Origin of the sequence: Acinetobacter modestus, from assembly GCF_014636095.1 — a bacterium.
Lineage (GTDB): Bacteria > Pseudomonadota > Gammaproteobacteria > Pseudomonadales > Moraxellaceae > Acinetobacter > Acinetobacter modestus.
In genome coordinates this window covers 1-57671 of record NZ_BMDV01000009.1, presented here as the reverse complement: position 1 = coordinate 57671, position 57671 = coordinate 1, and the positions used below count along the sequence as shown (strand labels likewise).

Annotated in this window: 56 protein-coding genes, 4 tRNA genes and 1 riboswitch (1 of these 61 running past the window's edge); of the genes, 40 read left to right on the top strand and 20 right to left on the bottom strand. The window is 39.6% G+C overall.

Annotation, left to right across the window (positions count from 1 at the left end):
- Positions 1-508: the 3' portion of a TorF family putative porin gene (locus tag IEV17_RS15635; protein ID WP_004659452.1), read on the top strand. It extends 281 nt beyond the left edge of the window; 508 of the gene's 789 nt are visible here — the last part of the coding sequence; its start codon lies beyond the left edge, outside the window; it ends in the stop codon at positions 506-508.
- A 58-nt stretch (positions 509-566) separates the two neighbouring features.
- On the opposite strand, the gene IEV17_RS15630 is transcribed toward IEV17_RS15635, so the two are convergent.
- From IEV17_RS15630 to IEV17_RS15620, 3 genes are all read right to left on the bottom strand, one after another.
- Positions 567-1262, bottom strand: a complete 696-nt coding sequence (locus IEV17_RS15630) for a hypothetical protein (protein ID WP_004659450.1) — start codon at positions 1260-1262, stop codon at positions 567-569.
- 12 nt (positions 1263-1274) lie between these two features.
- Entirely contained in the window at positions 1275-2753 is a 1479-nt protein-coding gene (locus tag IEV17_RS15625; protein WP_034600751.1) for a YifB family Mg chelatase-like AAA ATPase, read from the bottom strand.
- Between the two features lie 68 nt (positions 2754-2821).
- Entirely contained in the window at positions 2822-3049 is a 228-nt protein-coding gene (locus tag IEV17_RS15620) for an accessory factor UbiK family protein (RefSeq protein ID WP_004659447.1), read from the bottom strand.
- Positions 3050-3324: 275 nt separating this feature from the next.
- Here IEV17_RS15620 and glnK point away from each other — a divergent pair, with 275 nt between their 5' ends.
- The 7 genes from glnK to IEV17_RS15585 all read left to right on the top strand — a co-directional run bounded on the left by glnK (position 3325) and on the right by IEV17_RS15585 (position 10128).
- Complete coding sequence (gene glnK, locus IEV17_RS15615) at positions 3325-3663, top strand: P-II family nitrogen regulator (RefSeq protein ID WP_000780326.1); 339 nt, start codon at positions 3325-3327, stop codon at positions 3661-3663.
- Positions 3664-3730: 67 nt separating this feature from the next.
- Positions 3731-5143 (top strand): ammonium transporter, encoded by a 1413-nt coding sequence (locus IEV17_RS15610; RefSeq protein WP_004659445.1) that lies wholly within the window; start codon positions 3731-3733, stop codon positions 5141-5143.
- A 126-nt stretch (positions 5144-5269) separates the two neighbouring features.
- Positions 5270-5734, top strand: a complete 465-nt coding sequence (nrdR, locus tag IEV17_RS15605; protein ID WP_004659444.1) for a transcriptional regulator NrdR — start codon at positions 5270-5272, stop codon at positions 5732-5734.
- Positions 5735-5746: 12 nt separating this feature from the next.
- Positions 5747-6847, top strand: coding sequence for a bifunctional diaminohydroxyphosphoribosylaminopyrimidine deaminase/5-amino-6-(5-phosphoribosylamino)uracil reductase RibD (gene ribD / locus IEV17_RS15600; RefSeq protein ID WP_004659443.1), 1101 nt, complete (start codon positions 5747-5749; stop codon positions 6845-6847).
- Positions 6844-8136, top strand: coding sequence for a DNA adenine methylase (locus tag IEV17_RS15595; RefSeq protein WP_004659442.1), 1293 nt, complete (start codon positions 6844-6846; stop codon positions 8134-8136). The genes ribD and IEV17_RS15595 overlap by 4 nt, the downstream gene beginning before the upstream one ends.
- A 341-nt stretch (positions 8137-8477) precedes the next feature.
- Entirely contained in the window at positions 8478-9317 is an 840-nt protein-coding gene (locus IEV17_RS15590; protein ID WP_004659441.1) for an MIP/aquaporin family protein, read from the top strand.
- Between the two features lie 151 nt (positions 9318-9468).
- Positions 9469-10128, top strand: coding sequence for a riboflavin synthase (locus IEV17_RS15585; protein ID WP_004659440.1), 660 nt, complete (start codon positions 9469-9471; stop codon positions 10126-10128).
- 44 nt (positions 10129-10172) lie between these two features.
- Here the strand turns inward: IEV17_RS15585 and blhA are convergent, their stop codons facing one another.
- From blhA to IEV17_RS15570, 3 genes are read right to left on the bottom strand one after another with little or no spacing between them, the layout of a single operon-like run.
- Positions 10173-10799 carry a cell division protein BlhA gene (gene blhA / locus IEV17_RS15580; RefSeq protein WP_004659439.1) on the bottom strand — a complete coding sequence of 209 codons (627 nt, stop codon included), beginning with the start codon at positions 10797-10799 and terminating at the stop codon, positions 10173-10175.
- Positions 10800-10834: 35 nt separating this feature from the next.
- On the bottom strand, positions 10835-11242 hold the full coding sequence (locus tag IEV17_RS15575) for a DNA polymerase III subunit chi (RefSeq protein WP_004659438.1): 408 nt from the start codon (positions 11240-11242) through the stop codon (positions 10835-10837).
- 3 nt (positions 11243-11245) lie between these two features.
- Positions 11246-12694, bottom strand: a complete 1449-nt coding sequence (locus IEV17_RS15570; protein ID WP_004659435.1) for a leucyl aminopeptidase — start codon at positions 12692-12694, stop codon at positions 11246-11248.
- A 157-nt stretch (positions 12695-12851) separates the two neighbouring features.
- Between IEV17_RS15570 and lptF the strand changes: the two genes are divergently transcribed.
- From lptF to IEV17_RS15545, 5 genes are all read left to right on the top strand, one after another.
- Complete coding sequence (gene lptF / locus IEV17_RS15565; RefSeq protein WP_004659434.1) at positions 12852-13952, top strand: LPS export ABC transporter permease LptF; 1101 nt, start codon at positions 12852-12854, stop codon at positions 13950-13952.
- Positions 13952-15022, top strand: coding sequence for an LPS export ABC transporter permease LptG (lptG, locus tag IEV17_RS15560; RefSeq protein ID WP_004659432.1), 1071 nt, complete (start codon positions 13952-13954; stop codon positions 15020-15022). Before lptF ends, lptG begins: the two co-directional genes overlap by 1 nt.
- 14 nt (positions 15023-15036) lie before the next feature.
- Positions 15037-15531 carry a putative molybdenum carrier protein gene (locus tag IEV17_RS15555; protein ID WP_004659431.1) on the top strand — a complete coding sequence of 165 codons (495 nt, stop codon included), beginning with the start codon at positions 15037-15039 and terminating at the stop codon, positions 15529-15531.
- 118 nt (positions 15532-15649) lie between these two features.
- Complete coding sequence (gene gpmI, locus IEV17_RS15550) at positions 15650-17194, top strand: 2,3-bisphosphoglycerate-independent phosphoglycerate mutase (protein ID WP_004659428.1); 1545 nt, start codon at positions 15650-15652, stop codon at positions 17192-17194.
- A 9-nt stretch (positions 17195-17203) separates the two neighbouring features.
- A complete protein-coding gene (locus IEV17_RS15545; RefSeq protein ID WP_004659426.1) occupies positions 17204-18379 on the top strand; it encodes a S41 family peptidase in 1176 nt (391 codons plus the stop codon).
- Between the two features lie 40 nt (positions 18380-18419).
- On the opposite strand, the gene IEV17_RS15540 is transcribed toward IEV17_RS15545, so the two are convergent.
- From IEV17_RS15540 to gacA, 3 genes are read right to left on the bottom strand one after another with little or no spacing between them, the layout of a single operon-like run.
- Entirely contained in the window at positions 18420-19850 is a 1431-nt protein-coding gene (locus IEV17_RS15540) for a sigma-54-dependent transcriptional regulator (RefSeq protein ID WP_004659424.1), read from the bottom strand.
- Positions 19851-19872: 22 nt separating this feature from the next.
- The gene (locus tag IEV17_RS15535; RefSeq protein ID WP_004659423.1) at positions 19873-21438 is read right to left on the bottom strand and encodes a sensor histidine kinase; all 1566 of its coding nucleotides are present in this window, start codon (positions 21436-21438) and stop codon (positions 19873-19875) included.
- Between the two features lie 19 nt (positions 21439-21457).
- Positions 21458-22093, bottom strand: a complete 636-nt coding sequence (gene gacA / locus IEV17_RS15530) for a response regulator transcription factor GacA (protein WP_004659422.1) — start codon at positions 22091-22093, stop codon at positions 21458-21460.
- A 210-nt stretch (positions 22094-22303) separates the two neighbouring features.
- Between gacA and pbpG the strand changes: the two genes are divergently transcribed.
- Together pbpG and IEV17_RS15520 are read left to right on the top strand one after the other, a co-directional pair.
- Complete coding sequence (gene pbpG / locus IEV17_RS15525; protein WP_155757104.1) at positions 22304-23371, top strand: D-alanyl-D-alanine endopeptidase PBP7/8; 1068 nt, start codon at positions 22304-22306, stop codon at positions 23369-23371.
- Between the two features lie 174 nt (positions 23372-23545).
- The gene (locus IEV17_RS15520) at positions 23546-24316 is read left to right on the top strand and encodes a hypothetical protein (protein ID WP_004659416.1); all 771 of its coding nucleotides are present in this window, start codon (positions 23546-23548) and stop codon (positions 24314-24316) included.
- A gap of 69 nt (positions 24317-24385) precedes the next feature.
- Here the strand turns inward: IEV17_RS15520 and thrC are convergent, their stop codons facing one another.
- From thrC to xerD, 4 genes are all read right to left on the bottom strand, one after another.
- Positions 24386-25525, bottom strand: a complete 1140-nt coding sequence (gene thrC / locus IEV17_RS15515) for a threonine synthase (protein ID WP_004659414.1) — start codon at positions 25523-25525, stop codon at positions 24386-24388.
- Positions 25526-25583: 58 nt separating this feature from the next.
- The gene (locus IEV17_RS15510) at positions 25584-26885 is read right to left on the bottom strand and encodes a homoserine dehydrogenase (protein ID WP_004659413.1); all 1302 of its coding nucleotides are present in this window, start codon (positions 26883-26885) and stop codon (positions 25584-25586) included.
- A gap of 127 nt (positions 26886-27012) precedes the next feature.
- Complete coding sequence (locus tag IEV17_RS15505) at positions 27013-27828, bottom strand: DsbC family protein (RefSeq protein WP_004659411.1); 816 nt, start codon at positions 27826-27828, stop codon at positions 27013-27015.
- Positions 27829-27947: 119 nt separating this feature from the next.
- Positions 27948-28868 (bottom strand): site-specific tyrosine recombinase XerD, encoded by a 921-nt coding sequence (gene xerD, locus IEV17_RS15500; RefSeq protein ID WP_034600778.1) that lies wholly within the window; start codon positions 28866-28868, stop codon positions 27948-27950.
- A 150-nt stretch (positions 28869-29018) separates the two neighbouring features.
- On the opposite strand from xerD, the gene IEV17_RS15495 reads away from it, so the two are divergent.
- From IEV17_RS15495 to ftsW, 5 genes are all read left to right on the top strand, one after another.
- On the top strand, positions 29019-29279 hold the full coding sequence (locus tag IEV17_RS15495) for a FeoA family protein (protein ID WP_034600743.1): 261 nt from the start codon (positions 29019-29021) through the stop codon (positions 29277-29279).
- Positions 29276-31129 carry a ferrous iron transporter B gene (feoB, locus tag IEV17_RS15490; RefSeq protein WP_004659407.1) on the top strand — a complete coding sequence of 618 codons (1854 nt, stop codon included), beginning with the start codon at positions 29276-29278 and terminating at the stop codon, positions 31127-31129. The genes IEV17_RS15495 and feoB overlap by 4 nt, the downstream gene beginning before the upstream one ends.
- 12 nt (positions 31130-31141) lie before the next feature.
- Complete coding sequence (locus IEV17_RS15485; RefSeq protein WP_004659406.1) at positions 31142-31393, top strand: DUF6587 family protein; 252 nt, start codon at positions 31142-31144, stop codon at positions 31391-31393.
- 399 nt (positions 31394-31792) lie between these two features.
- Positions 31793-33151 (top strand): UDP-N-acetylmuramoyl-L-alanine--D-glutamate ligase, encoded by a 1359-nt coding sequence (gene murD, locus IEV17_RS15480; protein ID WP_004659404.1) that lies wholly within the window; start codon positions 31793-31795, stop codon positions 33149-33151.
- 10 nt (positions 33152-33161) lie between these two features.
- Positions 33162-34355, top strand: coding sequence for a putative lipid II flippase FtsW (gene ftsW / locus IEV17_RS15475; protein ID WP_004659402.1), 1194 nt, complete (start codon positions 33162-33164; stop codon positions 34353-34355).
- A gap of 51 nt (positions 34356-34406) precedes the next feature.
- Here ftsW and gluQRS read toward each other — a convergent pair whose 3' ends face one another.
- The 5 genes from gluQRS to thiC form a co-directional block, all read right to left on the bottom strand.
- The gene (gluQRS, locus tag IEV17_RS15470; protein ID WP_004659400.1) at positions 34407-35318 is read right to left on the bottom strand and encodes a tRNA glutamyl-Q(34) synthetase GluQRS; all 912 of its coding nucleotides are present in this window, start codon (positions 35316-35318) and stop codon (positions 34407-34409) included.
- A gap of 3 nt (positions 35319-35321) precedes the next feature.
- The gene (gene dksA / locus IEV17_RS15465) at positions 35322-35855 is read right to left on the bottom strand and encodes an RNA polymerase-binding protein DksA (protein WP_004659397.1); all 534 of its coding nucleotides are present in this window, start codon (positions 35853-35855) and stop codon (positions 35322-35324) included.
- Between the two features lie 189 nt (positions 35856-36044).
- Positions 36045-36860 (bottom strand): 3',5'-cyclic-AMP phosphodiesterase, encoded by an 816-nt coding sequence (gene cpdA / locus IEV17_RS15460; RefSeq protein WP_004659396.1) that lies wholly within the window; start codon positions 36858-36860, stop codon positions 36045-36047.
- Positions 36861-36882: 22 nt separating this feature from the next.
- Positions 36883-37491 carry an NUDIX domain-containing protein gene (locus IEV17_RS15455; RefSeq protein ID WP_004659393.1) on the bottom strand — a complete coding sequence of 203 codons (609 nt, stop codon included), beginning with the start codon at positions 37489-37491 and terminating at the stop codon, positions 36883-36885.
- A 75-nt stretch (positions 37492-37566) separates the two neighbouring features.
- Positions 37567-39462 carry a phosphomethylpyrimidine synthase ThiC gene (gene thiC / locus IEV17_RS15450; RefSeq protein WP_004659392.1) on the bottom strand — a complete coding sequence of 632 codons (1896 nt, stop codon included), beginning with the start codon at positions 39460-39462 and terminating at the stop codon, positions 37567-37569.
- A gap of 84 nt (positions 39463-39546) precedes the next feature.
- Positions 39547-39667: riboswitch (TPP riboswitch) on the bottom strand.
- 146 nt (positions 39668-39813) lie between these two features.
- On the opposite strand from thiC, the gene phoU reads away from it, so the two are divergent.
- On the top strand, positions 39814-40536 hold the full coding sequence (phoU, locus tag IEV17_RS15445) for a phosphate signaling complex protein PhoU (RefSeq protein ID WP_004659390.1): 723 nt from the start codon (positions 39814-39816) through the stop codon (positions 40534-40536).
- 461 nt (positions 40537-40997) lie between these two features.
- Here the strand turns inward: phoU and IEV17_RS15440 are convergent, their stop codons facing one another.
- Both IEV17_RS15440 and argH read right to left on the bottom strand, forming a co-directional pair.
- Entirely contained in the window at positions 40998-41270 is a 273-nt protein-coding gene (locus tag IEV17_RS15440; RefSeq protein WP_004659388.1) for an oxidative damage protection protein, read from the bottom strand.
- 9 nt (positions 41271-41279) lie between these two features.
- Entirely contained in the window at positions 41280-42713 is a 1434-nt protein-coding gene (gene argH, locus IEV17_RS15435) for an argininosuccinate lyase (RefSeq protein ID WP_004659386.1), read from the bottom strand.
- On the opposite strand from argH, the gene IEV17_RS15430 reads away from it, so the two are divergent.
- From IEV17_RS15430 to IEV17_RS15340, 19 genes are all read left to right on the top strand, one after another.
- On the top strand, positions 42704-43846 hold the full coding sequence (locus IEV17_RS15430) for a sensor histidine kinase (protein WP_034600737.1): 1143 nt from the start codon (positions 42704-42706) through the stop codon (positions 43844-43846). The two genes, argH and IEV17_RS15430, sit on opposite strands and share 10 nt — an antisense overlap.
- A 57-nt stretch (positions 43847-43903) precedes the next feature.
- Positions 43904-44644 (top strand): LytR/AlgR family response regulator transcription factor, encoded by a 741-nt coding sequence (locus tag IEV17_RS15425; RefSeq protein ID WP_004659382.1) that lies wholly within the window; start codon positions 43904-43906, stop codon positions 44642-44644.
- A gap of 103 nt (positions 44645-44747) precedes the next feature.
- Positions 44748-45665 carry a hydroxymethylbilane synthase gene (gene hemC / locus IEV17_RS15420; RefSeq protein WP_004659380.1) on the top strand — a complete coding sequence of 306 codons (918 nt, stop codon included), beginning with the start codon at positions 44748-44750 and terminating at the stop codon, positions 45663-45665.
- Positions 45665-46441 carry a uroporphyrinogen-III synthase gene (locus tag IEV17_RS15415; protein ID WP_004659378.1) on the top strand — a complete coding sequence of 259 codons (777 nt, stop codon included), beginning with the start codon at positions 45665-45667 and terminating at the stop codon, positions 46439-46441. Before hemC ends, IEV17_RS15415 begins: the two co-directional genes overlap by 1 nt.
- Entirely contained in the window at positions 46438-47265 is an 828-nt protein-coding gene (locus IEV17_RS15410; protein ID WP_004659377.1) for a hypothetical protein, read from the top strand. Before IEV17_RS15415 ends, IEV17_RS15410 begins: the two co-directional genes overlap by 4 nt.
- 7 nt (positions 47266-47272) lie before the next feature.
- The gene (locus IEV17_RS15405) at positions 47273-48466 is read left to right on the top strand and encodes a heme biosynthesis protein HemY (protein ID WP_004659376.1); all 1194 of its coding nucleotides are present in this window, start codon (positions 47273-47275) and stop codon (positions 48464-48466) included.
- A 7-nt stretch (positions 48467-48473) separates the two neighbouring features.
- Complete coding sequence (locus tag IEV17_RS15400) at positions 48474-48911, top strand: acyl-CoA thioesterase (RefSeq protein WP_004659374.1); 438 nt, start codon at positions 48474-48476, stop codon at positions 48909-48911.
- A gap of 393 nt (positions 48912-49304) precedes the next feature.
- Complete coding sequence (locus IEV17_RS15395) at positions 49305-49631, top strand: H-NS histone family protein (protein ID WP_004659373.1); 327 nt, start codon at positions 49305-49307, stop codon at positions 49629-49631.
- A 176-nt stretch (positions 49632-49807) separates the two neighbouring features.
- Positions 49808-50551 (top strand): type II secretion system protein N, encoded by a 744-nt coding sequence (gene gspN, locus IEV17_RS15390; RefSeq protein ID WP_004659370.1) that lies wholly within the window; start codon positions 49808-49810, stop codon positions 50549-50551.
- Positions 50551-51387 carry a type II secretion system protein N gene (locus IEV17_RS15385; RefSeq protein WP_004659369.1) on the top strand — a complete coding sequence of 279 codons (837 nt, stop codon included), beginning with the start codon at positions 50551-50553 and terminating at the stop codon, positions 51385-51387. The genes gspN and IEV17_RS15385 overlap by 1 nt, the downstream gene beginning before the upstream one ends.
- A gap of 41 nt (positions 51388-51428) precedes the next feature.
- A complete protein-coding gene (gspD, locus tag IEV17_RS15380) occupies positions 51429-53681 on the top strand; it encodes a type II secretion system secretin GspD (protein WP_004659368.1) in 2253 nt (750 codons plus the stop codon).
- Between the two features lie 64 nt (positions 53682-53745).
- Positions 53746-54363, top strand: coding sequence for an FHA domain-containing protein (locus IEV17_RS15375; RefSeq protein ID WP_004659366.1), 618 nt, complete (start codon positions 53746-53748; stop codon positions 54361-54363).
- Between the two features lie 69 nt (positions 54364-54432).
- Complete coding sequence (locus IEV17_RS15370; protein ID WP_004659364.1) at positions 54433-55125, top strand: phosphoglycolate phosphatase; 693 nt, start codon at positions 54433-54435, stop codon at positions 55123-55125.
- 82 nt (positions 55126-55207) lie between these two features.
- Entirely contained in the window at positions 55208-56701 is a 1494-nt protein-coding gene (trpE, locus tag IEV17_RS15365) for an anthranilate synthase component I (RefSeq protein ID WP_004659363.1), read from the top strand.
- 99 nt (positions 56702-56800) lie between these two features.
- Positions 56801-56876: transfer RNA gene (locus IEV17_RS15360), tRNA-Thr, on the top strand.
- Positions 56877-56929: 53 nt separating this feature from the next.
- Positions 56930-57013, top strand: a tRNA-Tyr gene (locus IEV17_RS15355).
- A gap of 33 nt (positions 57014-57046) precedes the next feature.
- Positions 57047-57122, top strand: a tRNA-Gly gene (locus IEV17_RS15350).
- 11 nt (positions 57123-57133) lie between these two features.
- Positions 57134-57208 (top strand) — tRNA-Thr (locus IEV17_RS15345).
- Positions 57209-57372: 164 nt separating this feature from the next.
- A partial coding sequence (locus IEV17_RS15340) for a GTP-binding protein (RefSeq protein WP_081407079.1) occupies positions 57373-57671 on the top strand: 299 nt, incomplete at its 3' end.

Below are 57671 nucleotides of genomic sequence, written 5' to 3'. Positions count from 1 at the left end.
TGTAAAAGAAGATAAGAAGTCATTCGAAAATGATTTATATGCTGGTTATAAAGGTAAGATTACAGATGATCTTGGTTATCAAATTGGCGGTACGGTTTATTACTATTATCCAGGTTGGGAATCAACAGGGTATGAAACCATTGTCGGCTTAAGTTATAAAGATTTGAGTATTACAGCACAAACTTTATTAAATAATGTCACTTTTGGAAATAAAGGTGATACTTATTTCCTAGCAACCTATGCACCAAAATTAGCTGGTGGTTTTACGGGTAAAGCTCAATTAGCAGCCTATTATTATGGTGATGATGATGAGTATTTAGCTTACCAAGCCAAAGCAGGAGATGTTACCAAAACTGATTTTGCTTTCCGTCACGCAACTCTTGGATTGTCACATCCTTTAGGAAATACTGGTGCAACTTGGAGCTTAGACTATATCTTTGGTGGCTATACTCGTGATGAAACAAAGCAAAAAAATAAAGTTGTTTTGGGTTTAGGTTACGCTTTTTAAAGACATTTTATTTAATAAAAAGGTTGAGCAATATCTCAGCCTTTTTTTATGGGTTTGATTATTTGGAGAAAGTAAATCTTTCTCCAAAATCATTTTCAATACTTATTAAATTGTATTCTTTGCCATTTTCTATTTTTCGATAACCTCTTAGAAATACATCTGTTCCTACACCCCAGCATCTTTTCTTATCACTCACCATCACTGCTCCTTGAGGGTATACTTGTTGGACGGGACCATCAAATATAAATCCATGTGGAATATATAATGCTTTGTGAACTTCTTGTTTGGTTACTTCCATAAAGAATGGATTGTTTTCATCAATAATTTTAGTATCCCTTAATACACTGGATGCACGTTTATTATAAAAATCAATAATGTTCAATTCTTGTTTGGCGTATGATAAAAGCGTCTTAATACTTTGTAAGTTCAGATTTTTATTTTGTCCTAAAAGAGCATGATATTTTTCAAGTAACAACGATGCTTGTGATGGAGTAATGTCATTAATAATAATACAGTCTTCACCATTACCGAGAGCTGCTTGCCATGCAGAGTCAACCCCATTATAAAAAACAATACCTCTCCCTTGCTTAATTTGTTGACCTGAGTAACGACTTTGTGATGGAAAAATCAGTGCTTCGCCGCCATGTAATAAGGCAGGAACAAAAACAATGAAACGTTTCGTACGATTGACGACTTTTATTCCATGTTCAATGTCGCTAGGTTTTAGTTTTAATAAAGGCAATTTTTGATTCATGTAATTTTCTATCTAGCCTCGATAAGATAAGGCTTCTGTTAAATGGGTTGTTAAAATGATATCGCTTTCGGCCAAGTCGGCTATGGTTCGTGCAACACGAAGTACACGATGATAGGCGCGTGCTGAGAGATTAAGTCGCTGTTGAGCCATTTCGATGATTTTGGCTGAATTTTCATCTAATTGTGCATATTGTTCTAACAAATTTGGAGAAAGTGCCTGATTCAAACATTGCTGTCTTAACATTTGTTTATCATAAGCTTTCATCACGCGTTGCCGCACAATTGTAGAACTTTCTGTCGGACTTTGATCTTGTAGTTCTTTGGTCTGCAAAGGTGGCACATCAATATGTAAATCAATACGATCTAATAATGGACCTGATATACGATTTTGATAGCGTTGAATATTTTCTACTGAGCACTGGCAGCGGCTATCTTGGTTAAATGCGTAACCACAAGGACATGGATTCATCGCTGCAATAAATTGAAAATTCGCTGGGAATGTCATTTGTCTTGCCGCACGAGAGATGACGATCTCTTTCGATTCTAGAGGTTGTCGGAGAACTTCCAAAACTTTGCGGTCAAATTCAGGTAATTCATCTAAAAATAATACGCCTAAATGTGCAAGCGTAATTTCGCCTGGTTTAGGTTGTGAACCGCCTCCAACTAATGCAATCGCTGACGCAGTATGGTGTGGTGCACGGAAGGGACGTTGTCCAAAAGTATGCTGAGCATTTGCAATCGAATAAATACTTGCGACTTCTAAATTTTCTTGGGCATTGAGTGGTGGCAAAATAGAAGGTAGTCGAGAAGCCAGTAATGTTTTACCTGTGCCGGGTGGACCTTTGAAAAGTAAAGAATGCCCACCCGCTGCAGCTATTTCTAGTGCACGACGAGGACGTAATTGACCTTTGACATCTGCAAGATCAAATTGATACTGAGTATTGGTTAAATTTTCTTGTTTGGGTGATGTTGATAAATGAGAAGTGCCCAAAAAGTGTGCGCATACGTCTTGCAGATGCTTAGCAGCATAAACTTCAAACTGTGGGAGTTGATTGGCTTCTTCTAGATTATTAGTAGGAACCAATAAGCGGTGTTGGGCTTGTTGGCAAGCCATCGCAATTGGCAATATTCCCGAAACAGGGCGTAAATGTCCATCTAATGCAAGTTCACCAATAAATTCAAATCCTTCAGTACAATTTTCAGGAAGTTGACCTGAAGCAATTAAAATTCCTAGTGCGATCGGTAAATCTAGGCGGGAGCCATCTTTGGGAAGATCTGCAGGTGCTAAGTTAATCGTTAAACGTTTGGTTGGAAACAAGAAACCACTATTAATAATTGCTGATCTAACACGATCTTTACTTTCCCTTACAGCGGCTTCTGCTAAACCTACAATGGTTAAGGAGGGGAGTCCTGAACTGATATGAACTTCAACTTCGATTTGAGGGGCATGTAAACCCAATAAACCCCTCGTGTAAATTTTTGCGAAAGACATTTTATTATTGTTCCATCATGGTGCTTTATTTTTAATCATTTTTATTGGTTGTTGCGCTAAACTAGTGCTTATTTTTGCTTCTGCACCATCTCCTCTAGTGCATTCATTTGCTGTTGCAGTGCAGCGAGGCGTTGGTTTGCTAAATTTAGCGCTATTTTCTGGCGCTCCAGCTCTTGTTTAGAGACTAAATCTAATTTTTCGACGCTTTCATTTAGCAAAGCACGTAAATTTTTTTCTAAATCTTTTTTAGGTTGGTCAACTTGTTCAAGAATGGCTTGTAAAAGAGTTTCAATCATGAAGCGCTCAATAGGTTATATGTATTTGTAGGCAAGTGTACCATTGCTTGTAGTAATCCCATAGCCCTGTTCAACGCATTGATGCCACTAGTATCTAAATTCAGTTAAACAGGAGCAAATGAAACTTATTTTCGATTGAATATCTACATCTTGACGCCCAAATAGGTTATAAAGAAAGCTCTTGCTGATGGTTTGAAAATCCCCAACCTTCAAATATTGGCATGAAAATTGAACATAAAACCTTACTGGTGAAAATAAGCCGAAGGAAAACACACATGAAGCTTGTAACTGCAATTGTAAAACCATTCAAACTCGATGATGTGCGTGAAGCACTCTCTGATATTGGTGTTCAAGGGATTACCGTAACTGAAGTAAAAGGTTTTGGTCGTCAAAAAGGTCATACTGAACTGTATCGTGGTGCAGAGTATGTCGTTGATTTTTTACCGAAAGTAAAGATTGAAATTGCGATTAGCGATGAAATGGTCGATGCGGTTATTGAATCTATCACTCGTGTCGCAAGCACTGGAAAAATTGGTGACGGTAAAATCTTTGTCACGAATTTGGAACAAGTCATCCGTATTCGTACTGGTGAAACTGGACCAGATGCTGTCTAAATTGGCACAAAGTTTGCTGAGTTAGAATTAAGAGAAATAGCTCACAAAATAAGGTTGGGGGACACGAATGAAAAAAATGCTTATGGCGCTCAGTCTATCTGGCGCACTCTTAGGTGGTTCAGCGATGGTTTGGGCAGAAGATGCTGCATCAACACCCGTTGCTGAACAAACTGTAGCAGCGTCTGATACGGCGGCTGCATCAACTGTCACTGTAGCAGCAGAAGCTCCTGCTCCTGTAGAAGCTGCTCCAGCTCCTGCACCAGTTGCAAAAGTTGATACAGGCGATACAGCTTGGATTCTCGTTTCAACAGCACTGGTTCTGTTGATGACTATTCCTGGTTTGGCTCTATTCTATGGTGGTATGGTTCGTAAGAAAAACGTACTCAGCACCATGATGTTTAGCCTTTCTGCGGCAATTCTAGTCAGCTTAATTTGGGTTATCGTTGGTTATTCGCTTGCATTCTCTGGTTCAGGTGCCTATGTCGGTGACTTTGCCAAATCAATGCTAAATGGCGTGGCATTTGATGCCTTAAGTGGAACTATTCCAGAAAGCTTGTTTGTTATTTTCCAAATGACATTTGCCATCATCACTGTTGCAATTATTAGTGGTTCGATTGCTGATCGTATGAAATATTCAGCATTCATGGCGTTTATTGCAGTTTGGGTAATCTTGGTTTATGCACCAATTACTCACTGGGTTTGGGCTGCTGATGGTTGGTTATTCAAAGCTGGTGCTTTAGATTTTGCAGGCGGTACAGTTGTACATATCAACGCAGGTGTAGCTGGTTTAGTGGCTGCATACATGTTGGGTAAACGTGCTGGTCTAGGTCGAGAATCAATGGCACCACACAACCTTACTCTTACTGTGATTGGCGCAAGCTTAATTTGGGTAGGTTGGTTTGGCTTTAACGGTGGTAGTGCTTTAGGTGCTGGCGCTCGTGCAAGTATGGCAATTCTTGTAACTCAAGTTGCTGCTGCCGCTGCTGCATTCTCTTGGTTGATTGTTGAACGTCTAGTTCGTGGTAAGGCTTCAGTACTTGGTGGTGCATCAGGTGCGGTTGCTGGTTTGGTTGTAATCACTCCTGCTGCTGGTTTCGTTGGTGTGGGTGGTGCATTAATCATGGGCTTAATCGGTGGTGTAGTGTGCTTCTGGGGTATTACAGCACTTAAACGTCTCCTTAAAGCAGATGATGCATTGGATGCTTTCGGTCTACACGCAGTTGGTGGTATCGTTGGTGCGATTCTTACTGGTGTGTTCTACAGTGATGAAATCATTAAAGCTGCTAACGTTGCGCTTGCTCCAACAATCATCGAACAACTAAAAGTACAACTTGAAGGTGTACTCGCAACGATGGTATATAGCGCAGTAGTGACTTTCATTATCCTTAAAGTGATTGATCTTGTGATTGGTATCCGCGTAAGTGCTGATGATGAGCGCATGGGTCTTGACCTTAGCCAACATGGCGAACGTATCGAATAATTCATTATTCTTTGAAGTTTAAAAAACAGCCGAATAAGGCTGTTTTTTTATGCCTTTCGTGTGCTAGTTCAGCAATTGCAGAAACTTTGCTACACTTAAGCAAAGTGAGTAAATAATCGCACAATTATGCATTGTCCATTTTGTAACGCTGCTGATAGTAAAGTCATCGACTCTCGCCTTGCGGCTGAGGGTTGTCAAATCCGTCGTCGTCGAGAATGTACGATTTGTGGTGAGCGGTTTACCACCTTTGAAAGTTATGAAATGGTGATGCCGCGAGTCATTAAATCCGATTCAAAAAGTGAACCATTTGATGAAGCAAAATTGCGCCGCTCATTGATGCATGCTTTACAGAAACGCCCAGTAACCCAAGAACAAATTGAAACGGTTTTAAGTGATATACAATCACAAATTCGCCGTTTAGGTGAGCGAGATGTAAAGTCTAGAACAATTGGTGAGATTGTGATGCAGGCTTTATTTGCACTTGATCATGTAGCCTATGTTCGTTTTGCCTCTGTTTATCAAGATTTCCAAGATGTTGAAGCATTTCGTCGTCAGATTGAGCAAATGCAACAACGTGAAAATGAAGCATAAGTTAGAGAAATCATGTCTGAGTTCACGCAAAATCATTTATCCCAAGATCAATATTGGATGCAGCAAGCAATTGAGTTGGCTCGATTAGGGCAATATTCAACCAAGCCGAATCCTAATGTGGGTTGCGTTATTGTCAAAGATGGGCAGCTGATTGGAGAGGGCTATCACCCTAAAGCGGGTCAACCTCATGCAGAAGTTTTTGCACTTCGCCAAGCGGGCGAACATGCTAAAGGTGCGACAGCTTACGTGACTTTGGAACCATGCGCACATTATGGTAGAACGCCGCCTTGTGCAGAAGCATTGGTTAAAGCTCAGGTTCAGAAAGTCGTGGTAGCTTGTTCAGACCCAAACCCATTAGTTGCGGGAAAAGGCGTTCAAATTTTACAAGCAGCGGGTATTGAAGTTGAAACAGGACTTTGTGTAGAAACTGCGAAAACGCTCAATTTGGGCTTTTTAAAAGCGATGTCTACGGGTTCGCCGTATGTGCGTTTGAAAATTGCATCAAGTTTAGATGGACGTACTGCAATGGCTTCAGGAGAATCAAAATGGATTACTGGAGCAATCGCTAGACAGGATGTACAACATTGGCGTGCAATTTCGGGTGCTGTGATTACAGGGATTCAAACCGTTTTAGCAGATGATTGTGAGCTGAATGTACGTGAATTGGAGGGAGTTGATCTTACTTCGGTGGTTCAACCTAAGCGAGTTGTACTCGACCGACAAGGACAGTTACCACTTTCAGCGAAGATTTTGAAAAATCCTGAAACAGTGATGGTGATGACACCATTTCGTCAAGAACTTGCTGATTTAGGCGTGATACAATTGGCGCCGCAACCCTTAAGTCAATTATTGCAAACTTTAACTCAACAGTATCAAATTTATGATGTGTTGGTTGAAGCAGGCGCAACTTTATCAACGGCTTTTTTACAGCAAGGTTTAGTTGATGAAATGATCAGTTATGTTGCACCGACTTTACTTGGTCAATCTGCTCGTGCAATGTTCAATGCTGAATTTAGTACAATGGCAGAACAATTGCGTTTTGATTTAGTCGATGTAACCCAACTTGGGCAAGATATTCGCCTAAGATTGCTCCCTATCCAAGAGATGATATGAATCCAGAACCATCGGTTTATCACAAGCGTCGTCATGCAGCACGTACGACTGACGAATATCTTTTTCATCAGTTAGTACCTTATTTAGGCAATAAGCGTCGACTGCTTCATCTCATTTTGGAAGCACTTGAGATTACAGGCACACTGAATAGTAAGAAAAAGAATCCACCGATTTTTGCTGATTTCTTTGCAGGGAGTGGCGTGGTCTCACGTTTAGCACGTCAAAACGGCTATCGTGTCATTGCAAATGACTGGGAACCGTATAGCCATGCGTTGAACAATGCGATTTTAGCTTGTGTTGATGCACCCGCATTTAAAGAATTAGGTGGCTATCAAAAAGCGATCGACTATTTGAATCGATTGCCAGAAGTCAAAGGCTGGGTGACACATAATCTTTGTCCACGTAATGATGATGTGTATGATCCTGCTCGTGACCGTTTGTTTTTCAAACGCCGTAATGGGATGCGTATTGATGCAATTCGTCAACAGATCGCAACTTGGCAAGCGCAAGGTGCAATCAATGATGTAGAAATGAGTGCTCTATTGGCACCACTTTTATATTCGGCAAGTTTTGTTAGTAATACCAGTGGTGTATTTAAGAGCTTTCATCAGGGTTGGGGTGGTCGAACTCAAACGGCTCTAGAACGAATTGAGTCATTAATATGGCTTACACCGAGCCGTTTTTGTGAGATTGGTGATCCCAAACGACCTGCGGCTGAAATGTGGTGTGTCGATGCACAACATTTAGCCAACCAAATGAGTGGTTTCGAAGTCGATGTTGCCTATCTTGATCCACCTTATAATCAGCATGCCTACAGCAGTAACTACCATGTTTTAAATGCTCTGACTTTATGGGATCAAGTGGATTTACCATCACCTGATACCAAAGGCTTTAAGAGTGGAATTGATCGAGCATGGCGTAAAGAGCGCCCAAGTCCTTATAACTCTTCTAAGTATGCGAAAGAAGCTTATGAAAAGTTATTGGAAACAATTAATGCTCGCTATATTTTGACTAGTTATTCAACTGATGGGAATATTGAGCCTAAAGATTTGCTTACTGCTAATTTAAAGCGCGGTAAAGTGACTTTGTTAACTCAAGATGTACCGCGTTATCGAGTGAGTAAACAGCGTCAATCAGAACGTGCACGTGTTCTTGAGTTTATTGTGATTACGGATACCCATGCGAAGTCTGGCCCTCCATTACGACAACTTTTAGGGCAGTTATATCATTTTGCTGAGTTGGGTGGTGTTGATACGACAGGCAATAGTACTCAGCTTGCACTTTGGTAAATTCAAGTAGACACCATTTTGGGATAAAGTGGTGTCTATTTTCTATTTTTTTCACTTTCTTGCTAATACATATAATTTTATAAAATAAATGATTGTTTTTACATGAATTGTCATTGAATTTAACTAAGTCTTTCGGAATAACTATTTACCTTTAAATTAATTAAAAACAATTGCTTATCTATTCTTGTTGCGTGGTTTAATCTTTTTTATTTACAAAAAATATTTTACTGTTTGGTTGAAAAACTACCAGAAGAATATTGATCATTTTCGAAAATGAATATATTTTGCCGAGCTTTATTTCAGGTCATGCCTATACGCAGCACTGACCAAGAGAGGTTGTGATGAGTCGCTCGGAACCCAGCTTGTTAGGGCAATGTATAGCTGAATTTTTTGCTACCGCAGTTTTTTTATCTTTTGGTATTGGTGTCGTGGCTGCGCTTAAACTTGCAGGAGCAAGTCTAGGGCTATGGGAAATCAGCCTTGTATGGGGCTTGGCTGTAGCATTGGCTGTTTATCTATCTGCCGGTATTTCTGGAGCTCATCTCAATCCTGCCGTTACGATCGCATTAGCACTGTTTGCTGGTTTTGATAAACGTAAAGTTCCTTTCTATATTATTTCTCAAGTTTCTGGTGCTGCTTTAGGCGCACTATTGGTCTATAGTTTGTATAGCAATCTATTTATGGATTATGAGCAAACACACCATATGGTACGGGGGAGTGTAGAGAGTTTGGAGTTGGCTGGAATTTTCTCAACCTATCCACATCATTTATTGTCTATTGGACAGGCGTTTATGGTGGAAATGTTTATCACTATGTTATTACTTTGGCTCATCATGGCGATTGGGGATGATCATAATGGTTTGCCACGTGGTGCTTTAGCACCTATTTTGGTGGGTTTATTAGTTGCTGTCATTGGAGCTTCTTTTGGTCCATTAACAGGCTTTGCTATGAATCCTGCACGTGATTTTGGTCCAAAAGTTGTGGCCTATTTTTCAGGCTGGGGTTCAATTGTTTTTACTGGCGGTCGTGATATTCCTTACTTTATTGTGCCTATCTTTGCACCGATTGTTGGCGCTTGCTTAGGCGTATTAGGTTATAAATTGTTTTTTAGCCATTTCTTGTTAAATAATACGGTTGAGCTTAAACAGACAGCCAATAAACGTGTCTCTGAAATGCAGTAATTTAAGGTTGAAAATAATAAAAGGGTGATCAATGGATCGCCTTTTTTATTGCAGATATTTGAACTTGGAGTCCCTTGTTATCTCTAGGGCTTTGCTTTATGGTATTCGATTCACTATGGCATATATTGCATAAGATTAGGTTAGAACTCCCATGTTTACAGGCATTATTGAAAGTTTAGGTAAGGTTGAGAGCTTACAAAGTGTAGGCGGTGATGTACGTCTACGTATTCAAACTGATTTGGATATGTCTGATGTGCATTTAGGTGATTCAATTGCCACCAATGGAATTTGTCTCACAGTGATCGAGTGGGGAAGCAATTGGTATGCTGCAGATGTGTCTCGTGAAAGCTTAAATCGAACGACTTTAGGTCAATGGAAAGTGGGTCAATCCGTCAATGTCGAAAAAGCAATGTTGCCAACAACTCGTTTTGGTGGACATATTGTGAGTGGGCATGTCGATGGTCTTGGAGAAATTACAGTCGTTCGACAAGACGCACGTTCATTATATTTTGAAGTAACAGCACCTGTTGAATTGGCAAAATATTTAGCTGAAAAAGGTTCTGTAACTGTTGATGGGATTAGTCTGACCATTAACCATCTACGTGGCAATATTCTGAGTTTGAATCTCATCCCTCATACTGCTGAGCGTACCAATATTGGCACATGGCAGGTTGGTACAAAAGTTAATTTAGAGGTTGATGTGCTGGCACGTTATATCGAGCGCTTATTGTTGGGTGATAAAGCAGCGGAACAAAAAACTGAGTCGAACATCAGTATGGCATTTTTGGCTGAAAACGGTTTCTTAAAATAAAAAAATGAAACATAAAAAGGCCCAGTTTAAACTGGGCTTTTTTATTATTTTTCATCTGAAAACTTACTATTTTTCAGAATGTAATCAATTTCATCTTGGGCAAGTGCATGTAGTTTTGCTCGGAATACAGTTACAGCTTGTTCTATTAAGTTTTCTGCTTCTAGTTCTAAGCGAACACGCACACTTTCGAGCTCAGATAAGATTTGTTGGTCATCAATCCGAACACGTTGAGCCTGCGCATAATCAATACTTGGTTGTTCAGGATTTGTTTGATAACGTTCAGTTTGTTGTGCAATTTCTTGATCAATGTGTTGTCGAAGGGCAACAAGATTTTCCGTTTGTTGTTGGAACTGATTTAACTCATCTGCTTGCAGTTGCGCGGCATAAGCAGCTTGAGTAGCACGTTTTTCTGCTAGAGCTTTTTCCAAAGCCAATTGTTTACGAACGCGTGCTTGTTCAATTAACTCGGCTTTTAAATGTGCATAAGCTTGATCAATGCGTTGTTGAGAGCGTAGCTGAGCTTTTTCTTCGAGTTGTATCCATGTTTGGATTTGTGTTTGTGGTAACAGTAGATCACAGATACGAGCTAAATCTTCCTGATAGGTCTGACGTACAGTTTCAGGCGTATTTAACCAACGTTTTTTAAAATCTTGACCTACATTTAATGCCACACGACACTCCTTATACGATGCTATGATTTACAGACTTATAATTTAAATGTGCGTGGCTCAATGCCTAAACGACGATACATCTTAAATTTCTCTCGCCCGATCTGTTTTGCCGTTTCATTATTTTCAATAATTTCGATAATGTGGCGAAAATCTTGAGTTTGTTCAAGTGCATGATTGTTAAAATTAAATACAATCCAATCATTGGATGGTGGTAAGTCAGCTGAAATACACACTGGACTATTCAACTGATCAATTCCATGAGCAATAAAGCTACTTGGATCAAAACACCATAGCTTGTTATCCAACTCATTTTGTAAATTTGAATCAACACAATACCACCAAATCTGTGGGTGCTGATTCAGAATTTTTCGACATAAACGGCAAGCACTTTCGACTTGCCGCTCAATGCTGTTTTCAAACAAATAAAAACTAACTTGTGCCATAGATTAGTTATTCGTTTCAACACGATTAGCTAAAAACTGCATAAGTAATGGTACTGGGCGTCCAGTTGCACCTTTAGCTGCACCAGATAACCATGCTGTACCAGCCACATCAAGATGTGCCCAACGATAATCACGAGTGAAACGTTCAAGGAAGCATGCTGCGGTTATTGCACCACCATAAGGACCACCAATATTGGCAATATCGGCAAACGGTGAATCAAGGAGTTCTTGATATTCTTCCATCACAGGCATACGCCATACACGGTCGAGTGATTGTTCACCAGCCAGTTGTAATTCTTGTACCAGTTCATCATCTGGAGAGAATAGCCCACTGACGACTTTGCCCAGCGCAACAACACATGCACCCGTAAGTGTCGCAATATCAATCACAAGCGCAGGATTAAAACGTTTGATATAAGTGAGGGTGTCACATAGAACCAAACGACCTTCTGCATCAGTGTTCAAAATTTCTACAGTTTGACCACTCATGGTCGTCACAATATCTCCAGGGCGTGTTGCATGACCTGAAGGCATATTTTCTGCTGCTGCGATCGCACCGATAACATGAATTGGGAGTTGAGCTTCGCAAAGTGCTTGCATAGTACCTAATACAGAGGCAGCACCACACATATCGAATTTCATTTCATCCATACCTAAGCCTGGTTTCAATGAAATACCGCCTGTATCAAAAGTAACGCCTTTACCGACAAGTACGATAGGTGCTTGATCAGCTTTTGCGTGATATTCAAGTGTAATGATTCTGCCTGGTCGATCAGAGCCTTTGCTTACAGCAAGAAAAGCATTCATCCCTAAATCAGCCATTTGCTGTTCATTAAGGATAGTGACTTTTAATAGGTCTGGGTATTGTGCTGCAAGTGCAATCGCCTGATCTGCAAGGTATTCAGGGAAGCAAATATTTCCTGGACGATTGCCTAAATCTCGAGCATAGTTTTGTCCAGATTGAACTGCTTGGACGAGTTTTAATTGAGCATCATCAAGTACAGTTTCATTTGCAACTAGATTAATCGTTTCTAAGATGAACTCATTTTTTTTCGATTTAAATTCATCATACGCATAGGCTGCTTGAGTTAAACCTAAGGCAAATAGGTAATGTAAATCAGTTGGTAATGCGCTGAGATCTACGGTGATTTGTCTAAATTTATTTTGTGATGATTTGATAATCGTTTGTGCAAGTTTTGCTAATTTTGTCGCTTTCAATTCAGCACTTTTGCCTAAACCGAGTAAATGTGCATTGGCTTGTACAGCGATATTGGTAATCAGGGCAATATTTTCATTAAAACCAGCTTTGAATTGTGTAGCATTCAGAACATCTTCTAGATGATTGATTTGATAACTATTTAAGTTCTGTTGTAATTGTTCTGAATCAACCAAAATCCACAAAGATTCACTAGACGACTGTGTTGGGAATGCGGTATGAAGGGTAAATTTCATTGTTTGTATAGAACCTAAGCAGCGAAAAAGAAAGATAAGTCCATTAAACACTTTCAGATATGAGGTTGCAATCCGCAACAAGCGATAGGTTTTATATTTTTAACATTCGGGTAAACTAGCACTACCCCTCGATTGGTCTATTTTTGGAAGCATTACTTTGATTATTCGGCGTTATCTCGTCAAACAAGTGGTCTCCACCTCTTTGGTTGTGACAGCTTTGCTTACTTTAATTATTATGGGTGGGCAGTTAATCAAGATTTTTGGGCGAGCTGCACAGGGTCGTTTAGACGCTAGTGTGCTGCTGAGTATCATTGCTTATCGTTTGCCAGAGTTTCTAACTTTAATTTTGCCATTGGGTTTCTTTATTGGACTCATGCTGGTTTTTGGTCGTCTATATGTTGACCATGAAATGGCAGTTTTAAATGGCAGTGGTGTTAGCCGTAATCAATTGGCCAAACTTTTATTGCCGATGACATTTGTTTTTTTGATTGTTCAAGCAATATTAATGTTTTGGGGTTCATCATCTGGAATTCGTGCTTACGAAAGCTTGATGCAAACACAAGCAGTGCGAGCAGGTTTTGATTTGGTCCGACCTAAGGAATTTATTTCTTCAGGTCCTTATACCATTTACGCAGGTTCACTTTCTGAAGATCGAAAAAATTTAAAAGATATTTTTTATTATCAGAAAGCCGATCGTGAAGATAAACCAGATGTGATGATTTTAGCCAAAGAAGCGACACGTGTCGAAATGGCAAATGATACGGCGAATGTTGTTGATTTGGTTCAAGGTCGCCGTTACGAAATTTATCCGAATCAGCCACGCTATACCCAAGCAGAATTTCAATCTTATCGCTTACGTTTAGAGAATGATAAAGACGTTAAGTTTGAAAGCGATGATGTTGAAGCTTTATCGATGTCTAAGCTATGGGAGCGACGTGATGATCCTGTCATTCGCAGCGAGCTTGGTTGGCGTATCTTTGGTCCATTTGTGATTATTGTTGGATTGATGCTTGCGGTTGCGTTATCTGAAGTAAGTCCACGTCAAGGTCGATATTATCGTCTTATTCCATCTATATTTATTTTTGCTAGCCTTATTGTATTAATGATCGCAATTCAGACACGAATTAGTAAAGGTGAGTTAGACATCTGGGCTTATCCTGTCGCATTAATGATTTATGCCATTGCGGCGGCAATTTTTGCACGGAAACAAAAGTTAGCACCAAAACTTAAGAAAAGTATTCAGCGAGTGGGGTTGTAATGTTAGCACGTCGAATAGTCGCCAAACATGTGACAAAAACTACAGTCCTTGCAATGCTGGGCACAACGCTCGTGTTATCTTTTTTACAAATATTATTCACTTACTTAGGTGAATTAGGCTCGCTGAAACCAACTTATAATGCATGGCAAGCTTTCCTATATGTGATATGGGGTGCACCGAGTTATTTGTATGATATTTTACCTGTTGCAGCGTTAATCGGCTCTGTTTTAGGTTTGGGTGCTCTTGCTTCGAATAGTGAACTGATCGTCATGCGTTCGGTTGGTATCAGCCTGTGGCGTATAGTGGGTTGGGTGATGCGCTCAGCTTTACTTTTAATTGTATTGTCTTTTGTATTGAGTGAATGGGTGATTCCTTATACCAATGAAAAAGCACAAAGCATTAAAAAACAACGTAGCGTAGCGGCTTTAGGTGAGGTAAAAGGTTATTGGTCACGTGAAGGCCAACGTTTTATCTATATTGATTATGCGAATTCCCAAGGTCAATTACGTAATATTCAAGCGATTGATTTTGATCAGAACTATCGATTGCAGTCCTTTGTCACTGCTGAAAAAGGCCAATTTTTAAAAGATGGTCAGTGGACTTTAGAGAAATCACATCAGGTTGATTTACTTGCTCAAGGGAATGCGATTAAAACGGATCACGAGCAACAAGCGTTAGGATTGGCTTTACAACCTAAATATGTACATATGGTGACTTTGGACCCAGACGATTTATCTCCAAGTCAATTGATTAGTTTTATGCAGTATTTATCAGAATATAGCCAAGTTCCAAAGACCTATGAGTTAGCCTTTTGGAAAAAAGTCACGTCTCCATTTGCACTGATTACGTTGGTTCTGATTGCCTGTTCATTTATTTTTGGCCCATTGCGCCAGCAGTCTATGGGTTTTCGCTTGGTTATCGCACTTTTCACTGGGTTAGGGTTCTTCTATTTACAAGACTTTTTAGGTTATGCAAGCTTAGTTTATGCACCGTCACCTGCTTGGTTCGTATTATTACCAGTGGTATTGATGTTCATGATGGGTAGCTATTTATTATATCGAGCAAGGTAGAAAATTAGATTTCTATGCACATTAAAATTATATCTGGTGGACAAACCGGAGTTGATAGAGGTGCTTTAGATGCCGCATTAGATTTAGGGGTGCCGTGTGGTGGTTGGTGTCCCGAGGATCGAATGGCAGAAGATGGAAGAATTCCAGACGAGTATCCTTTAATTATTTTAGCAGAGAGTGGCTATCGAAAGAGGACTAAGCAGAATGTTCGAGATAGTGATGCAACGGTCATTATCTATTTCGATTATATTTATCCCAAAGGTGGTACAGAGCTTACGTTATTAGAATGTATCAAGCAGTCCAAAGCATATTTGCTTATTGATGGAAATGAGGTTCCGATTGAGCGAGCAGCAGAGCGGATCTATTTATTTTGCCATCAGAATAATATTACTGCTTTAAATGTCGCAGGTCCCAAAGGGGCGAGTTTGCCTCAGGCACATAGTTATACCCAACAAGTCATCACGCAGATGCTCAATAAAATAATTAATCAAGATCGGCCCCAAACTTGAATATAAAGATGATTCCCGATGCTTTTGATTGATGAAAGCCATCAGTAACGCCATAGAGAATTACAGTAAATTTGGGTAAAATACGCCGATCAAATGATAGACAAACAGAGAGTCCATTATGACGGATGCAAATGCTGGCAAAATTCCTCACGTTCTTGTAATTATGGATGGTGTAGGACATCGTGAAGCAGTTGAGGATAATGCATATTTAGCAGCAAAAACACCAAATCTGACTGCGATGAAAGCAAAGCATCCAAATAGTTTGATTTCAGGTTCTGGCGAAGATGTAGGCCTACCTGATGGACAAATGGGCAACTCTGAAGTTGGTCATATGAACTTAGGTGCAGGTCGTGTTTTATATCAGGACTTTACACGGATTACCAAAGATATTCGGACAGGTGCTTTTTTTGAGCATGAAGTGTTAGTGGATGCAGTTGAAAAAGCCAAAGCAGCAAATGGCGCAGTCCATGTAATGGGGTTGTTGTCACAAGGTGGTGTGCATTCGCATGAAGATCATATTGTGGCGATGTGTGAGTTGGCATTAAAACGTGGCGCAACAGTATATCTACACGCTTTCCTTGATGGTCGTGATACCCCTCCACGTAGCGCAAAGCCTTCATTAGAAAAATTCGATGCTTTATTTGCTCAGTATCCAAATCAAGGTCGTATCGTTTCGATGATTGGCCGTTATTTTGCAATGGATCGTGATAACCGCTGGAATCGTGTTGAACTCGCTTATCGTTTAATGACAGAAGGCGAGGCAGTTCGTGTTGTAAACTCAGCTGTAGAAGGTTTAGAGCAAGCTTATGCAGCAGAAGAAAATGATGAGTTTGTTCAAGCAACACGTATTGGTGAAATTGCCAAAATCCAAGATGGCGATAGTGTGGTTTTCATGAACTTCCGTGCTGATCGTGCGCGTGAAATCACCCGTGCCTTTGTTGAGAAAGATTTTACTGGGTTTACGCGTAAAGTCGTTCCAAGTTTATCTAAATTTGTGATGCTAACACGCTATCAGGCAAGTATTGATGCACCAGTTGCATACATGCCAGAAGAACTTAAAAATTCCATCGGTGAATATTTATCAGGTTTGGGTAAAACCCAGTTGCGTATTGCTGAAACAGAGAAATATGCGCATGTGACATTCTTCTTCAGCGGTGGTCGTGAAGATGAATATCTAGGAGAGAAACGTATTTTGATTCCTTCTCCGAATGTTGCAACCTATGATCTAAAACCAGAAATGAGTGCTTATGAAGTCACCGATGAGTTAGTGAATGCTATTAATTCGGGTGAGTTTGACCTTCTGGTTGTCAATTACGCCAATGGTGACATGGTCGGACATACTGGTGTATTTGATGCAGCAGTGAAAGCGGTTGAAACCGTTGATACGTGTTTAGGTCGTGTCTATGAAGCAGTAATGGCAAACAAAGGTCATATGTTAATTACAGCGGATCATGGTAATGTAGAACAGATGCAAGACTATGATAGTGGACAAGTTCATACACAACATACCACTGAATTGGTGCCATTTATTTATGTGGGTCCTACTCAAGCAACGATTGCAGAAGGTGGAGTATTGGCTGATGTGGCACCAACATTACTTCATTTGATGAATATTCCTGTACCTTCAGACATGCAAGGCAAGAATTTAATTACTTTAAAATAAGGTGAACATATGACCCAACACAACAACATTTATCGAGGGTTCTTTGCGAGTTTGTTGATGTGTTGGGGATCGCATACGTTATCTGCACCTATTACACATGCCTCAGCATGGGGGGAAGAGACTACAAGCCGAAATGCTGAAGTGCCACTTGAATCTATTCAGCAATTTGTACAGATTTATGGGATTGTGAAAGATAACTACGTTGATAAAAAAACAGACGATGCACTTTTTCTGCAAGCAATCAAAGGGTTGGTGAGCGGTTTAGATCGTTATTCTCGTTATTTATCCGCCGAAGAATACCGCCAGCTTATTCAATACACTGAAGGTGATCTGGCTTCTGTTGATTTCAATTTAAATTATGATGCTCATAATCGTTTATGGCAAATTCAAGACCTAAAATCAGGGTCCGATTCTAGTAAGTTGGGTTTGCGTAATGGACAAGCCATACTCAAAGTCGATAATCAAGAATTAAAGAGTTTAAATCAGGATCAAGTACAAGGTCTGCTTTATGGCTCGATAGGCAGTACCGTACAAATACAACCGGAAAATAATAATAGCACGGTGATTTTGGTTCGAAATAAAAAGGTTGAGACAGATATTGAACCTGTTTTACTACATAATCAGGTGCTTGTACTTAAAATTAGAGTGTTTCAACAAGATACAGCGAATGAAATTAAACGTTTAATCGAAGAATATAGTACAACTAAACTCAAGGCTGTCGTTCTCGATCTGCGTAATAATCCAGGGGGGTTATTGTCTGCTGCTGTTGAATCAACAGATTTATTCTTGAATCAAGGATTGATTGTGACGACAAAAAGTCGTTCAGAAGGAGATCAACAATTTCAGGCTTTACCTTCAAATGAATTTCAAAATATAAAATTAGGTATCTTAATTAACCATCGTTCAGCCTCGGCAGCTGAAGTATTCACCGCAGCATTAAAAGAACATAAACGTGCGTGGGTTGTAGGTGAAAATAGCTATGGAAAAGGTGTAGTACAGAAATTATTTCCATTACCGAGTGGCGCAGCACTGCAAATGACAGTCTCACATTATTACACGCCCAATGGGAATATGATTGAAGGTCAAGGGATTCAACCGAATCAAAGTTATCCGTTGTTACCTGAAATGAAAGAAGATGGCTATTTGGAACACGTCACAGATTTGGTTCTAAAAAGTAAAATTTAATTAAAAATAAAGCCCCTATTTAGGGGCTTTATTTTTAAGACTATTCATCATCTTCTGTATCTAAACCAAATTTTTTCAAACGATAACGTAAAGAACGGAAAGTCATTCCTAATTTTTTAGCTGCTAACGTTCGGTTCCAATGGGTTAAATTCAGTGCATTGAGAAGAATCTCTTTTTCAATATTTTCTAAATAGCGTTCCAAACCTTCTGGCGGTAGTTTTTTAGAGCCCATCATTGGGCTTGCACTGGCTGTTGTATGATCAGTTTCTTCTTGCGAGGAAAATGGAATACTTGGTGTCGGAATTGGACTACGTAATGGTGCAGTTTGTAGATGAGCAAGATCAATTGTTTCATCATCACTGAGCGTAATTGCACGTTCAATAATATTTCGAAGCTCGCGTACATTACCTGGAAAATATTGTTGCAATAAGAATTGTTCAGCACGCGAAGAAAGGGTTTTGACTGAGACTTCCCATTCTTGGCTAATTTTCTGAATAAAGTGATTTGCTAACAATAAGATATCTTGCCCACGTTCACGTAAAGGAGGTAATACAATATCCATGACGTGAATACGGAAGAATAAATCTTGTCTGAAACGACCTTGTTGCACTAGTAATTCAAGATCTTGATGACTTGCACTGATGACACGGAAATCAACATCAATTTCTTGATCTGAGCCGACAGGTCGAATTTTCTTTTCTTGTACAGCACGAAGCAGTTTTACCTGCATACTTAAGGGTAATTCAGCGATTTCATCTAAGAATAAACTACCACCATGTGCGGAAAGAATTAAACCTTGTTTGTCTTGGGTTGCGCCTGTAAAGCTGCCCTTTTTATGACCAAATAGTTCACTTTCCATTAACTCTGTTGGAATAGCACCACAGTTGATCGCAATAAAAGGTCCTTCGCTACGGTTACTCAGACGATGAACTAAATTGGCAACAACTTCTTTTCCTGTCCCCGATTCACCAGTAATAAAGACAGGGGCTTGAGATCGAGCAATTTTCTTTAAAGCAATGCGTAATTGCTGAATGGGCGTAGATCGACCAATGAGAAGTTTATTTTCTAATGCGCTTTCAGCAGCTTCTTGTTCAGGCTGTGGTCGATTCAATGCTTTTTGAATCAATTGATCTAAGTGAGTTTGATTGACAGGTTTACTGACAAAATCAAAAGCACCTGCTTTTAATGCAGCAATTGCAATATCCATATTGCCATACGCTGTTAATACTGCAATGGGTGTGTTGGGATAGTTTTGTGTGACATGTTTAACCAAGTCCAGACCGTTGCCATCTGGGAGATTCAAATCTGTTAAACAAGCATCGTACTGAAACTCGGTAAAGAATTTTTTTGCTTGCTCTACGCGATAGGCAAGATGAGTTTTAATGCCCATTCGTGCGAGCGTCATTTGCATTAAAAGACATAAGTCTTCTTCATCGTCTACGAGTAAGACGAGCGGTTGTTTAGTTGCCATTTCCCCGAAAAACCTAATCTAATCAATGAATTTTTGAGCATTCAATCCTGAAACATGCTCCTTGTTGTCGCTCTACGTAAGTGAGCTTTGCATGATTTGCCTCACAAAAGGTGTGAGACAAATACAATCCTAAACCAGTTCCTTTAATTTCGGTACTAAAAAATGGTTTGAATAGCTGAGAAATATCTCGTTTTGCGACACCCGTACCAAAATCGATCACATCAATACATGTTCTGCCATCTTTTAAGTCTACATTCACTTCAATAAATTGAGCATCAGCTGCATTGTGCCGCAGGGCATTTCGAATCAGATTAATTAAAACTTGACGTAATTGTTTCTCATCAAAAAGAATGTTAATTCGTTCTGCAAGATTGAGTTTAATCATATGTTTCGCATCGACTAAATCTTCATTCAATAGGCTTTCAAAAAAATCAGCAAGTTGAATGACTTGTGGCTCAGTTGGTTTGTTGCGTGCCATGCCTAATGTATCTTGAACAATATTATCAATACGTCTAGCTTGTTTGCTAATCATACGACAGAGCATTTCTTGTTGATGACTATCACTTTCTTTAAATAATTCATTGGCCTGCACAATTGCCGCTAAAGGATTCCGAATTTCATGTGCAATACTGGCAGAGAGTTGACCGAGCGCGGCGAGTTTTAATTGTTGAACTTGTTGCGTGAGTTTTTGTGCATCTTTCAAGATAAGTAAAATTAGTGATTGTTCAGGGACGATTAAATGCTTAACACGGACATTAATTGTGTACGGACTTTGTTGTGATTCAAAACTAAATTCTTCACCATCTTCTAAGTCACTAAATTTAATTAACTCGAATAAGTCAGGTTGCCATTTGAGTAATGGTGTTTTTTCAGGAGAAACAGGAATATGAATGCCTAATAATGTATTAGCGGCTGGGTTACTCAGTACAATATGGTTACTGGTATCTAAAACTAAGTAACCATCTTCGATTTGTTCCAAAATATAGCGGTTAATATTTTGCAGCTGATGAATTTCAATCGACTGATGAAAAGTGAGTGTTTCTAAAATCTTAAATCGCTGAACTGCAATACGACCAATTGCATGTACTACAAAAAATAAGAAAGCAAGTAATGCACTATTACCAAGATTATTCAGATTGGTATAATCAAAAAAGTTACCAAGAAAACGCTGGTAAACCACCATAATAACGGCAAAAAGGGTCACAATCAGTGAAAGATGAGCATTCAGGAGAATTGCCGAAGAGAAAATAATGATAACGTACAATAAGCTTAGTTGTAAGTTTGGACCACCTGCTGAAAATGTAATCAAACTTAAGCAGATCACGTCTACAATAAAAATAAAAATAAGCTGTTTACTGATTTGTAACGGAACCAGTTTAAGTAAAAAAAGCTGGAAAATGTTGATGGTAATATAACAAACCAGTGTGTAGAAATATAAAAACGGATAATCATAACTTGTAGCAAGTTGCTCTGCGGTAAGTAAGTAAATAAGGATTAGACTGATTGAAATAATCAGTCGATATCCACTATACCAAATTCCGAGCCGATAAACGGTTTGGGACACTGATGACGCAATTTTTCCCAACATAAGCGATCACTTAATATGATTAAGGTTTAATGAGTCCATAACGGATGGCGAGATGGGTTAATTTTACATCGCTATCAATTGCTAGTTTTTCAAAAATTCGATAGCGATAGGTATTTACAGTTTTAACACTAACAAATAATTTGTCAGCGATTTCTTGAGCACTAATACAATTAACCACCATCATTGCGACTTGCATTTCACGCTCTGAAAGTGCGTCAAAAGGGGATTGTTGCGTATCTGAAAGATAAGAACTCGCAAGCTGTTCGGCAATATCTGCGCTGAAATATTTACCACCTTGTATCACTTTATTGATTGCACGTACCATTTCTGAAATAGGCGCGCCTTTTGTGATATAGCCTTTTGCACCTGCTTTTAATAACAACGATGGGTAGGGTTCTTCCGCTAAACCACTGACAGCAATCACTTTAGTCTCAGGTGCTGTTTGTAAAAGGCGACGTGTTGTTTCTACGCCACCAATTCCTGGCATATTGACGTCTAATAGTACAACTTGAGGATGCTTTAATCGAACTAAAGCAATCGCTTCTTCTCCAGATTCAGCTTGTCCAATGACTTCTACATCTGGATGGTCTTCCAGCATACGACAAATGCCTGTACGTACGAGTTCATGATCATCAACAACGAGAACAGTGATCAAGAAGACCTCCTTTTTTCAAAAAAACGATTTTTTTGTTACATAAAGAAAAATGAGCTTGCAATCAAACGACAAAATTAGCAATCCTATTCTCCATGTTTAGAGAATAGTTGTACACAATTGTGTCTATAAAAGCTTTACCCGATTTGTTCAAATGTAAGGCATAATGTTATTAAGCGCAAATGTGCAGCGTCCCGAGTTGAGTATTGTGTCGTGAAAAATTCTAAAAAATCTATCATGCATGCCTTGAGCATGTCTATTTTGTTGGCTCTTAGTTCAACAAGTTATGCTGAGCTGGTTGTAAATAACAATCCAGCCTCTACAAGTGCGAATAGTTCTTCAGCTTCGTTAAATTGGTCTGCAAGTGATGCAAGCCAATTGATGGAAGATGATGATTCATTAGAGATCAGCCCGCAAGGTTCAACTTCGGTTACGACCACTTTACGAAGTGGTGGTTCTGCAAGTATTAGTTCATCTGCAACGCCACAAAAAAGCATACAGATTCGAGATACTTCTCATTTCAGTAGCCAACCCGCTGTAAATGCACGTGCAGCTTTGGTGATGGATGCACAAACAGGCGAAGTACTGTTTAGTAAAAACAGTAATATGTCAGTACCGATCGCCTCAATTACTAAATTGATGACGGCTGTGATTACCGCAGATGCGCGGCTGAATATGTCGGAAGAAATCACGCTACAGCAAATTGATTTTGCAGGTGCAGGTGGAAAGAATTCAACTTCGACCTTGAAAGTAGGCGATACCATGAATCGAGCGGAACTTTTGTTATTCGCTTTGATGAAATCAGAAAATCCTGCTGCGGCAGCATTAGCGAGGACTTACCCAAGCGGACGTTCAGCATTTATTGCTGCGATGAATACCAAAGCAAAACAATTAGGAATGACGTCAACCCGTTATGCAGAATCAACAGGTTTAGATCCTCATAATGTTTCTTCCGCACGTGATCTTGGTATTTTAGTGAGTGCTGCTTCTCAGTATGGCTTAATTCGTCAGTTTTCCACTACGCCAACCTATGATTTTAATTTAGGTTATCGTGTGCTTAAGTCAAATAATACCAATGCTTTGGTACGTAATGGTGGTTGGAATATTAACCTATCTAAAACGGGATATATTGGTGAGGCTGGACGTTGTGTAGTCATGCATGCAACCGTTAATTCACGTCCTGCTGTAGTCGTGCTATTGGGAGCTTCAACTTCACAAGCACGTACCAATGATGCAACCAACTTATTAACTTGGCTGAGTACTTTACCGAAAAGAATTTAATTGCTTACGAACGTAAAGCTCCTCATTTGAGGAGCTTTTTTTATATAATGGAACGACATTTTATGACGTGAAAAATACTTTATCACTTCTATTTTGAGCAATTTTTGTTAGATTAGCATTTCACACATTAATAATTATTTTGATATCAAAAAAGCTAAAATTGGGGGAAATAAGATGACGACTTATGTGATTCGTGAGAAATATTTTGGTTATAACGATGAAGTTTTTTATGCTTCGGGTAATAGAATTGCCAGTATTTTTGAGCAAAAAGGGCAAGCTGAAGCAACCTATAAACAACTTGAAATCAATGGAGCACGTGATTTTCCACTCTATGAAGTTGAATCATTATTTGATGCAGATGAAGCATTATTAAAAAAATTGGATGATTTTGTCTTTTCACGTTGTGGTGAACATATTTATCAGGAGGGAGGGGTTTCTCGAGAAACGTTGCCTGAAAGCTTAAATGATGAAGATACTTTTGAGTTTATTCAACTTGCTAACATGCAAAGTTATCAATTGATCCATTTTGATCAAGATATTAAGTTCTATGGTTTATGGTCAGTGAAAAAACAAGCATGGGTGGAAGAGCATGATGAGTTTTTTGCAGGTTTAGCTTATGCGGATCAACCTGAACAATTAAAAACGAATGTCAGAAGCATTTTTGCAGATTACGATTATGATGATATTGAGTTGAAAGGTTCATTTGAAGATTTATCAGAACAACCTGTATTATTACAAGCCTTAATAAAAACTAATAAAGCGTTAAAATATAATAATAAAAGTCAAACATTAATCATTCTACAGGGGTGGGAGGAAGAGGGTTTATATGCGGTTAATCCTTTATTAAAACAGCCCTTATTTGAGATTAAAGAGATTGAGATTGAAGAAATCCAAAGAATAGAGAAAGATCTAGCTGCCCAATATAGTTACGATGATTACGAATAACTTTTCTTTCCATGGTTGCCAATAAAAAACCAGTTGCAAGCAACTGGTTTTTTATTTCAATATTTATGCTTACATATTTGAAAGAATTGAATCTTTCACTTGAGCCATCGTTGCATCGATTGACAACATTACGGCATCAGCACATTGTTTGATTGCGGTATCAGGATCTTTTAAACCATTGCCCGTAACAGTACAAACGATTACCGAACCTTCAGCAATTTTACCTGCTTTGATGTCACGAATCGCACCGCCAATAGACGCTGCTGAAGCAGGTTCTACGAACACCCCCTCATACATAGAAAGTAAGCGTTGTGCTTCAAGAATTTCGCTATCTTGAAGTTCATCAAACCAACCTTTTGAATCGCGTACAACTGCTTTGGCATGATTCCAGCTTTGTGGGTTACCAATACGAATTGCCGTTGCGATAGTTTCTGGGCTTTCGACTGGAGCACCACGTAAGAATGGCGCTGCACCAGAAGCTTGATAACCTACCATAGTCGGTAAACCTTCTGGTTTAGGACCTGTGAATTGATCTGTTGCAGCATCATAGATAACTGATTCAAACTGATCAGCAGGTTGATTTGCAACTGCTTCGGTATAACCCATCCAGTGAGCCGTGATATTACCTGCATTACCAACTGGTAAGCAGTGATAGTCAGGTGCACGACCCAATGCTTCTACGATTTCATAAGCAATCGTTTTTTGGCCTTGCAAACGGTAAGGGTTGATCGAGTTTACAATTGTCACAGGTGCTTGATCTGCAACTTCTTTTACGAGGCGCATACCATCATCAAAGTTACCGCGGATTTGCATGGTGATCGCACCATACATCATCGCCTGAGCCATTTTACCCATTGCGATTTTGCCTTCAGGAATTAAAACAAAGGCTTTAATTCCTGCACGCGCTGCATATGCTGCTGCTGCTGCTGAAGTATTTCCAGTAGATGCACAGATAATCGCTTTTGAGCCTTCTTCAACAGCTTTTGTTACAGCCATCGTCATACCGCGGTCTTTAAATGAACCTGTTGGGTTAAGACCTTCGTATTTCACATAGATTTCAACGTTTTTGCCAATAATACGCGGAATGTTCTCAAGTTTAATAAGAGGAGTATTTCCTTCTCCTAGAGAAATTGCACGTGTAGTTGCAGACACAGGTAAACGGTCACGATAACGATCTACAAGACCAGTATAACGATTGGCATTCGACATGATGGTGTTCCAATATGAGGTAGAGCTGGGAGAGGGAATACATTTTCCCTCAACCTGATTAACTATCGAGCGATTCTAAACGAATTCTTACGATTTCGCCACGAATAGCTGGTAATGCTTGAATTTGAGCAAGTGCTTCATCCATTTTTGATTCAACAATTGGGTCTGTTAAAATCACGATTGGAATCAAATCTTTCAAGCGAGATTGCTGCATGATTGCATCAATGCTGATACCAGCACGGCTAAGGATGGTGGTTACATCAGCGAGTACGCCCGTTTGGTCTTCAGCATTTAAACGGATGTAGTATCCAGTCGTCATTTCTTCACGACTCAGGATAGGCATGTTCGTTAGTGCTTCAAATGCCAATTGTGGAATCGTTCCTGCACCATCTTCGGTATAAGAAATATCACGTACGATATCAATTACATCAGCAACAACTGCAGAAGCCGTTGGACCAGCACCAGCACCAGCACCATAGTAAAGCGTTGGGCCTACGGCATGTGCTTGTACCAATACAGCATTTTTAACACCGTTCACATTCGCAATCAGTTGTTCCGCTGGAATCAGTGTAGGATGAACACGTAACTCAATACCATTACTTGCACGACGTGCAATACCCAAATGTTTGATACGGAAGCCAAGCTCTTCAGCATACTTCACATCTTGTGCTGTAATTTTGCTAATGCCTTCTGTGTAGACTTTATCAAACTGTAATGGGATACCAAAAGCACATGATGCTAAGATAGTGAGTTTGTGTGCAGCATCAATCCCTTCTACATCAAAAGTTGGATCTGCTTCAGCATAACCGAGTTCTTGAGCCTCTTTGAGGACATCATCAAATGCACGACCTTTTTCGCGCATTTCAGTCAGAATGAAGTTGCCTGTACCATTAATGATACCTGCAAGCCATTGAATATGGTTCGCAGCTAGACCTTCACGAATGACTTTAATAATTGGAATACCACCAGCAACAGCTGCTTCATAAGCGATCTGAACAGCATTATCTTCAGCTGCTTTAAACAACTCATTACCATGTTCTGCAAGTAATGCTTTATTGGCAGTGACAACTTGCTTGCCATGTTTGATGGCTTCCATGATAACTTCATAGGCAGGATGAATACCGCCCATCACTTCGACTACGACATCAACATCAGGTTGACGTACGATGTCCATGAGATCATCACTTTGTTTGATCCCTTCGAGTTGTAAATCTGGACGTGGACGGCGTGTGCCTACATGTGTAATTTGAATTTCGCGACCGGTACGGCGTTTAATTTCAGCAGCATTTTCTTGTAATAATTTAAGGGCTCCACCACCTACAGTACCAAGACCGAGTATCGCCAGACGAACTGGTTTCACGTCACACTCCATTTTATTCAATCATTTTAATGAAGCTTGATCATAGCTAAAAAAGTGCGCAGACACTAGGGCTAAGATCATCTTTAATCTGTCGCCCGAGTCGTGGTGAGACGGTGTGGAGAATGTTTTATTTTTCTAGGCGTTTAATGATTTCATCTGGAGTCATGTACCCACCTAAATACACACCTTCAACATTATAAATTGCAGGTGTACCATTCACGCCCATATTTAAGCCTAATTGATATTGATCACGAACTGGGTTTTTACATTCTGCTGATGCAACTGGTAAACCTTGCGCAGCTTGATCGAATGCAGCTTTACGATCTTGACTACACCAAATCGCTTGCATGGTTGGCATAAACTGCTCTCCGCGTGGCCATGCGATGTAACGGACTTCAATGCCTTTCGCATTAATTTCGGCAAGATGTTCATGTAGTTTGTGACAATAAGGGCAGCTTGAATCAGTGAATACATAAATGACGTGTTTCGCTTTACCCCCTTGTGCTGGGTAAACGATAAGGTCTTCTGTTTTGAGTGCTGCTAAGTGCTTTTTATTTTCAGTCGCTTGTAAAGCTTCACTCACATTTTTTAATTGTTTTTCACCAAGGCGAATAACATCGCCCTGAATGATATATTGTCCATCACTGGTCGCATAAACCGATCCCATACCTTCTAGGCTCACCCAAAATAAATTTGGAACCTCAGTTTTTTTAATGGCAAGAATTTTGGCATTGATATTGGCTGTTTTAAAATTTTTTTCTAAAGTAGAAACCAGACGTTGTTGCGCATTACGTTCATTTAACGTTGATGCTTCACCAGTAGCTGGCGCACTCGCTGTCAGAGCATCAGGCTTTTGTGCTGAATTTTCTTTTGAACAAGCACTGATCAAGAGTGTTGAAGTTAATGCACATGCAATAAACAACTGAGACCGAGTAAACAACATAAACAACCTTTCATACTGTATTTATAAGTTTGCCCAAGCATACCAAAAATTTAAATTGACTTCGTTAAATCTTGCTGATGCTGTGTGAATGAAATCATATTGATAGATAAAAGGTGGTTTTATCCTCTTGGATGGTATTTGTTATGTAGTTCTTGCATTCGATGCTGAGCAACATGCGTGTAAATTTGAGTAGTTGATAGATCACTATGGCCAAGTAACATTTGTACAACACGTAAATCAGCACCATGATTGAGTAAATGGGTCGCAAACGCGTGTCGTAAGGTATGTGGGGATAGTTCAGCGAGAATATTCGCTTGTAGTGCATAACGTTTAATCGCATACCAAAAATTTTGCCGACTCATGATGCCGCCATGTTGTGTTAAAAATAAATAATCCGTACTACTTTTATAGAGCTGAGGTCGTGATTCGGCGAGATATTTTTCGATCCATTCACAAGCATGTTGTCCGAGAGGAACGAGACGTTCTTTATTGCCTTTACCTGTAATACGAAGAAAGCCCTGTTTTAGATTAATCAATTCCAAACGTAAATTAAGTAGTTCTGATACACGTAAGCCACAGGCATATAACACTTCAAACATTGCTCGGTCACGGAGACCTAGCGCCGTATTGACATCGGGTGCATTGATTAATGCTTCTACATCTTTTTCTGATAAATCTTTGGGTAAAGCACGTCCAATTTTAGGAGAACGATGGTTTGCAACAGGATTATCATCCCTGAGTTTCTGTTCTCTCAGAAATTTATAAAATTGACGTAAAGCAGACAAGCAGCGTGCAATGGAGCGTGGGCTTTTGCCTGCTTTAGTGAGTGCAATTAATACATCAGCAATATCATCACTCGACCATTGCGTTAATGTCATATTTGGATGTAACTCAGCACATTGAATAAGATCTGATAGATAGGCATTGCGTGTATGTGGACTGACGGTTTGTGCAACTAAATAATCACGAAATCCTTGTAGAAAACTGAGATCTTTAGGAATCGTAACAGGAGTAGGAATACGGGGTTTTTTATTTAGCATCATCAGCAGAATCCTTCATTCAATGGCACTGTAAAAGAAAAATGAATTGTTGTCGATCTGTCACAAAAGCAAATGCCATTGATATTGTTTTTGGTAATTATTCTCATTTGCCTGTATACTCTAGGAGAAAAGAGTTTAGGGTTAGAAGCGGTGCGATTGTCAGCATTAAAAGTCAAGCAAACGGCGATGATCACAAAAGTGAATCGCTTAGTAGATGATACCGAACAGCCAGATCTTGTGGCTATTCGATTAGAGAGTTTGGGCTTTGTGCCCGGTACACAAGTGCAGGTGATTACCAAAGGTATTTTTGGTGGCGATCCGATTCTAATCCAAATTGGTTTTACTCGTTTTGCATTACGTAAAACTGAAGCCGATAAAATTGAAATCCAATTTGAAGGAGCACCTGCATGAGTGATGCGTTACGTGTTGCCCTTGTGGGAAATCCAAACTGCGGTAAGACTTCTTTATTCAATCATTTAACTGGAACACGCCAGAAAGTTGCCAATTATGCAGGGGTAACAGTAGAGCGTAAGGTTGGACATTTTCAGTTGCCTTCAGGTCGAAATGTTCGAGTACTTGATTTGCCTGGAACATATAGTTTGCAAGCAACAAGCCCTGATGAAGAAATCACGCGTGATGTGTGTGAAGGTAAAATTGCTGAAGAAGGGCAACAAGATGCATTTTTATGTGTTGTTGATGCGACTAATTTAAAGCTTCATCTCGGCTTAGTGCTGGAAATTATTGAGTTAGGTCGTCCCATCCTTGTTGTGTTAAACATGATGGATGAAGCACGTCGCCGTGGAATTCAAATCAATACTCAAAAATTATCAGAGCGATTGGGCGTTCCTGTGGTTGAGACAGTCGCTGTGCGTAACTCAGGTATTGAGAACTTACTGCACGCATTAGATCAACAAAAATATACAGTGCCCCATACCGAACTCAGTGGTTTAACGGGTGAGCATCATCAAAAGATCCAAATTATTTTTAAAGATGTGGTGAACTTTGTTGATCAAGAAGATAAGCGAACCGATTTTCTCGACAAAATATTTTTGCATCCTGTATTGGGCTTATTAAGCCTTGCTGTGATGATGTTTATTGTGTTCCAAGCTGTATTTGCTTGGGCAGCTCCATTTATGGATGGGATTGAAGGTCTTTTTGGATGGCTAGGTACGACACTTGGTGCTTATATCTCGCAGCCTTTGCTCCATAGTTTAGTCGTTGACGGAATTATTGCAGGGGCTGGGGGCGTTATTGTGTTCTTGCCTCAAATTCTGATTTTATTCTTTTTTATTTTGGTTTTAGAAGAATCTGGCTATCTGCCGCGTGCCGCATTTTTGTTAGATAAATTGATGTTTAAAGCAGGCTTGAGTGGTCGTGCTTTTATTCCTTTATTATCGAGCTTTGCTTGTGCAGTACCAGGCATTATGGCAACGCGTAGTATTAGTGATCCACGTGATCGCTTTACCACGATTATGGTTGCACCATTGATGACTTGTTCAGCACGACTACCTGTCTATGCCTTATTGATTGCAGCATTTATTCCAAATCAAATGGTGTGGGGGATTTTTAACCTGCAAGGCTTGGTGCTATTTGGCTTATACATGTCGGGTATTGTCAGTGCTTTGTGTGTTTCGATTGTGATGAAATTTCTACAAAAAGATAAATCACAACATGCATTATTACTCGAGTTACCAAGTTATCGCATTCCTGATTTAAAAAGTGTCGGGATTGGATTATTAGACCGTGCCAAAATCTTCTTAAAACGTGTGGGTGGAATTATTTTCGCTCTTTCGATTTTACTTTGGTTCCTATGTACTTTCCCGCAAGCACCAGATGGTGCGACACAGCCTGCAATTGATTATAGCTTTGCAGGGATGTTGGGGCATCTGATACAACCAATTTTTGCCCCGATAGGATTTAATTGGCAGATTTGTATCGCATTAATTCCTGCGATGGCAGCGCGTGAAGTGGTTGTTGCAGCATTAGGGACGGTTTATGCCTTATCAGGGGCGAATGATGATGCTGTGGCACAAGGTTTATCTCATCTGATTAGTATGGATGGCACGGGTTGGTCATTGGCTACAGGTTTATCGCTATTGGTTTGGTTTATTTATGCTCCGCATTGTTTGGCGACTTTAGCTACCGTTCGTCGTGAAACAGGTTCATGGAAATATGTTGCAATTATGGCAACGTATTTGTTCGGCTTAGCTTATCTAATGTCTTTTTTCACCTACCAAATTGCATCACGCATTTGGGGCTAAAAGGAGTCGCTTATGTTTGAGTATTTGATTGTTGCTGTATTAGTGTTATGGAGTGCTTTTGTCGTTTTTAAGAAAGTATTCCCTAAAACTGCAAGTTCCTTGTCGCTTATTTTGTCAAATCTATGTCAGCGATTTGGTTGGCAGAGTTTGGCCATGTGGTTAAAACCTAAAGCTGTTATCGGATGTGCTGGTGGTTGTGGTTGCTCGACTGACGCGAATGAACCACAAAATAAAGAAGCGATTCAAACAGTAAAATGGCATTGAATCTCTAAAAGCTCACATTGGATTGTGGGCTTTATTTTTTGATATCCATGATTGTGAGTTTTTTGAAAATATGCCTATCTTTAAATACGGGTGTTTTTCTTATTTTAGATCATTCAAAAAGAACCTGTAGCATGAATGTGTTGGATTAAATAAATATTCAAAATCAGTCAACTTCTCGCCCATCTTTGAAACATCTGATTGCTAAAATACATTCATTTTTAAGTTAAAAAAATTTATATCTTGAATAAATAAGCTGGAAAAATAACAGTAAATTTTATCTGTTTAACACTTACGCACTGACACAAAAAATATCGAATAAAATGAAAACTGAAAAAGCATTTAAAACAGTAAAGTGCTAACATTTTTGCCATTCTGTAATCTGCAAAAAATGGGGCAAAAATGTTAATACAACGTGGTGGATTAAAAGTTGTAGCTGGCTTAGGGATTTCGGGAGTGTCAGCAGTCAACTTCCTACATGAGCAAGGCTACCAAGTTGCAGTAACGGATTCTCGGGAAACACCGCCAGGGCATGATCAAATTCCTGCCGGTGTTCGTACCAGTTTTGGAAAGTTGGATGCAGAACTTTTATTACAAGCAGAAGAAATTATTCTTAGTCCAGGACTTGCCCCTCAATTACCAGAAATTCAACAAGCAATTGAACAAGGTATTCCTGTTGTTGGTGATATTCAAATACTACGTCGTGCTACTGAAGTCCCAATTGTTGCAATTACAGGATCAAATGCAAAAAGTACAGTAACGACGCTGATTGGGTTAATGGCACAAGAAGCTGGTCGAAAAGTCGCTGTGGGGGGGAATTTAGGACGTCCCGCATTAGATTTGCTCAAAGATAAGCCAGAGTTAATTGTTTTAGAGTTATCTAGTTTTCAGTTAGAAACAACCTCGAATTTAAATGCAGAAGTCGCAGTTGTTTTGAATATGAGTGAAGATCATTTAGATCGTCATGGTGATATGCTTGGTTATCACAAGGCCAAACATCGAATCTTCCAAGGCGTGAAAAAAGTGGTCTATAACCGCGATGATAATTTAAGTCGTCCGCTTGTACCTGATGTTACACCAATGCAAAGTTTTGGTCTAAATGCACCTGATTTAAATCAATATGGTGTGCTTCGTGATGCTGATGGCACGATGTGGTTAGCACGTGGCAGAGCGCGTTTGATGAAAACCTCAGATATGTATATTCAAGGTATGCACAATGTTGCTAATGCACTCGCATGTCTGGCGTTGGGTGAGGCGATTGGTTTAGATACTGCATCTATGTTGGAAACACTCAAACACTTTAAAGGTTTAGAGCATCGCTGTGAATATGTGAAAACAGTTTCTGGGGTGCGTTACTATAATGACTCTAAAGGAACCAATGTAGGTGCAACCCTTGCTGCAATTGATGGTTTAGGTGCTGCTATTAAAGTGAAACATGGCAAACTAGCATTAATTCTAGGGGGGCAAGGTAAAGGTCAGGATTTCAAACCATTACGAGATGCGATTCAAAAATATGTAAAATCAGCGATTCTGATTGGTGAAGATGCGGCTGTGATTGAACAAGCTATTCAAGGTACCACTGTAATCCAACACGCAACGAGTTTATCGGAAGCAGTAGCACTCGCACAGAAATATACTAAAGCTGAAGATGTCGTTTTACTATCACCAGCTTGTGCAAGCTTTGATATGTTTAAAAGCTATAATGATCGTGGACATCAATTCGTGGCATGTGTAAATGCCCTGAATGAAAATAAAAATTAGGAACTGATCTATGGCTGATTTAGCCCAAAATACGGTACAAAAGATTTCACAATTATTGAATCGTTTACCTAAACTCCCTGCCGAAATGACAGCGCGTAATGTGCTCATTTTTTGTGTAATTTGTTTGCTGTGTTTCGGTTCGGTCATGGTGGCGTCTGCATCAATGCCATATGCTGAATATATTCATGAGAATCCATTTTATTTCTTAATTCGTCATGGAATTTCGATTGTTGTTGCTGCCGTAGTGGCATTCTTAACCTATAGAGTTTCCTTGAATTTATGGTTTAAAAATGCTTTTCCATTATGGCTTGTGACGATGGTACTGCTATTGGCAGTGTTGGTCGTTGGTTCGGAAGTCAACGGTTCACATCGTTGGATTAAGCTCGGTGGTTTTACTTTACAACCGACGGAAATTGCGAAAATCGTAATGGCAATTTTTACCGCTGACTATGTTGTTCGCCGTGCTAAAGAAGTTCGAACGCATTGGAAAGGCTTATTGCGACTAAGTGGCGTCATGGCTTTAACTGTTGGGTTTATTGTGGCAGAGCCCGATCTCGGTGCAACGGTTGTTATTGTTCTCATGATGGTTGGTGTGTTTTTCTTGGCAGGTGCACCAGCAACTCAATTTTTAATTATGCTTGGGGCAATTCTTGCAGGAATTACCGCACTTATTTTATTTGAGCCATTCCGTTTCCAGCGTTTAATTTCCTTTACGAATCCTTGGGCTGACCCATTAGGTGTCGGTTATCAGTTATCAAATGCGTTGATGGCATTTGGACGTGGAGAATGGATTGGAACGGGTTTAGGACACAGCGTACAAAAGCTTTCCTATCTTCCAGAGGCGCATACAGACTTTATGTTAGCGGTTCTTGGTGAAGAGTTTGGCTTTGTTGGTGTCACCTTGGTGATGGTATTGTCCTTTACTATGTTGGCGTGCTGTATTCGAATAGGACATCGTGCTCTGCAACATAACTACTTACGCGCAGGTTATTTGGCATATGGCATTAGTATTATTTTTCTTATGCAAATTTTGGTAAATGCTGGGATGAATATGGGTTTAATGCCGACTAAAGGTTTGACTTTGCCGTTTATTAGTTATGGTGGTACATCTTTGATGATGTGTGCTGCGATGATTAGTTTAATTCTGAAAATTGATGCTTCAACTCAAGAATTAAACCCTGTAAAAGAAGAGTCGAATTTCTAGGCTATTTAAAAAATGAAAAGGCTCTGTCATTATGCAGGGCTTTTTTATTACTTATAAGAAAACACCATTAAGATGAATGCCTTTGGGGATTCGATTTATATCCCATTGTTGTACGGCTTGTTGAAGCATGATACGTGGCTGATCAAGTTCTATAGCAGATTGACCTAAAGCTAAAATGGCCTGCTGTAAGAGTTTAGGTGCCTGATTGATATCTAGCGCCTGAGCCAAATTTTGTTTAGATAATTTTTGCCCTTGATCATTCATGGCAAGGGGGAGGTGCATATAGTTGAGAGATGGGTAATTCTGTAAAGAGCCTAACCAAATTTGTCTGACGGTATTGTCTAAAAGGTCTGCACCGCGCACCACATGCGTAATACCTTGTAAATAGTCATCTACCACCACAGCGAGTTGATAACTAATAATACCATCACGGCGTTTTAAAACAAAATCACCCAAGTCATATTTAAGATTAGAGCATAACTGACCCTGTAAGCGATCTTGAAAACAAATCTGTTGATCCGTGACTTTTAAACGAATGGCTTGATCAGCAAACTCTAAATTTAAATCGCGACAGGTTCCTGCATAGATATGATTTGAACCCAGTATTTTTCGTGTGCATTGGCAGGCATAAATCGCATCGGATTGCTTGAGTTGCTCAAGTACCTGTTTATAGATCTCGAAACGATCTTTTTGGAAAATAATCTCAGCATCTGGTTCAAATTGAAAGGCATCAATGCAAGAGAGGATATGTGTTTCGCTATTCGGAAAAATACGAGGAATATCGGTATCTTCGATGCGAACTAGCCATTTCCCTTGATTGACCTTGGCATCGCAATAACTGGCAACTGCGGTAATCAAAGAACCAAAATGCAATGGGCCGGTTGGCGATGGCGCAAACCGACCCACATATGAGCTACATTCTGCCGAAACGATTAAATCCTGTTTCGCAGTTTGTTCTCGCATCGTTTAACCGTTATTTTGCTTTTCTTTGATTTCAGCCAAAGTTTTGCAATCAATACATAAGGTCGCCGTAGGGCGAGCTTCTAAACGACGTAAACCAATTTCAATACCACAGGTCTCACAGAAACCGTAGTCTTCATTTTGAATTGCTTCAATTGATTGTTCGATTTTACGAATGAGTTTACGCTCACGATCACGTGTACGTAATTCAATCGCAAACTCTTCTTCTTGCGTTGCTCGGTCGTTGACGTCAGGAAGAGCAGTTGACTCATCTTGCATTGTGTTCAATGTACGATCAACTTCAGACATTAACTCAGCTTTCCATGCATTTAAAATTTGGCGGAAATGCTCAAGCTGTCCTTCAGACATATATTCTTCATTTTTCTTCGGCTGATAAGGTGCAATTCCAAATAAGCTTGCAGTTGTACCACCTTCTGAAGCTTTTGGTTTGGTTTTACGTACGCGTTTCACAGCCGATTTTTGATCGTCGATCACTTCTGTCTGTTCGTCCAAGACTTGATTTTGGTTGTCATTCGCCATATAGGGCATTCCTCATCTTACACGTACTATCTATACGCAAAAAATATGGTGATATGCAAGTGTTTTTATAGAAACCTAAGATGGTTTTTTCCATCAAGGGTCGACATCATATAGAGTTTTTCAGCAAGATGGTAGTCATTCCCGTCCAGATTTTGTGAGAAAACGATAATGTAATTTGTAATCAAAAGTTTAGTCATATCCCAAGACTTCAGAGCTATTCATTCGCTGTGAAGTTGATAAACGATAGACCTGAGTTTCGATTTCTCCGTTTGCTTTAAGTTTAATAAAGCGGTAACCCGGATGTTCTTCATCAAGTGCAAACTTATCACTTTTAGGTTTGAACTGTATGCAGGTTGATGGCGTTGATAAAAATTGAATACCTTGCCATGTGTTAATAGAATCTTGGTGGACATGACCACAGATGATGGCTTTGATATTTGAAAAAGGTCGAATCGTTTCGAGTAAATCAGATGAGTTCTTTAGTTTATGTTGATCAATCCAAGCAGATTCCATGGCAAAAGGATGGTGATGGCAGGCAATCATAATATGGCGATCATGATGTTTTTTTAATAATTCTGTTAATTGTTCAAGGCCAGCCTCTGCAATTTTGCCATCAATTCTTGTTGGCTGTGCGCTATTAAGTAAAATAATGGACCAATCGCCAATTTCTACCACAGTAGGTTGATGTGGATCTGCTCCATGAAAAGGGAAGTTAGATACATCATCATGATTGCCGGGCGTCTGAAAAAAGGGAATGCCTATACTCTGCATATGCTTAAGATAGCGATCATAAGTCACAGTTGTTGGGTTCTGTGCTAAATCTCCAGTATGCACAATCATATCGATCTGCGGATGTTGTTGGCGCATCAAGTCAATTACTGCATGAAAGCTTTGTTCAGGGTGCATCCCGACAAACTCTAAATGCGGATACTCCAATAGATGAGTATCAGTAATTTGTATGATCACAAAATCTTTTTGTGATAATTTTGAGACTTGGAAAGTCACCGTCTTACCCCTTTCAGATTTATTATCGTTGTATATGTTGACTAAGCCATTGTAATGCCATGATGACAGGGGCATTCTTCAAGCGATTATTTTTGAATAACATCGTGATTTCAGCGTAATCAAATAGATGGAGTTGAATATCTTCTCCTTCATCTGGAATGCCAAAGATGCCTCCATTGCTTGGTAAATCAACTTCTGCAGCATATAAATGAAAAAACTCAGCGCATGCACCAGCAGAAGGATAAAAACTGAATAAATGCTGCAATTCATTAATTTCGCAGCCTGATTCTTCTAGACTTTCACGACGAATACAGGTTTCTGGGGATTCATTTCCATCCAGTACACCAGCAATGATCTCAAGTTGCCATGCTGACTCGGAGTCATTTAATGCACCAACACGAAATTGTTCAATAAGTGCGAAACGTTGTTGCTGATTATTATAAAGTAAAACGCCAGCAGCTTCTGGACGATGTATAAGTTCACGCTGAATAATTGGTGAATATTCAGATCGATGAAATAGTCGGTGCGTAAGATTCACTTTCTCAACTTGAATGAATCCTCGGAATAAAAACTCTCGAGATTCTATCGTAACGTCGGATGCTGAATAGCTGGCGTGGTCAAGAATATTCATCTTCAATCAGGATGAGATTGTACATATCTCATCCTAACCGAGAATGATTCGTGGGCAAATCTTTTTTTAGTCGATTTACAGTTTGTGGTACAATTTTTGACCATGTTCCTGATAAGCGGTTTTCATTGCATTGAGACCTGCTTCAACATCTGTTTCAGCATCATTTGATTGCTTGGCATTGTGCTGATTTTGGGCATAATCTCGCACATTCTGCGTGATTTTCATCGAGCAAAATTTTGGTCCGCACATAGAACAGAAATGTGCAGATTTGTGTGCTTCTTTGGGTAAAGTCTCATCGTGCATGCTACGTGCTGTATCAGGGTCTAAGCTGAGGTTGAACTGGTCATCCCATCGGAATTCGAAGCGTGCTTTCGACAATGCATTATCACGAACTTGAGCACCTGGATGACCTTTGGCTAAGTCTGCTGCATGTGCTGCAATTTTATAAGTGATAATACCATCTTTAACATCTTTCTTATTTGGTAAACCTAAGTGCTCTTTCGGTGTGACATAACAGAGCATTGCTGTGCCATACCATCCAATCATTGCAGCACCAATTGCAGAAGTAATATGGTCATAACCCGGTGCGATATCGGTGGTGAGTGGGCCAAGTGTGTAGAATGGTGCTTCTTTACATACTTCAAGTTGTAGATCCATATTTTCTTTAATCATATGCATAGGCACATGACCAGGACCTTCAATCATCACTTGTACATCATGTTCCCAAGCGCGATGTGTGAGTTCACCTAATGTTTTAAGCTCGCTAAATTGAGCCTCATCATTTGCATCCTGAATACAGCCCGGACGTAAACCATCACCTAAGCTAAATGAAACGTCATAGGCTTTCATGATTTCACAGATTTCATCGAAATGCGTATACAAGAAGTTTTCTTGATGATGAGCGAGACACCACTGCGCCATAATTGAACCGCCACGAGACACAATACCTGTGAGACGATTTGCTGTCATAGGCACATAGCGTAATAACACACCTGCGTGAATAGTGAAATAATCTACACCTTGTTCAGCTTGTTCAATCAAAGTGTCTTTAAAGATTTCCCAAGTGAGATCTTCCGCGACACCATCTACTTTTTCCAAAGCTTGATAAATAGGCACGGTACCAATTGGTACAGGAGAGTTACGGATAATCCATTCTCGGGTTTCATGAATATTCTTACCCGTCGATAAGTCCATGATAGTGTCCGCGCCCCAACGCGTTGCCCATGTCATTTTAGCAACTTCTTCATCAATCGATGAACCTAGAGCGGAGTTCCCAATATTGGCATTAATTTTTACTAAAAAGTTGCGGCCAATGATCATTGGTTCAATTTCAGGATGATTAATGTTGGCAGGAATAATCGCACGACCTGCGGCAACTTCTTGACGCACAAATTCAGGTGTAATTTCTCTTAAATTCTGAGCACCAAAGTTTTGTCCTGCATGCTGACGCATGTCTACGCCTTCACCTTGACGTTGATTTTCACGAATTGCAATATATTCCATTTCAGGCGTAATAATGCCCTGTTTCGCATAATGCATTTGCGTAACATTTTTACCTGCCTTAGCTCGACGAGGGTTTTGAATATGAGCAAAACGAATGTCAGCAGTACGAATATCTTTTAAGCGAGCCTGACCAAAATCAGAACTTAAACTTGAGAGTACATCGGTATCATCACGTTCTTCAATCCAAGTTTGGCGGACAGAAGGTAAACCTTGATTTAAATCAATTTGTACATCAGGATCTGTATAAACACCTGATGTATCATAAACCATTACAGGTGGGTTGTATTCACCCCCTAGACCTGTCGGTGTTTCTGTCAAACTAATTTCGCGAAATGGAACTTGGATATCTGGGCGAGAACCTTCAACATAAACCTTGCGTGAAGCAGGTAAAATACGGGTTAAATCTTTAGCATCTTGCTCATGTTGAGCAGAAATATCAGCAGAGGGAAGATTCGTTAATTGGTTCATGGCATGATCCTTATGTATTACATTAACGAATCAAGCACGAGCAAAAACGATAGCGAATTTATCTCTTTGATAAATAAAGGCGAGGCTTTTGTTGGGCTTGATTCCTACGCAGGTGTTAACCTGATCAGGTTCAACGGTACTCATCTTTAAATCTTGTGATTAAGATAATCTCAGCAGTTAATTAACTGCGCTCCGTCAAGCTAGGTATTTAGACTAACAGATTTTTAGATTTTTGTTTTATCAATTCGCACCAATCGACTTTTGACTCAGCTGTGTTATTGTCATAAAAGTTTCATCATTGCTGTGTTTTAATCACCAATCATTTTTCCATGTGTCTAGTGGAGGCATACTGTGAGTCCAAGTAATCCTGTGTTAAGTCACCATATTTCTTCACAATTTAATGAAGACTTACAAGATGTACATACCAAATTTATGACGATGGGTGGCTTAGTAGAGCAGCAGGTTGCAAATGCAATTCATGCTTTATTAGACACAGATGAAAATTTGGCGATTGATGTTCAATTTAAAGATAATGTTGTTAATCAATATGAGCGTGATATTGATGAAGGTTTAACCTTGATTCTCGCTCGCCGTCATCCTGCTGCAATTGATTTGCGTATGGTAATTGCGATGAGTAAAGCAAATACAGATTTAGAGCGGATTGGTGACGAAGCTTCAAAAATTGCTCGTATTGCGCAAAATTTATGTGAAGAAGGTGAGTCTCCACGCGGTTATATGGAAACACGCCATATTGGTAACCAAGTGCGCGTTATGATTCATGATGCTTTGGATGCTTTCGCGCGTTTAGATGTTGATCAGGCTTTAAAAGTGGTGATGGCAGACGTGGATATTGATCGTGAATATCAGTCTGCAACACGAACTTTGATGACCTACATGATTGAAGACCCTCGTCATATTGCTCGTGTGATTAATGTGATGTGGGTATTACGTTCGCTTGAGCGAATTGGCGATCATGCACGTAATATTTCAGAGCAAGTTATTTATATGGCAAAAGGTATGGATGTACGTCATACCAGTATTGAAGAAATCGAACAAAAAGTGAATCAAAAATAATCACTAAATAAAGATTCAAAGCTGCTACATAATGAGCAGCTTTTTTATCGCGATACGTTGCATAAAGTCATCGGAAATGAAGTAATCCTTAGGTAAATTTCAAGAGTAGTCATCCAATAATTTCTCAAAATCCTAAGGTATTTTTTATTGTGGGGTTAGCGTAATTTGAACAACGTTGCTGGGGCAATTTATTGTCCCAATATAATCGCGAATATAAATTTACATCATACAAATAAAAAAATCCCAGACTTCGGGGGAAAGTCTGGGAGAGAAATATCATGCGTTGCTTGAGATATCGAACTATCTCTTTGTGTTTCTGTTATTCAATATAAGCGGAGAGTGCCGATCTGTCATGTAGACAACTGTGTATACTCTGTAACCCTTTATTACTTATGTAAATATCACGTAAAAAGAGAGCTATATTTAGCTCTCTTTTATTCATTGGTGTTAGCTGAAACGATTTACTTTTGTTCCGTCCAACCTTCTGCTTTTTCAACACTTTCATCATTGTTGAAGAACTTCTCTCGTTGCTCTTCAAGAAACTTCTTCGCATCGGGTTCGAATACATTGAGTCGTTTTTCATTAATGAGCGTGGTTTGGTGTTTTAACCATTCTTGCCAAGCCTGTTTTGAAACCGTCTCAAAGAACTCTTGGCCTTTTGCACCTGGAAATGGTGCAAAGTCTAAACCGTCAAGCTCTTGTTTATATTTGCGGCAAAATACTTGTCTAGTCATGATTTATCCTTAAGCGTACAACTGTTCTAGGCGAGTGTGTGCACGAGTAATAGCTGCTTCAACTTGTTTTGGTGATGTCCCGCCGATATGATCACGTGCATTCACAGAAGCTTCTAAAGTTAAGGCTTTATCAAATACATCTGCTTCGATCAAATCAGAGAATTGTTGAAGCTGTTCCAGTGTCAATTCAGATAAATCTTTTTCTTCAGCGACACCAAGCGCAACTGCTTTACCTACAATTTCGTGTGCATCACGGAAAGCAACACCTTTCTTCACAAGGTAATCAGCAAGGTCAGTTGCTGTAGAGAAACCACGAAGTGCTGCTTCACGCATAATTTCAATGTTTGGAACGAGTGCAGGCACCATGTCTGCAAAAGCCATTAAGCAACCACGAACGGTATCAATCGCATCAAACAAAGGTTCTTTATCTTCTTGGTTGTCTTTGTTATATGCCAATGGTTGACCTTTCATTAGGGTCAATAAACTAATCAAATCACCAAACACGCGACCTGATTTACCACGAACAAGTTCGGGTACATCTGGATTTTTCTTCTGAGGCATAATTGAAGAGCCTGTGCAGAAACGATCTGGGATGTTCACGAATTTAAATTGTGCCGAAGTCCATAAAATCAGTTCTTCAGACATACGTGATAAATGCATCATGATCAATGATGCAGCAGCGTTAAATTCAATCGCAAAGTCACGATCGGAAACAGCATCAAGTGAGTTTTCTGAAACTGCTTCAAAACCCAATAATTCTGCTGTATATGCGCGATCAATTGGGTAGGTTGTTCCTGCTAATGCTGCTGAACCGAGTGGCATGCGATTAACTCGCTTACGGCAATCTTGAAGGCGTTCAGTATCGCGAACCAACATCTCAAACCAAGCCAACAGGTGATGACCAAATGTTACTGGCTGAGCTGTTTGTAAATGAGTAAAACCAGGCATGATAGTATGGGTATTTTTGCTTGCCAGACTGAGTAGGCCTTTTTGTAAGCGTAGTAATAGACCTAAAATGTCATCAATTTCATCGCGCAAATATAAACGGATGTCAGTTGCAACTTGGTCATTACGGCTACGGCCTGTATGTAATTTTTTACCTGTGATGCCGATACGTTGAGTCAAGCGAGACTCAATGTTCATGTGTACATCTTCTAAATCAATACGCCATTCGAAATTACCCGCTTCGATTTCGGCTTTGATTGTATTCAAACCTTGGATAATATCATCACGCTCAGCCTCGGTCAGTACACCAACTTTAGCAAGCATGGTTGCATGTGCAATCGAACCTGCAATATCTTGTTTATAAAAACGTTGGTCAAATTGAACAGATGCGGTAAATTCTGCAACAAATGCATCTGTTGCTTCAGAGAAGCGACCGCCCCACATTCCAGAGGTTTGATTAGGGCTTGCTGAAGAAGAGGATTGAGAAGATGTGGTCATGGCGGCTCAGTAAAATAAAAAAGAGTATAGCAAATCCAAACGTAGTTGCTGAAATTCGACGCAAGAAGTTATCGAAAACACGTCAAATGAGTCCAGCAGGGTCCTATTTTTTTACGAAAATAAGGCAATCGCAACACTTATTGGAGTTAATTGTAGCAAGTAATGTTTTGGCAATGGTACTTGCACTTGCAGAAGCTCGTTCTTGGCAAGCAGTGGAAAGTATCCGAGTTTTTCAATACATGCTTTTTATTAACTGGATAATTTTATCGTTTTCTGCTTTTGTTGACTATTTTCAAGAGTTTTTTGCCAAATTTAGTCAGAAAATGGCGTTAATTTTAGGTTTTATTTTTCTTCAACTTATTGTTTTACTTACCACTTGTGTCATTAATATAATTCAATATTGGGGTTCATCAACAAATAATTTTTCTGAAGATATCTTATTTCAAGGTGTAAGTCTGCATTTGGGGTATGGCATCTTGCTTGGTGCTTTCTGTTTGCGTTATCTCTATATGCGAGAGCAATGGATGAATCAGCAATATAGTGAGCTGAATGCACGGATTCAAGCTATGCAAGCACGTATTCATCCTCACTTCTTATTTAATAGTTTAAATAGCGTCGTGAGTTTGATTTCAATTGATCCTGACAAAGCAGAAAACATGTTGATTAACTTGTCACGATTATTTCGTGCCAGTTTTCAAGAGTTGAAATTGGTGAGTTTGGCTGAAGAAATTGACTTGTGTCAGCAGTACTTAAGTATTGAAAAATTACGTTTAGGAGAGCGTTTAAAGGTAGAATGGAATATACAGGCGACGTCTTTAGAATTAAAACGAGTCACGATTCCATTATTAACATTGCAACCTTTGCTAGAGAATAGTATTTTTCATGGGGTAGAAAAAGTTTTACAGCCCTCAACCATTAGTGTATTGGTTGAAATATTGCAAAATCAAGTCAGTATAGTCATTACTAACCCTTATTCTCACGATACAATAAAATCGAGACAAGGGAATGGTATTGCAATAGAAAATGTGAAGCAACGTCTAAAAGCCTATTACGGACAGACAGTGAAGTTTCAGGTTTATGGGGGAGTATCGTTATATACCACGGTGGTAAGTTATCACTATCGAGTAAAATAATAAGTTAAGTTAACCATAAAAATGACGGATGAAGTTAACGGTGACAAGGAGGAGAGGATGAAAGTTCTGATTGCTGATGATGAACCTCTCGCAGTAGAGCGTTTGTCACGTTTAGTGACCCAAATGGGTCATGAAGTGATTGCGACGGCGCATCATGGGCAGGATGTGTTAAACCATATTGAAAATGATTCGCCCGATGTTGTTCTATTAGATATTCAAATGCCTGGAATGAACGGATTGGAGTGTGCTGAGCAGATCAGTCATCTTAGCCCTCGTCCAGCTATTATTTTTTGTACGGCATATGATCAACACGCATTGGAAGCGTTTAAGTTTCAAGCACAGGGATATTTGCTCAAGCCTATTGCACAACAAGATTTACAACAGGTGTTCAATAGTCTGACGCAACTTACACAAGCACAAATGACTGGTTTACAACAACAAGACGATATGTACGATACTAAAACTCAACGCCATCAAATTGCTGCGAAAACTTATCGCGGGGTCGAACTTATTCCAATAGAAAATATTTACTATTTTTTAGCAGATCAGAAATATGTCACTGTTCGTCATCGAAATGGCAGTGTATTAATTGATGAAACTTTAAAAGATCTAGAATCTGAGTTTTCAGATCGTTTCATTCGAATTCATCGTAATGCTTTAGTTTCTCTTGATTATTTAGAAGGGTTGGAACTGATTGCGGCTGGTCAGTATCAGGTTAGATTACGTGAGCTGGATGAACGCTTATCTGTGAGTCGCCGTCATTTACCAAGCTTAAGAGAATGTATGCATCAATTATAAAATATTGAGCTTAAGTCAGATGAAAAATCAGTTTTTGCTTGCAATTTTAGGTGAGCAAGTTAAGTTTGAAACAATTGTTTTGATGCATGCTTAACTTGAATTTATGAAAACCTTAAAAATTGCGACTCGACAAAGCCCTCTTGCACTTTGGCAGGCGGAGCATATTCGCTCCCGTTTAAACGCGCTTTATCCAGATTTAACGGTTGAGTTGGTTAAGTTTGTGACGCAGGGTGATAAAATTCTAGATACACCTTTGGCAAAAATTGGTGGTAAAGGATTATTCGTTAAAGAACTGGAAGCTGCTTTGTTAGATGGTCGCGCTGATTTGGCGGTCCATTCAATGAAAGACGTGCCAATGCACTTACCAGAAGGTTTAACGCTCGCTGTGACTTGTGAGCGAGAAGACCCACTTGATGCCTTCGTTTCGAATCATTACCAAAGTTTTGATGAGTTACCTCAAGGTGCCAAAGTAGGTACATCTAGTTTGCGTCGCAAATGCCAGATCTTACAAATACGCCCTGATTTAGAGATTATTGACTTACGTGGGAATGTGGGTACACGGTTATCAAAACTTGATGATGGTTTATATGATGCCATTATTTTAGCCAGTGCAGGATTAAAGCGTTTAGGTTTGGCAGATCGAATTCGTCATTGTTTAGCGCCTGTTTTAAGTTTACCTGCTGTTGGTCAGGGTGCATTAGGCTTAGAGTGCCGTGCAGATGATGTGGAATTATTAAAAATCATTCAACCATTACAGCATGAAGAAACCTCAATTTGTGTGCGTGCAGAACGTGCGTTTAATGCCTATCTAGAAGGTGGTTGTCAAGTTCCAATCGCAGGGTATGCAACTTTAGCCAATGATAAGCTCTACATTGAAGGTCGTGTGGGAAGTGTTGATGGCAAAATCTTACTAAAACAACAATTAATTGGAACTTCAGAAGATGCTGAACAATTAGGTGAACAACTTGCACAATGCTTATTGGAGCAAGGTGCAGGTGAATTGTTAAAAGCGCTTTATTAATGCTTTTTATTAATACGCGCCCTGAAGATCGTGCTGTGAACTTAACGCAAGCATTGTTGGAGATGGGTCATCAAGTTATCAATCTGCCATTATTGGAGCTTGTTGCTGAACCTTTTTCGGTGAATTTACGTGAACTTTATCAGCAACTTGAGCAGGTGCAAGTTATTGTTGTTGTCAGCCCGACCGCCGTTGATGTCGGTATGCAATATTTACAACAACAAAAGATATCCTTAGATCAACTCAAGCATGTGCAATGGATCGCAGTGGGTCAAGCAACTGCCCAAGCACTCGCAAAATTTAATATAGACAGCCACATCCCTGAGGTTGAAACTTCGGAAGGTATGCTAGATCTCCCAATATTAAATCAACAAGTACATTTGGATAAAGTTGCTTTTTGGCGTGGTCTTGGGGGGCGGCAGTTTATGATGCAACAGTTGCAACAGCAAGGTGTCGAGATTCTTAATTTTGTTCTTTATCGTCGCCAATGCCCAATTCAAAGTGTTACGCTTTTTCCAAAAATTTTAAAAAAAATAATGCCAAGTCAACCTGTTATGGTGTTGATTAGTAGTGAGGCGAGTTGGAATAATTGGCAGCAGCTTTGTGGTCAAAATAATATAGATGTGAAATGGATATATTTGGCGCTAGGTGAACGTTTAACGCAGCTACTCAAAAATGCACGGTTGCAAACACATCAAGAGATTAACATTATTCAGCTTGATAATTTATCTATATCAGAGATTATTCAACGTATCGGTGCTTGGCAAGGACGTATATGAGAAAGATTGTTTACCTGATTTTATTACTAAGTTTATTATGGTTAGCCAAACTTAGTTATGACGTAGCACAATATTCTCAGATCGTTCCTCAACTCCAGCAACAGCTTACACAGCAGCAGCAACGTTATTCTTTGCTGAATGATCAATTTGTCGCTGTGCAGCGAAAATTACAAGATGCTCATTTATCTGACCCTTCAGAAGCTTCGAGCTTACCCAGTATGGTCACGGGTGTTGCTCCTGTTATATTAATCAAACAGCAATTACAGTTAGTTCAATTCGCAATAGATCAACAACAGTTCATTTATGCGATTGATCAATTAAATCAAGTACAGCAGCATATTGTTCAATATACGGTTTCTCCTGCTTTACAGCATAGTTTGATGAAAGCGATCGAACAGGATAAACAAGCTATTCAACATTATGTGCTTATGCAAACCCAACAGCAGCAACAGATTGATACTTTATTGCAGCAATTGGATCAAAAGCTTTTACAAGAAGTGCATAACCCAACTATTAAAATGCAACAAGCTGAAGCTTCTTCATGGTGGTCTTGGTTCAAATTTGAAAAGGTGCAGCGTACACAACCTGATTTAATCAATCGTCATCTCATTTTAAAAGAAGGTCAGTTACGTTTACTACTTGCTTCACAAGCCTTACATCAAGGGCAAGCATCTGAGTATCGCAAATCCGTTCAAGAGGTAATTCGATTATTATCAATATTACCTGATCAAAACAGTCAAACGATCAAGCAAAAATTAGAAAAGTTGTTAAATCTTTCAGTTATTCCGACACCTAAATTAACGACCCTTGGTTTGCTGGGGTAATGTAATTATGAAACAACTGGTGCTCATTTATTTACTTGTAAGCCTATTATTTTTTGCTATGTTTGCCATGATGAGCTATGGCTACGGTAATGGCTATGTGTATATTTACTGGCGCGATTGGCAGTTCCAAAGCAGTTTATGGGGCTTAATCGTACTTTTTATTGTAATTAGTTTATTCGCACAGTTGTTATGGTTTGTGAGTCGCAGATATTTTGCGCGAGAACAGCGTAAGAAAGAAAATATTTTACAATTTAAAGATCTACATCCATATGAGCAGCTCGGTATAGTCTGGCTGCTTGATGCGGCCAAAGAGCAGCAAGGATTTATTGAGCGTGTTTTTACTCAATCAGGCTTGCTGAGTAATATTGTTGATGCACAATTTGATTATAAAAATGGTGACTATCAACTGGCTTTGCAGAAATTAGAGAAATCAGCACCGATGGCCTTTGAGCTTGCAGAACTACAGCGGATCGATATTTTCTTAGAGCAACATGAAACAGAAAAAGCATTAACGCATCTAGAATTCCTTGCACAGCATCAGCTTTCACCTTGGTTGGCTGAGATTGAAACTGCTTACCAACAACGCATTACCGTTTTGTGGGGCAAACTTGCCTTACAACAGCCTTGGTTATTTTTACAATCAATTCAGCATGGTTTATTAAGTGCAGAACATCGCGATCTTTGGTTGCAACAATTACTCATACAGTTTGATCAAGCATCTGTGGATGACTTAGCTGCACTGCAACAGCGATATATTGCTCTAGAGAATGAAATTCAAGCACGACCATATAGTAGTAAGGTTTTGTGGTTAAAATTATTAGCACGTATGCCAGAAATGGGATTGCAGCATGAGGATCTTGCATTGCATTTATTGCAAGAAAATTTCGATCCAGAGGTTTTTTATCTTTGGTTCCAACAGCAACTACTGAAGCAAATTCCCGATTATAGCTATGTTGAGCAACGTATTATTCAGCTAGAACAGCGTTACATGAGTGTTCCAATGTTGACCTTTGCAAAATGGCATATTTATGTTGCAACTCAACGTTCAGAAGAAGCTGAGCAGTTATTAACTTTATATCCTGATAATATATTAATGAGCTATTTGCGGATTAAGTCAACGCTTGGAGATAATCTGGATTTAATCAGACAGTTGAATTTAATCTTTGAAAATGATGTTAATTTTCTAAACTTTAAGATATGAGTGAAATATGAAAGAACTGTCTGTCTACCCTATTGTACATCGACAAACAATTGCTTGGGGCGATATGGATGCTTTTGGGCATGTAAATAATGTGCAGTATTATCGCTATATTGAAAGTGCACGAATTGCTTATTTAATGGCATTAAATATATTTGATCAAGATATAGTGACGGTGGTAGCCTCTAGTCAATGTAAATATTTAAAGCCAGTATTTTACCCTGATGTGCTGCATATTGGTGCACGTATTGAGGAGCTCAGAAATAGTGCTTTTCGAATGCATTATAGTTTATGGAGTGAAACACAAAACCAAATCGTTGCAACAGGAGAGGCGGTGATGGTTTGTGTTGATAAATTAACGTCCAATAAACTAGCTATTCCTGAATTGATTAAACAAAATATTATTGCTATTGAACAAAGTGTTGGAAATAATCTTGCATTAAAATAATTTTTATAAAGACTATTATGTCTATATTTATTTTAAGTGCGTTAATCTCATATAACTTATCTTTTTATTTTGTGAATTAATTCATAGATAGTCTGGATTTGTTATATGAAATTCAACCCATAGAAAACATCAAGAATTAAGATAAAATTAATATTCATCAGGGTCTAAAAAATATTTCATGATTTTAAAAAAATTTTAATACAATAGATTTAATCAAATGCACTTAAGTTTTTTTGTTTTATTGTAAATATAAGATGATTTATGGTTATATTGTGATTAAGTTGACTAATTTAATATTGATTATTTAATTGTATATAAATTACTATGGAAATAGAATTTTTGAATTCTTTTTTATTTTGAGTGATATATTTCTTTTGAGTTGGAGTGGTTCTAATGAAACCAGATATTAGTGATTTATCTGTAGAAGACTTAAAACGTTTACAGGTGGAAGCAGAAGCTTTAATCGCAAGCAAAAAAGATCAAGCAATTGAAGATGCTTATAATCAAATTATTGCAATAGCTGAAGCAGTTGGTTTTAGTGTTGAAGAGTTATTAGAGTTAGGTGAGCAAAAGCGTAAGAAAACAACGCGTAAAGCAGTAGAGCCACGCTACCGTAATAAAAATAATACAGAAGAAACTTGGACTGGTCGTGGTAAACAGCCACGTTGGTTAGTTGCTGAATTAGAAAAAGGCGCAAAACTTGAAGATTTTCTAATCTAAGCAAGTTTTAGTCGTCATCGTTTTGTCATACGATGATTCTATGCTTCATTAAAGCCAAGCTTAAAAAGCTTGGTTTTTTTATATGAGAGAATTGGCGATGTTGAAAAAGTATGCATAATGTCATTCAGGGGCGAGTGTCTCTAAAAGGATGATATTTTGCATTTGGTAAGGGTGGAATGAAGAAAAATACCAAACAATGGAAGTGGTGGGTTTTCGCCATTTTTGCATTTTTAATTTTTATTATTTTACAAATTCCAGCAACATGGTTAATTGCGAAATTTTCTAAAGATAATCAAATCTTACATAATGTCAGCGGCAATATTTGGCAGGGACAAGCGGATTGGCAAAAAGGTCAGTTACGTGGTTCTGTACATTGGAAAACCCGTCCTTTAGATTTATTAATGTTGCGGCTTGGCGCAAATCTCGATATTCACAGCGGGAATACTCAATTTAATGGCATTTTTGGTTATGGATTGGGTCAAAAGATTTTGATCAAAGATTTGCAAGGTGAAATTGCACCTGAGACTTTAAAGTATTTTGCCAATTGGCAGTGGCCTGAGAATTCAATTCAACTTAAAGAAGTACAATTTAATTATCAAAAAGAAAAAGGCTTTACTGCAACTCAAGGTAAATTGCACTGGGGTGGTGGTGAGTTGAATTATACCTTTGGTCAACGCCAAGATCGTATGAATATGCCTTCATTAACTGCGGAAATGAAAGATGAAAATGGGCAATTGCAAATAGATGTTCGGGATCAGCAAAGTCAGAAAATGGCGAATCTAAGTTTAGACCCGAATCTTATGCTCGATGTTCAATTGACACAGCGGATGTTATTAAATGTACCATCTTATCAAGGTAAGGCGGGACTCGACACTTACGTCATTAGTTCTCGCCAACCATTGTTGCAAGGTGGTTTTTAATGAAAACAATAGCACAAAAACTACAACAGTTTCGTTGGCAGCAATTCGATAAAACAAGTGCTTTTATCTTAGTTTTACTAATTTTATGGTTGTGCTGGAAGTTAGCTTCTTTATTTTGGTGGGTGGTGGCTCCACCTCAGCCGATGCAGTTTGATCGTGTTGCATTGGGTTCACAACAGGCACAAGTTCCTAATATTAGTTCTTTTTCACTATTTAATGAACCTGCTGCTACGACAGCACAAGATAATGTCAATGTGGAGTTGCAGGGCGTATTGTTGGGTTATCCAAGCTATTTGTCATCGGCGGTTATTAAGTTAAACGATACTGCTGAACGTTATCGTGTTGGTGAAACCATCGGTTCAACTTCCTATCAACTGGCGGAAGTGTATTGGGATCATGTAATTCTGAAGCAGGGTAATGGTGCGACACGAGAAGTTAAATTTAAGGGTTTAGATAATGGTTTATACCAGCCAATTGCCCCTGTATTAAACCCTCAAGCTGCAGCACCTCAAACACCTGCGCCTGCTCAAAACTCATCGCAATCTGCGCTAGGACAAGCGATCCAACAAATGCAGGAAAATCGTGAGCAGTATTTAAAAAATATGGGAGTGAGTGGCGGTGGCTCAGATGGTTACGAAATCTCAGATCGAACACCAACGAATTTAAAAAATACCTTGGGTTTGCGGTCTGGTGATCGTATTCTATCGATCAACGGTCAGACAGTCGGGCAGGGTCTTAGCGAAGTGCAATTATTAGAGCAAGTACGTCGTGAAGGACATGCCAAAATAGAAATAAAACGTGGTGATCAAGTGATGACCATACAACAAAGTTTTTAGTGATAACACGTCATCACATTAGTTAGGAATAAGTGCAGGTTATGGCTTTCTTGAATCATCAACGTCCACTTTGGGCACTACTTGCTGCCGCACCTTTGGTTGCGATCATCAGTACCAATGTGCAAGCACAAACATGGAAGATTAATCTACGTGATGCGGATTTAACGGCATTTATTAATGAAGTCGCTGATATTACGGGTAAGAACTTTGCAGTTGATCCTCGTGTGCGCGGGAACGTTACTGTTATTTCCAATAAACCTCTCAATAAAGATGAGGTATATGAACTATTTTTAGGTGTGTTGAATGTTAATGGTGTGGTTGCACTTCCATCAGGTAATACGGTCAAGTTAGTTCCTGATAGCAATGCTAAAAACTCAGGGATTCCTTACGATGCTCGAAGTCGTGCAGGTGGGGATCAAATTGTTACTCGCGTTATTTGGTTGCAAAACACGAACCCAAATGATTTGATTCCTGCGTTAAGACCATTGATGCCGCAATTTGCACATTTGGCTGCTGTGGCTGGCACCAATGCTTTGATCGTTTCAGATCGTGCGACGAATATTTATCAACTTGAAAATATTATCCGTAATTTGGATGGTACCGGGCAAAATGATATTGAAGCGATCAGTTTGCAATCAAGTCAAGCTGAAGAAGTTATTGGTTTGCTTGAAACCATGAGTGCGACAGGTGCATCGAAAGATTTTATTGGTTCGCGTGTGCGAATTATTGCAGATAATCGAACCAATCGTATTTTAATTAAGGGTGATCCTGATTCGCGCAAACGTTTACGTCAGATGATTGAAATGCTCGATGTTCCATCGGCAGATCGCCTGGGTGGTTTGAAAGTATTCCGTTTGAAATATGCCAGTGCGAAGAACTTAGCTGAAATTCTACAAGGTTTAGTCACAGGACAGTCAGTTTCGTCCTCATCAAATTCGAGTGCTAGTAAATCAAACTCAATTAGCAATCTAGTTTCAAATAATCAAAATTCGGGTTCATCGACAGGTTCATCGTCAATTTCTACATCATCAATTAACCTAAACAATAACAGCAACAACAGCCAAAATAGTGGTGTTACAAGCTTTAATAGTGCTGGTGTGAGTATTATTGCAGATAGTACTCAAAATGCTTTGGTTGTTAAAGCTGATCCGCAATTGATGCGTGAAATTGAGGCAGCCATTCAGCAGTTAGATACTCGACGTCAGCAAGTCTTGATTGAGGCTGCCATTATTGAAATTGTAGGTAGTGATGCTGATCAACTTGGTGTGCAATGGGCATTAGGTGATCTCAATAGCGGCGTTGGGTTAATTAACTTTTCGAATGTTGGCTCTAGTATTTCTAAGCTCGCAGCAGGCTATCTAACAGGTGGGGCAGCAGGCGTTGGTTCCGCACTTGGTACGGGTTCATCCATCATTTTGGGTGACTACAAAGAAGGTGCGAATGGCTCTCGTAAATTGTATGGTGCTCTCATTCAAGCGCTAAAAGAAAATAAAAAATCAAATTTATTGTCTACGCCATCTATCGTGACAATGGATAATGAAGAAGCGTATATCGTAGTGGGGCAGAATGTTCCATTTGTGACAGGGTCAGTTGCGACGACTGGAAACAGTACGGTGAATCCTTACACAACTGTTGAACGTAAAGATGTGGGTGTTACTTTAAAGGTGATTCCTCATATTGGTGAAGGTGGTTCTGTTCGACTTGAAGTGGAGCAAGAAGTTTCAAACGTTGAAAATAGTAAGGGTCAGGCTGCTGACTTGGTGACAAGTAAACGAGCGATTAAAACTTCAGTCCTCGCAGATCATGGGCAAACAGTCGTGTTGGGTGGTTTGGTTACCGATCAGACAGATGTTAGTCGTCAAAGTTTGCCTGTTCTTGGGGATATTCCTTATCTTGGTCGTTTGTTCCGTTCAGATAGTCGTGGCAATGAAAAACGTAATTTACTTGTGTTTATCCATCCAACCATAGTGGGTGATGCTGAGGATGTGCAACGTATATCTCAACAACGTTATAACCAGCTATATAGTCTCCAATTGTCTATGGATAAAAATGGTAATTTTGCAAAATTACCTGAAAATGTTGCGGATATTTATCGCCCACAACCTGCGCTAAGTAGCTCACCATACCAAAAAGTTCCAACAACAACGCAAAAAGAGGCTGTGGTTATCACAAAGCCTGTCGTTGTGGTTGAGCCTCAAGTACAAAGAAAAACGGTGCAGCTTCCAGCCAAAGCAACTGAACGCAGTAAAAATACAGTGACAACCACGACGATTCGTCCTGCGTCTTCACAGTAGATGCACAGAAGCGCTTATGTCACAATGTTATGATTGAAAGAAATTATGATAAGGATAAACATCTATGACTTGGAAATTACAAGCCATTACAGGTGAATTTACAGGGCAAGAGATTAGTATTGAGCGTGATATGTTGGTGGGGCGACATCAGGATGCAGATATTTTATTGCAATCTGCGGATATTTCACGCCGTCACGCAGCACTGCTACTCAAAGGAGAGCAGCTATGGGTGCAAGATTTGAATTCTTCAAACGGTACGTTTATTAATGATACTCGTGTTGAACAAGAAACTGCTTTAAATGATGGCGATATTTTACAATTTGCGAGTTTTGTGTTTTCAGTTTTGGCAATTGTGCCAACACTTACAGAGCTACCAGAAATTGAAGTTGAGCCAGTAACGGCAACGAAGCACGATGCGGGTATGCCAACGCTTGCAGAGCGAGCTGCGGAAACTTCGATTAATCGAGATGGTATGCCACAACAAGTTGGAATTCCAAAACCAGCACCAATTCCTCAAGGTATTGATGTTCAGGCTGCTGCTGAACAGCAGCCGATCGCGATTGAAGAACCTATTTCTCGTGTCCAACAAGAAATTGAACAGCAAAAAAATGCATCGATTGGTTTAATTTCAATTGTTGTGCTCATCATTTTAGCTGTGATTGCTTGGTTATTCTTTAAATAATTATATTAAGCTTTTACAATCAAGGCATGCTCATATGGGCGTGCCTTTTTATTTCTTGAGTCGAAATCTATGTCTGTTGCTCAGTTACAACAACGAAATTTAATTTTATTTGATCTGGATGGGACACTTGTGGACTCGGCAGCTGATTTATATCGAGCAATGAATCTAAGTTTGGAAAAGCTTGCATTACCATTCGTAACAGAGATGCAGATTCGAGCTTGGGTAGGCAAGGGTGCGGCTAAACTATGTGAGACTGTCTTGGAGCATTTGTTTGGGCAGATTGATGCCCAGCAGCAGAAGCAATTGCTTGATACTTTTGTTGAGATTTATGAACAAGAATTATGTGTGAACACCAAAGTATATGAAGGTGTTTTACCATTTTTGGATTACTGCCAAGAGCATAATATTACGATGGCTTGCGTAACTAACAAACCAGAGCATTTAGCGCAAGGTATCCTCGATATTTTGCAGTTAAGCCCATATTTTAAGATGGTGGTTGGTGGTGATAGTTTAGCTGAACGTAAACCTCATCCATTGCCTTTACTACACTGTATGCAACAGCAAAATATTACAGTGTCACAAGCTTTGATGATCGGTGATTCGAGTAATGATGTGGAAGCCGCCAGACGTGCAGGTATGGATTGTATTGTGGTCAGCTATGGCTATAATCATGGGGAAAGTATCTATGACTGTCAGCCACAGCAAGTGGTAGATAGTTTGGCAGAATTGATAGAAGATGATTTAGTCAGGAGACAAGCATGAAGTTTGTTATGGTTTTTCGATGGCGGGCTTGAAAAGGCACTACAGAAAAAACGCGCAGAAATTAAAACCATAGAGAAGATTCATGACGACCTTAGTACAATTTGAGCAATTAAAATCAGCAGGCTATAACACCATTCCTGTGTATCGCCAACGTTTAGCCGATACAGAAACCCCACTTTCTGTTTTTGCACGTTTTAAAGAACAAAAACAAGCTTATCTCTTTGAGTCCGTTGAAGGGGGCGAGAATTGGGCACGCTATTCAATGATTGGTTTAGGGGAATCGATTGTTTTTTCCTGTAATGCGGGTGTATTGACCGTTCAGCAAGCTGATGGCTCGCTTCGCCAGCAAGACTGCGCTGATCCATTTCAGTATATCCGCGATTTTCAAAGTCAATTTAAAGTGCCAACTCAAGCTGAATTGCCTGAGTTACCAAGTTTTACTGGTGGCTTGGTTGGGTATCTGGGGTATGACGCCGTACGTTATATCGAACCAAAACTTAAAAATGTTCCCACGGCTGATCCTGTGACGTTGCCAGATCTTTGGTTAATGTTGTCTCAAACCGTGATTGTGTTTGATAATTTAAAGGACACTTTGTTTTTAATTCATCACGCAGATTCGAGTCAGCCTGATGCCTATAATAAGGCTCAGCAGAAGCTGGATCAACTTGAGCGGTTGCTCGCTACGCCTGTCAGCTTACAAGCGGAACCTCATACTGCGCCACATTTTGAATCCATTACGGGTAAAGAAAAGTTTTTAGAAACCGTTGAGAAAGTAAAAGAGTATATCCGTGCAGGCGATGTGATGCAGGTTGTGCCTGGTCAACGTATGGTGTCTGACTTTGATGGTGAGGCTTTACAAGTTTATCGTGCATTACGCCATCTCAATCCATCGCCGTATTTATTTCTGGTGCAAGGACAAACACTCATAGATCAAAAGCCATTTCATATCGTGGGTTCTTCGCCAGAAATTCTTTCACGCTTAGAAAATGGTATCGCAACAGTACGTCCTTTGGCTGGAACACGACCACGTGGTAAAACTAAGGAAGAAGATCTTGCCTTGGAACAAGATTTACTCGCAGATGAAAAAGAGATTGCTGAACATCTCATGCTAATCGATTTAGGTCGCAATGATGTTGGTCGCGTTTCTAAAATTGGTAAAGTTCAAGTGACTGATCGTATGGTGATTGAGCGTTATTCTCATGTCATGCATATCGTGTCTAATGTGCAGGGTGAGGTACGTGATGACGTGGATGCTTTAGATGTGTTTAAAGCAACCTTTCCTGCTGGAACACTTTCAGGTGCACCAAAAATCCGCGCTATGGAAATTATTGATGAAGTAGAACCAGTTAAACGTGGTGTATTTGGTGGTGCTGTAGGTTATTTAGGCTGGCATGGTGAAATGGACATGTCGATTGCGATTCGTACCTGTGTGATTCGTGATAAAAAGGTCTATGTACAGGCTGGGGCAGGCTTAGTTGCAGATTCAGATCCTGAATCAGAGTGGAATGAAACCCAAATAAAAGCTCGCGCAGTGATCAAAGCGGTTGAATTATCATCAAACGGATTGATTTTATGAGTTTTTAACGGTTTTTTTGAAAAAACCACTTGCATCGATTCAGAGTTTTGCTAAACTGCACACCGTTCCGATACGAAACGTACGAAACACTAAGAAAGAGCCGGCATAGCTCAGTTGGTAGAGCAACTGACTTGTAATCAGTAGGTCCACAGTTCGAATCCGTGTGCCGGCACCATCTTAAAAGTGTGGTAGTATAGAGTAAAGAACAGCACTGTGTAAGTGTGATATGGTGAGATTCCCGAGCGGCCAAAGGGGGCAGACTGTAACTCTGCTACGAAAGTTTCGAAGGTTCGAATCCTTCTCTCACCACCATCTAACTTCGATTGAAGTGGTAAGTACCAACATGCGGGAGTAACTCAGTTGGTAGAGTGGCAGCCTTCCAAGCTGCATGTCGCGAGTTCGATCCTCGTCTCCCGCTCCATCGAAGATGTCGCTCTTATAGCTCAGTGGTAGAGCACTCCCTTGGTAAGGGAGAGGTCTCGAGTTCAAATCTCGATAAGAGCTCCAGATATACAGCTTAGTAGAATTTCTACAAATTTTTTAAAGAAGCAGGCTATTATAGTCTGCTTTTCAAGTATTGGGTGTCTAGTTTTTTAGGCGAATGTCGATAAAGAAAGTTTTTCAGGGTTGTTTTTCTCTAAACTGGTGTCGACGTAAACGAGGAAAATCAAATGGCTAAGGCTAAGTTTGAACGTAATAAACCACACGTAAACGTGGGTACAATTGGTCACGTTGACCATGGTAAAACAACTTTAACTGCTGCGATTGCAACTATCTGTGCAAAAACTTACGGCGGTGAAGCGAAAGATTACTCACAAATCGACTCAGCTCCTGAAGAAAAAGCACGTGGTATTACAATTAATACATCACACGTAGAATACGATTCTCCAATCCGTCACTACGCTCACGTAGACTGCCCGGGCCACGCCGATTATGTTAAAAACATGATTACTGGTGCTGCTCAGATGGA

What these genes read in the sequence shown, in the direction of transcription:
- IEV17_RS15630 (WP_004659450.1), bottom strand. Translation starts at nt 1,262, where the DNA reads ATGAATCAAAAATTGCCTTTATTAAAACTAAAACCTAGCGACATTGAA.
- IEV17_RS15625 (WP_034600751.1), bottom strand. Translation starts at nt 2,753, where the DNA reads ATGTCTTTCGCAAAAATTTACACGAGGGGTTTATTGGGTTTACATGCC.
- IEV17_RS15620 (WP_004659447.1), bottom strand. Translation starts at nt 3,049, where the DNA reads ATGATTGAAACTCTTTTACAAGCCATTCTTGAACAAGTTGACCAACCT.
- glnK (WP_000780326.1), top strand. Translation starts at nt 3,325, where the DNA reads ATGAAGCTTGTAACTGCAATTGTAAAACCATTCAAACTCGATGATGTG.
- IEV17_RS15610 (WP_004659445.1), top strand. Translation starts at nt 3,731, where the DNA reads ATGAAAAAAATGCTTATGGCGCTCAGTCTATCTGGCGCACTCTTAGGT.
- nrdR (WP_004659444.1), top strand. Translation starts at nt 5,270, where the DNA reads ATGCATTGTCCATTTTGTAACGCTGCTGATAGTAAAGTCATCGACTCT.
- ribD (WP_004659443.1), top strand. Translation starts at nt 5,747, where the DNA reads ATGTCTGAGTTCACGCAAAATCATTTATCCCAAGATCAATATTGGATG.
- IEV17_RS15595 (WP_004659442.1), top strand. Translation starts at nt 6,844, where the DNA reads ATGAATCCAGAACCATCGGTTTATCACAAGCGTCGTCATGCAGCACGT.
- IEV17_RS15590 (WP_004659441.1), top strand. Translation starts at nt 8,478, where the DNA reads ATGAGTCGCTCGGAACCCAGCTTGTTAGGGCAATGTATAGCTGAATTT.
- IEV17_RS15585 (WP_004659440.1), top strand. Translation starts at nt 9,469, where the DNA reads ATGTTTACAGGCATTATTGAAAGTTTAGGTAAGGTTGAGAGCTTACAA.
- IEV17_RS15575 (WP_004659438.1), bottom strand. Translation starts at nt 11,242, where the DNA reads ATGGCACAAGTTAGTTTTTATTTGTTTGAAAACAGCATTGAGCGGCAA.
- IEV17_RS15570 (WP_004659435.1), bottom strand. Translation starts at nt 12,694, where the DNA reads ATGAAATTTACCCTTCATACCGCATTCCCAACACAGTCGTCTAGTGAA.
- lptG (WP_004659432.1), top strand. Translation starts at nt 13,952, where the DNA reads ATGTTAGCACGTCGAATAGTCGCCAAACATGTGACAAAAACTACAGTC.
- IEV17_RS15555 (WP_004659431.1), top strand. Translation starts at nt 15,037, where the DNA reads ATGCACATTAAAATTATATCTGGTGGACAAACCGGAGTTGATAGAGGT.
- gpmI (WP_004659428.1), top strand. Translation starts at nt 15,650, where the DNA reads ATGACGGATGCAAATGCTGGCAAAATTCCTCACGTTCTTGTAATTATG.
- IEV17_RS15545 (WP_004659426.1), top strand. Translation starts at nt 17,204, where the DNA reads ATGACCCAACACAACAACATTTATCGAGGGTTCTTTGCGAGTTTGTTG.
- IEV17_RS15540 (WP_004659424.1), bottom strand. Translation starts at nt 19,850, where the DNA reads ATGGCAACTAAACAACCGCTCGTCTTACTCGTAGACGATGAAGAAGAC.
- IEV17_RS15535 (WP_004659423.1), bottom strand. Translation starts at nt 21,438, where the DNA reads ATGTTGGGAAAAATTGCGTCATCAGTGTCCCAAACCGTTTATCGGCTC.
- IEV17_RS15520 (WP_004659416.1), top strand. Translation starts at nt 23,546, where the DNA reads ATGACGACTTATGTGATTCGTGAGAAATATTTTGGTTATAACGATGAA.
- thrC (WP_004659414.1), bottom strand. Translation starts at nt 25,525, where the DNA reads ATGTCGAATGCCAATCGTTATACTGGTCTTGTAGATCGTTATCGTGAC.
- IEV17_RS15505 (WP_004659411.1), bottom strand. Translation starts at nt 27,828, where the DNA reads ATGTTGTTTACTCGGTCTCAGTTGTTTATTGCATGTGCATTAACTTCA.
- xerD (WP_034600778.1), bottom strand. Translation starts at nt 28,868, where the DNA reads ATGCTAAATAAAAAACCCCGTATTCCTACTCCTGTTACGATTCCTAAA.
- feoB (WP_004659407.1), top strand. Translation starts at nt 29,276, where the DNA reads ATGAGTGATGCGTTACGTGTTGCCCTTGTGGGAAATCCAAACTGCGGT.
- IEV17_RS15485 (WP_004659406.1), top strand. Translation starts at nt 31,142, where the DNA reads ATGTTTGAGTATTTGATTGTTGCTGTATTAGTGTTATGGAGTGCTTTT.
- murD (WP_004659404.1), top strand. Translation starts at nt 31,793, where the DNA reads ATGTTAATACAACGTGGTGGATTAAAAGTTGTAGCTGGCTTAGGGATT.
- ftsW (WP_004659402.1), top strand. Translation starts at nt 33,162, where the DNA reads ATGGCTGATTTAGCCCAAAATACGGTACAAAAGATTTCACAATTATTG.
- gluQRS (WP_004659400.1), bottom strand. Translation starts at nt 35,318, where the DNA reads ATGCGAGAACAAACTGCGAAACAGGATTTAATCGTTTCGGCAGAATGT.
- dksA (WP_004659397.1), bottom strand. Translation starts at nt 35,855, where the DNA reads ATGGCGAATGACAACCAAAATCAAGTCTTGGACGAACAGACAGAAGTG.
- IEV17_RS15455 (WP_004659393.1), bottom strand. Translation starts at nt 37,491, where the DNA reads ATGAATATTCTTGACCACGCCAGCTATTCAGCATCCGACGTTACGATA.
- thiC (WP_004659392.1), bottom strand. Translation starts at nt 39,462, where the DNA reads ATGAACCAATTAACGAATCTTCCCTCTGCTGATATTTCTGCTCAACAT.
- IEV17_RS15440 (WP_004659388.1), bottom strand. Translation starts at nt 41,270, where the DNA reads ATGACTAGACAAGTATTTTGCCGCAAATATAAACAAGAGCTTGACGGT.
- IEV17_RS15430 (WP_034600737.1), top strand. Translation starts at nt 42,704, where the DNA reads ATGTGGTCATGGCGGCTCAGTAAAATAAAAAAGAGTATAGCAAATCCA.
- argH (WP_004659386.1), bottom strand. Translation starts at nt 42,713, where the DNA reads ATGACCACATCTTCTCAATCCTCTTCTTCAGCAAGCCCTAATCAAACC.
- IEV17_RS15425 (WP_004659382.1), top strand. Translation starts at nt 43,904, where the DNA reads ATGAAAGTTCTGATTGCTGATGATGAACCTCTCGCAGTAGAGCGTTTG.
- hemC (WP_004659380.1), top strand. Translation starts at nt 44,748, where the DNA reads ATGAAAACCTTAAAAATTGCGACTCGACAAAGCCCTCTTGCACTTTGG.
- IEV17_RS15415 (WP_004659378.1), top strand. Translation starts at nt 45,665, where the DNA reads ATGCTTTTTATTAATACGCGCCCTGAAGATCGTGCTGTGAACTTAACG.
- IEV17_RS15410 (WP_004659377.1), top strand. Translation starts at nt 46,438, where the DNA reads ATGAGAAAGATTGTTTACCTGATTTTATTACTAAGTTTATTATGGTTA.
- IEV17_RS15405 (WP_004659376.1), top strand. Translation starts at nt 47,273, where the DNA reads ATGAAACAACTGGTGCTCATTTATTTACTTGTAAGCCTATTATTTTTT.
- IEV17_RS15400 (WP_004659374.1), top strand. Translation starts at nt 48,474, where the DNA reads ATGAAAGAACTGTCTGTCTACCCTATTGTACATCGACAAACAATTGCT.
- IEV17_RS15395 (WP_004659373.1), top strand. Translation starts at nt 49,305, where the DNA reads ATGAAACCAGATATTAGTGATTTATCTGTAGAAGACTTAAAACGTTTA.
- gspN (WP_004659370.1), top strand. Translation starts at nt 49,808, where the DNA reads ATGAAGAAAAATACCAAACAATGGAAGTGGTGGGTTTTCGCCATTTTT.
- IEV17_RS15385 (WP_004659369.1), top strand. Translation starts at nt 50,551, where the DNA reads ATGAAAACAATAGCACAAAAACTACAACAGTTTCGTTGGCAGCAATTC.
- gspD (WP_004659368.1), top strand. Translation starts at nt 51,429, where the DNA reads ATGGCTTTCTTGAATCATCAACGTCCACTTTGGGCACTACTTGCTGCC.
- IEV17_RS15375 (WP_004659366.1), top strand. Translation starts at nt 53,746, where the DNA reads ATGACTTGGAAATTACAAGCCATTACAGGTGAATTTACAGGGCAAGAG.
- IEV17_RS15370 (WP_004659364.1), top strand. Translation starts at nt 54,433, where the DNA reads ATGTCTGTTGCTCAGTTACAACAACGAAATTTAATTTTATTTGATCTG.
- trpE (WP_004659363.1), top strand. Translation starts at nt 55,208, where the DNA reads ATGACGACCTTAGTACAATTTGAGCAATTAAAATCAGCAGGCTATAAC.